This is a genomic window from Corynebacterium sp. p3-SID1056 (assembly GCF_025152525.1).
Classification (GTDB): Bacteria; Actinomycetota; Actinomycetes; order Mycobacteriales; family Mycobacteriaceae; genus Corynebacterium.
Genome location: NZ_JALXXL010000012.1, coordinates 1 through 55,900, shown reverse-complemented (window position 1 = coordinate 55,900; position 55,900 = coordinate 1). Strand labels below are relative to the sequence as shown.

Here is a 55,900-nt window from a genome sequence, read left to right as displayed (position 1 = left end):
GCCACTCGTTGACCTCAATGATGATCTTCTTGGCGGCGTTGAGGTACTCGACCGAGTTACCCACCGACGAGGACGGGACGATGTTGCCTTCCTCGGTGATGCGAACCGCCTCGACGATGGCCAGGTCGACCTCACCGAAGAAGCCCTGCTCCACCATCATGCCCGAGTGCGAGAGGTGAATATCCTGGAACTTCATCTCGCCAGCGTTGATCTTGCCGCGCATCGTCGGGTCCGACTGGTACGGCATGCGGTAGCGCAGCGCGCCCGCCTCTGCGAGCACACCGTCGCACTCCGGCGCAGTGGATGCGCCCGTGTACACATCGATGCTGAAGTCCTGGCCCTTGGCGTGCGCGGCCTTCGCCTTTTCCGCAATGACGGTCGGCATGGCCTTGGGGTAGCCAGCGCCGGTAAAGCCGGACATCCCCACCTTGTCGCCGTGGTTGACAAACTGGCCCGCCTCTTCGGCGGACATGACCTTGTCACGGAGTTTTGCACTGGCGATACGGTTGCCCATATTCATCCCTCACTTGAGTTCGTCGGTAGGTGATAACAACACCACTGTATTGTGACCTATCTTGCATTGCCACGTCCCCGAGATCCATCACTGTATCCAAGATTGTGCGCGCAAATGATACGACTATCTGCAGCTTTGCAGGTCGACGGGGGTGTTCCCGCAATCCACTCGCCCGAATAGCCCGAATCGCGCTGCCAGATGACCTCAGATTTCACCCCCACTCGGGTGAGTCCGTTCGCTAGTTACCCGCCGCGCCTCAAATTGCACTTTCGGGCCTCAACCGGGAACAATGGGTCACTATGACGGCCCAAATTCTCACCCAGCACAGCGCACCCGCCCTGCGCATCGGCGGCATGGAGCTGAACTCTCCCGTCATCCTCGCTCCTATGGCCGGGGTGACCAACATGCCGTTTCGCGTCCTCTGCCGTGAGATTGAGCAAGAGCTGACCGGTGCCTCCTCCGGGCTCTACGTGTGCGAGATGATCACCGCGCGCGCGATGGTGGCACGCAACCAGAAGACGCTGCACATGACCAGCTTCGCGCCCGAGGAAACGCCGCGTTCCATGCAGCTGTACACCGTGGACCCAAAGTTCACCTACGAGGCAGTGCGCATGATCGTAGAAGAGGATATCGCCGACCACGTCGATATGAACTTCGGCTGCCCGGTGCCAAAGGTCACCCGCAAGGGCGGCGGCTCCGCAATCCCCTACAAGCGCCGCTTGTTCGGCAACATCGTTGGCGCCGCCGTGCGCGCCGCGGAGGGCTCCGGCATCCCAATCACGGTCAAGTTCCGCATCGGCATCGACGACGAGCACCACACGCACCTCGACGCAGGGCGCATCGCCGCCGAGGAAGGCGCCGCCGCGGTGGCGCTCCACGCGCGCACCGCCGCCGAGCGCTACTCCGGCACCGCCCGCTGGGACGAGATCGCCAGGCTGGTCGACCACATGGACGGCACCGGCATCCCCGTCATTGGCAACGGCGACATCTTCGCCGCCGAGGACGCTGCGCGAATGATGGAGCAGACCGGATGCCACGGCGTCGAAGTCGGCCGCGGATGCCTGGGGCGCCCGTGGTTGTTCGCCCAGCTTGGCGCTCAGCTGCGCGGGGAGGACATCCCCCCGGAGCCGACGCTGGGAGAGGTCGCGCGCATTATCTACCGCCACGCGGAACTACTCGCGGCCCACGACGGCGAGAACCATGCGTGCCGCGATATTCGCAAGCACACCGGCTGGTATTTGCGCGGCTTCCCCGTCGGCGGCGAATTCCGCAAGGAGCTTGCGCAAGTATCCTCGCTCGCCCAGCTGCGCGAGCGCCTTGCACCCATCGCAGATTCTCAACAGCTGGCGGAAGAAGCAGACAGCGCGCGCGGCCGCCAGGGAAGCTCCGCGAAAGTCGCGCTGCCGGAAGGATGGTTAGATGATCCCGAAGATGAGGCGGTCCCAGAAGGCGCAGAAATTGAAAACAACGGCGGATAACCCGCCCGCCGAGCCTGCGCAGAGCGAGGAAGAGGCTGGGGAGGACCACGCGGCGTCGACAAGCGAGCAAGGCCCTGGCCTGCGATTGCGCAGCGCGTACCGCGACCACCTCGAGGCTTTCAGCGCTGACCTGCTCGAGCTGTGCGAACGCGTGCAAGAGGCGATGCAGCTTGCTTCGAAGGCGCTGCTGACGCAGTCGCTGGATAGAGCCGAGGACACGTTGACCGAGGTGGATGCGATGCGTGACATCACCAACCGCTGCGAAGAGCGCGGCGTGAGCCTGCTTGCGCTCGAAAGCCCCGTTGCTTCCGACCTCCGCCAAGTACTGTCCTCCATTTACATCGTGGAGAACCTCACGCGAATGGCTTCGCTGGCCATGCACATTGCGACGCTGACCCGCGCGCGGCACCCGCACGCGGTCGTGCCGGAGAATCTGACCTGCTATATCGAGGAAATGAGCCGACTGGCCGACGCGATGGTGGAGCAAACCTGCGAGCTGCTGCGCCACCCCGACGCGGACGAAGCCGTGAAACTGCACAGTATCGACGACGGGATGGACGATATGAAGGCGTATCTGCTCAACCTCGTCGCGGAGCCGGGCTGGCCGTACACCACGCGCGAGGCCGTCGACCTGGCCATGATTGTGCGCTACTACGAGCGCTTTGCAGACCGCTGCGTCAACGTGGGCAACCGGATCGTCTTCTTCGTCACGGGGCTCAAACCCGACGAATACGTCCGGGAGGGCGAGTTCGATATGCAGGCGAAGTTCCGCGAGATTGAGGCGCGCTTCAAAAACGTGCGCTAAGCCAAAACGCCGCTGCCTCACCCTGGTGGCAAGGCAGCGGCGTCTCTTACGCGAGCGCTATCGATTAGCCGAAGCGGCCGGCGATGTAGTCCTCGGTTTCCTTCTTCTCCGGGTTCTCGAAGATGGTAGTGGTGTCGTTAAACTCCACCAGGTTGCCCGGCTTGCCGGTGGCCTCGAGGGAGAAGAACGCCGTCTTGTCGGACACACGGGCAGCCTGCTGCATGTTGTGAGTCACGATCACGATGGTGTAGTCGGTCTTCAGCTCGTGGATGAGGTCCTCCACGGCGAGCGTGGAGATCGGGTCAAGCGCGGAGCAGGGCTCGTCCATGAGCAGCACCTCCGGGCGCACTGCGATCGCGCGCGCGATGCAGAGGCGCTGCTGCTGGCCACCGGACAGGCCACCACCAGGCTTGTCCAGACGGTCCTTGACCTCGTCCCAGAGGTTCGCGCCGCGCAGCGACTGCTCGGCCACCTCCTTGAGCTTCTTCTTGTCCTTCTCACCGGAGAGCTTCAGGCCGGCAACCACGTTGTCTTCAATCGACATCGTGGGGAACGGGTTCGCTTTCTGGAAGACCATGCCGATGGTGTTGCGCACGGAGACGGGGTCGACGTTCTTGCCGTAGATGTTGTGCCCGTCGAGGAGGATTTCGCCCTTGACGGAAGCATTCGGGATGACCTCGTGCATGCGGTTGAGCGTGCGCAGCACGGTGGACTTGCCGCAGCCGGAGGGGCCGATGAAGGCGGTGACGGCCTGTGCGGGGATCTTCATGTTGACGTCGCGGACGGCGTGGAAGTCGTCGTAGTAGATATTGACGTCGTTGAGTTCGAGTTTAGACATCGGGTTTTCTCCTCTGATGGTGGTGGTGTGGGGCAGTTACTTCTTCACGGAGTATCTCTTGGCAATCGCGCGGGCCAGCAGGTTGAGCACCACCACGATGACTACCAGGGTAAATGCCGCGCCCCAGAGGCGGTCGGCGGCGAAGCCGGTTGCACCGGACTTCCACATTTCGAGCATGAACAGCGGCAGCGAGGACTGCGGCTGCCCGAAGAGCCCGAACCAGTTCAGCGCTGGGGTAGAGCCGACGAGGATCAGCACTGGTGCAGACTCGCCCATGACGCGGGCGATCGCGAGCATGATGCCGGTAACGATGCCCGACAGCGCGGTTGGCAGGACGATGCGCGCGATGGTCTTCCACTTCGGCACGCCCAGTGCGTAGGAGGCCTCACGCAGGTCCATCGGCACGACGCGCAGCATCTCTTCGGTATTGCGCACCACGAGCGGCACCATGAGCAGAATGAGCGACAGCGAGACGGCGAAGCCAGAGCGTTCCATGCCCAGGATGGTGATCCACAGGGCGTAAACGAACAGGGCGGCGACGATCGAAGGCACGCCCGACAGGATGTCCACCATGAAGGTGGTCAGGCGGCCGAGCTTGTTGCCGTTGGAGTATTCCACCAGGTAGATAGCGGTAAACACGCCGATCGGGATGGAGATGAGTGACGCGATGAGCGTCTGCATCAAGGTACCGGCAATCGCGTGCAGCGCGCCACCGCCTGCCTTCGACATGCGCACGCCGACCATGTCACTGGTCCACCAGTCAACGCTGAAGACGGCGGGGGCACCGCGCATGACCACGGTAAACAGCAGCCACAGCAGCGGGATGAGCGCGAGGATCATACACAGCCACATCAGCGCGCCCATGAAAGAGTTCAAGGACTTGCGGCCGGATGCAATGTCGGTAAAGGGGCTCTGCTTTTGGGCCTTGCTTTTCGACGCCGCCTTGCCGGTCCCGCCGGCACCCGAGGTATTGGAAACTGCAGTAGACATTCGCTTGCCTGCCTTACTTCTTGTTGACGATCGCGCGGGCGATCGAGTTGACAACAAAGGTCAATACGAACAGGACCAGGCCTGCCGCGATGTAGGCACCAGCGGAGATCGGGTTGTTGAACTCTGCGGATGCGTTCGCGATCGCGGTAGCGAAGGTCGTGCCACCGTCAAACAGCGAACCACGGAAATCGTTGGCGGGTGCGACCACCATGTACAGCGCCATGGTCTCGCCGAGTGCGCGCCCGAGGCCGAGCATGGAACCGGCGATGAAGCCGGACAGGCCGAAGGGGATGACGGTCATGCGAATGACTTCCCAGCGCGTCGCGCCGAGTGCGAGCGCGGACTCGATCTGCCCCGGAGGGGTCTGCACGAAGATCTCGCGGGCGGTCGCGGCGATGATCGGCAGGATCATAATCGCCAGCACGATGCCACCGGTGAGCATGTTGCGTGAGGTAGCAAAGGGCGGCGAGTTCTGATAGGTAGCGAACAGGAAGAAGCCGCCGCCCCAGGAGTTGATCCACTCGTAGAACTTGCCCAACGCGGGGCCGAGGACCTGTGCACCCCACAGGCCGTAGACGATCGACGGGACCGCAGCGAGCATGTCCACCAGGGTGCCCAGCGGTCGCACGAGATTCTTCGGCGCGTAGTTGGACAAGAACAGCGCGATCCCGAGCGCGATCGGCATGGCGATAATCAACGCAAGCAGCGAGATCATCACGGTAGAGAAGAACAAGTTCGGAATACCGAACTTCATGGCGTCTAGGTCTGCCGTCTGCCAGTTGCCGGTGTAGGTGAAGAAGCCACCCACGCCGCCCTCGTTCCTGCTCAGCGGCGGAATTGCCTGAATAACCAGGAACAGGCCGATCGCGATGATGATCACCGTGATCAGCGCCGCCGAGGCGGTGGACAGAATTTCAAAGACGCGGTCGCCCGGACGCTTCACGCCCGTGCGGGGAGTAGCGGTCCCGGGGTGCTCTTCTGCGCTGCGGGACGGGGTCCCCGCAACGGACGGGGCTGGCGACTCCTTTGTTGGTGCCGTCTGACCCGCACGCTGGCCTTCGGCCGGGGTCATGTCGTTGTCAGCCATGTTTACTGATCCTTATGCGATTGAAAAAGATGTCGGGCGGACTGCCGCTGCGTGGTGCTCGCTCGTCAATGTGTTGGTAACGGTATGCACACCTGGTGTTCACCGCTTCCTCACATGGGCGTGCCCCCCGCGACGGCTCTCACCGTGTTGGGGGGCACCAAGGCGGCCAGAAGGCCTGTTACTGGATTGCGTTGACTGCCTCGCGCAGGCGGTCTGCGTGTGCGCCAGTGACCGGGATGAAGCCCTCGCCGGCCAGCTCCTCGTCCTGGGAGTCCAGGGCGACGTTGAGGAAGTCCTTGACCATGTTGGAGGTGGTCTCGTCGTAGCCTGCGGAGCAGACGATCTCGTAGGTGGTCAGCACGAGCGGGTATGCACCCTCGGCGTCGGAGGAGAACAGCGCCTCAGCGTCGACGGCCATGTTGTGGCCCTCGGTGGTGAACTCCATGGAGTCCAGTGCTGCTGCGACAGCCTCGTCGGTGAGCTCGACCGGGCCGGAGCCGAAGTCGATGTTGGCCTTCTTCTCAGCGAATCCAGCCTCGACGTAGGTGATTGCACCCTCGGTAGCAGCGACCTCGGAGGCCACGCCGGAGGAGCCGTTCGCACCGGTGCCCACCTCGGACGGGAAGGCCTTGCCCTCGCCGATCCACTTGCCGTCGGAGGCAGCAGCGAGGAACTTCTGGAAGTTGTCGGAGGTGCCGGACTCATCCGAGCGGAAGAACGGCTTGATCTCCTGGTCCGGCAGCTCAGCGTCCGGGTTGGACTCTGCCAGGGCCGGGTCGTTCCAGTTGGTGATCTTGCCCTGGAAGATGTCGACGATGTTGTCAACGGTGAGGTTCAGCTCGTCGACACCCTCAAGGTTGTAGGCGATAGCGACCGGGCCGATGACGAACGGCAGGTGCCAAGCCTCGTTGCCACCGCAACGCTCAGCTGCCTTCTCAACCTCCTCGTCCTTCAGCGGGGAGTCAGAGCCCGCGAAAGCGACGGTGTTACCCAGGAACTGCTTGATGCCGGAGCCGGAACCGGTGGCGTTGTAGGCCAGGGTTGCGCCCGGAACTTCCTCAGCGTAGCGGGACGCGAAGTAGTCCATCGCGTTCTGCTGAGAGGTTGCACCCTCAGCGACCAGCTGGCCGGTCTCGCCGGACAGCTCAGCGCCGGTGCCCTCAGCACCGTCGGTGGACTCAGCGCTTGCCTCAGCGGAGGAGTCTGCGGAGTCGGTGGACTCAGAGGAGTCGCCGCAAGCAACAAGTGCTGCGGAGGAAACTGCTACGACGCCGAACACTGCGGCGGTGCGCTTGAAGTTACGGATCACGGGAATACCTTTCCGGTGCTTAGGTCATTTACCACTCGAGCATCGGTGCCAATCACTTCGGCCGGCTGACCTGCCGAAAACGCAGGCACAATCCTTTTCCGATTACTCACGGTTACTCAAACTAAGCCGCGCCGGTTAATTGCCGGTGGACCGGGAGGTGAACAATCAGTGAACTTCGCAAACACGCCGCATAATGCCTGCGAGTTTCCGCAAAATGCGATGAAAATCACATCCCCAGCCCTTGACCCGCGTCACGGCAACCCCATTTTTCACTCGCACGACGCGTAGACCACGTGCCGCTCGGCGACCTCAAATCCGAGTTCCTCGTAGCGGCGCACCGCCGGCACGTTGTCTGCTTCCACGTACAGGATCACCTTCGGCACCCCCACCTGGTGCAAGTGCACAAGCCCCATCGTGACCAGCGCCCCGCCCAGCCCCTTACCGCGGAACGCGGAGGCCAAGCCGACCACGTAGATCTCGCCCTCGCCGCTCGGGTGCACCTTGGTCCACATGAACCCGGCCAGCTCCTCCCCCGACGCGCCGCCGTACAGCAGTAGCACGCCCGCCGGGTCGAACCACTCCGTGTCCATCGCCCGGCGCAGGCGCGGGAGGTCCCAGCCGCCCTGCTCGGGGTGCCAGGAAAACGCCTCGTTGTTCACGCGCAACCACTCGCGTTCGACCGCTTCGCGCCCAAATTCCTCGCTCGCCTGGACAAGCGTCAGCGCGCGCATCCCCTCCGGAAGCTGCAGCTCCATTCCTTCGAGCGCCTGCCCGGGCAGGGACATCACGAGCAGCTCGCGGGTGGACTGCAGCCCCAGCGAAGCGGCAAGGGCGCGCGCCGCCGGCAGGTTGCCGTGCGCCCACAGCCCCGCGTCCGGCCGACGTTCAAGCACCCGCCGCGCCAGGTCCGCGCCGAGCCCGCGGCCCCGGAAATCCGGGTGGATGACCAGCTCTGCGGAGCCGTCGGGGGCGATGCCGGCCAGCCCCGCGACTTCACCCGGCGCGTCGGGGTTATCGGTGGTGAGGTGGGTGTGGTGCAGCGTGGCGTCGGCAAGCGCTTGCTCGAAGGCCTCTGAAAAGGGGGCGACGCCGTCGGCGGCGGTGGCTGCGGAGAGTAATGCGCTGTGATCTGTCATGGCTTCAGGCTACGGTACGAGTATGCATGTGAAGCGAAGCGTGGCCGTCGCCCTCGTCGGCGCGGGGCTTATGGCCTACCTGGCTGACACCGCCATTGCCATGCGGGCCGAGCACGCGCTGTCGACGCATGCCGCCCAGCTCAGCGACCTCTCCACCGCGCCCGCCGCATACGTGGGCGGGCTGCCGTTTCGCAGCACCATCCCCCGCATCAGCCTCGACGCGCTCGATGTGCCCGTGGCGAGTGTGGGAGTGGGCAATGCGGGCATCGAGCTTGTCGACGTCAAACTCACCCACCCCCGCACGCTGACCATCACCGATGACCTCCCCGGCGCAAAGGCGAGCCTGGTGCGCCGCAGCGTGCGCCTCGACGGCGTCGCGTTTGGCCAGCTGCTCGGGATGACCGATCTGAACATCGCCAGTCCATACGACATTTCGCCTTCCGGAGGCGGCGCAAGCGAGGCGCGGCTGACCGGCACGCTGCCTGGTGCGGATCAGCCAGTCACCGTGGTGGTCACGCTGCGGCTGGAGGGTCCCGAGTTTGTCATGCGGCCCAGCGAACTTCTCGACGTGCCTCCGGAGCTTGTCGACCAGGCAATTGCAGCCTTCACGCTCCGCCGCAACACCGCGGACCTCCCGCTCGGCGGGCCGGCGGACCAGGTGCAGCTGACCGGCGGGTCGATCGAGTTTTCCCGCGACCGCATCAACACCTACGTCGAAGAATCCGATCTCACGCCGCTTGCGCACGACGCGGCGGACGAAAGCGCCCGACAGGAAGCGAAGGACTCGCCGCTCGCCTCAGACGCCTACGAGGCCGCGGAGAACTAGCGGGGCGCGTGCTTCGTTGCGCGTGAAGCGACTACCCTTAGGTGGCATGGCTGAGAATGAACAGACCCCCGAAAACCAGCAAGCTTCGCTCAACGGCAACGAGGCAGTCAACCTCGCCGCGGAGCAGTCGAAGAACACCGCGCACCGCAACATCCCGGAGCTGGGTTTTCCTGATTTTCCGCTGCACGAGGATACGGCAAACCTGCGCCAGGGGCCGAGCCTGCACGACGGCCTGCTCGCCCTCCTCCCACTCGTCGGCGTATGGACCGGCTCCGGTCAGGCCAACGACAACGGCGACGAATACGCGTTTGGCCAGCGCCTGGTGGTCTCCCACGACGGCGAGAACTACCTGCGCTTCGAGTCCCGTATCTGGCGCCTCGACGAAAACGGGGAGGCCACCGGCGCGGACCAGCGCGAGGTCGGATTCTGGCGCATTTCGCTCAAAGACGAGATCGAGGTCACGCTGACCAACTCCCGCGGACTGGTCGAGGTGATGTACGGCGAGCCCGTCAACGAGCGCGGCTGGCAGCTGCAGAGCGCCTCCACACTGGCCACCGAGTCCGGGCCAGAAAAGCACGGGCCGGGCAAGCGCCTCTACGGGCTCATGCCGAACAACAACTTGGGCTGGGTCGACGAGCGCCTCGTCGACGGCGAGATGGTGCCCTACATGTCCGGGGAGCTCAAGCGCATCGCCGGCTAGCCCGCAGAGTGGTCAAGCGCATCCACGATCAGCTGCTGGATCTCGCCCGCATTGTCCGGGCGGTGTAGCTTCTTCCCGTCCAGCTTGCGCACCTGCGCGTACATGCGCGTGGAGCTGACCAGCCACACCGATTCGGCCTTGTACAGCTCGCTGACGTAGACGTCCTTCTGCTTGCACTTCCACCCCAGCTTTTCTGCGTGCGCAAACAGCGCGGCTTGGGTGGTGCCGGGCAAGATGCCGGGGCCAGGCTTCGGGGTGCGCATGCGCCCACCCTTCTTCACAATCACCACGGTTGAGGTCGCCCCCTCAAGGACGCGGCCGGTATCCGGGTCGATGTAGATCACGTCGTCATACCCCTCGGCGCGCGCCCAACGCAGCGCCGCCATGGAGGCGGCGTAGTTCAGCGTTTTCGCGCCGACCCGCATCCAGGGCACCTCCGCCTCGCCATCTTTACCACGGTTGATGCTGTACCCCCGCGACGTCGTCACCGCGCTGACCCCGTTCTTGCGCTGGGCCAGCACCTCTTCAGAGAGCGGCCGGATAGTCAACCACGCGGTAGGCACGCCGGTGGTCTCCCGGCCACGGGACATCGTCCAACTGCACTTCGCCTCCACCTCTTCGGGGTTGACGCCCCGCTCGCGCACATAGTCCGCGACGGCCTCGTGGGTGGCGTCGATCCAGTGCTCGGCACCGGGGTCCGGCAGCTCGAGCGTGGCGGCGGAGCGGCGGAAGCGCTCGACGTGCTGCTCGAGGTTGGCCGGCTGGCCGTGGCGGATGAGGATCGTCTCAAAAATCCCGTCGCCGCGCGTCACCGCCGCATCATCCCAAAAAACGTGGGGCGTGTTCGCGTTCTGCCTGCGGATCGAGCCGCCGAAGGGTTCAACGAGGTAAATGACAGGGGCTGGAGGAAGCAAGGATGCCATACTGTCCCATTATGCCCGTATGATCGGAAGCTATGTCGTATTCGTCTGATCTTTTACAGCTGCCCGGCGCCACCCCCATCGAAGGCAACCCGCTTGCCGAGGGCGTGGCCTGGCACTACGGCAACCCACTGGCAGAGCAGCACGGCCTGCGCCTGATCGACCGCTCGCACCGCCGCGTCATCGCAGTGGCCGGCAAGGATGCGGCGGAGTTCCTGAACAACCTGCTTTCGCAAAAGCTGATCGACGTCCCGTCGTCCTTCACCGGCGCCACCCTCGATTTAGACATCCAGGGCCACATCCTGCACCACGCAGACATCGCACTGGCTGAAGGCACGTTTTACCTCGACGTACCCCCGGCCCAATTCGACTCCTTCGTTGACTACCTGCGCAAGATGATCTTCTGGTCCGAGGTCACCGTGGAGGAGACAGACCTGGCCATCCTGACCCTGCTGGCCCCCGAGGGCGAGTTCCCGGAGGTTGCAGAAGCCGTCTTTTGCCGGCAGGTGGACTCCTTTAGCCCCGCCCGCATGGACATCGCCGTGCCCCGCGAGCAGGCGCTCGAGGTGGCGAAACGCCTGCACACTCAGGACGGGGTGGGCTTGGCCGGGATAATGGCCTTTACCGCCGCACGCGTCCGCAACGTCGAGCCGGAACTGGGCGTTGACCTGGACGAAAGATCAATCCCCCACGAAGCACCTCGACTGATCAACCGTGGCGACCACGTCGGCGCAGTCCACCTGAACAAGGGCTGCTACCGGGGCCAGGAGACGGTGGCCCGCGTCGAAAACCTGGGCCGCTCGCCCCGGTTGTTGGTGATGCTGCAGCTCGACGGCTCCGCCCCGAACGAGCCCGAGCCCGGTGCCGGGATCACCGCCAACGGCCGCAAGGTCGGCCGGCTCGGCACCGTGGTCCACGACGCGGACTTCGGTCCTGTTGCGCTCGCGCTGATCAAACGCTCCGCGCTCAACGCTGCGCTGGACATCGACGGGGTGGCCGCGAGCGTGGATGAAGACTCGCTGCCCACCGACGAGGGAGAAAAACTGGGACGGCTGGCTGTGGAGAAGCTGCGCCGCGGCCAATAGGCCCTGTTTGCGGGCCGGGTGAGCATTTTCTTGACGTACAGGCTATTATGTCCCCCAGGACAATAACTAATCGAAAGTATGAGGCCGCCTTCATTTGTAAGGCCGCCCTAGAACCACCTCAAGGGGGTCATGCCATGGGCCGCGGACGCGCCAAAGCAAAGCAGACCAAGGTTGCTCGCCAACTCAAGTACAACTCTCCTGAAATGGACCTCGATTCCCTGCAGCGTGAGCTGGCAGGAAAGGCCCCGCGGCGCAGTTGGGACGAGGACGAGTACGAGGTGGATGACCAGTACGCCGACTACGCGGACTGGGACGAAGACGACGAAGACGACCGGAAGTAAGTCCGCCCGGTCTCCCCGCACCTCTACCGTTTGAGCGAAGCACCCGGTGACCCCGGGTGCTTTTCTCGTGCCCTCAGGCGGAGCGCGTGACAAATTTTACATAGCCAACCACTGTATCGGCGTACGAGCTGGGGAAACGCGTTCCTGTGCGTTCGCTGTGGTTGACTTTCTCACGCATTCGCTAGTGCTGGGGGTGCTCGCCCACCAGGGTCGCGCGCGTGGTCTCACCCTCGCCGGCGGCGCGGACCTCGCCCAAGACCCACGCGTCCACGTGACGCGCAGTCAGGATTGCCAGCGCACGGTCGCGGTCTTCAGGGGCCACCACAGCCACCATGCCCACGCCCATGTTGAAGGTCTTTTCCATCTCCGCATCCGGCACCTGGCCGACCGTCTTGATCGTGCGGAAGATCTGGCCCGGGGTCCAGGTGGCACGACGCATCTCGGCAACCAAGCCTTCCGGGATGATGCGCTCCATGTTGCCAGCCAGCCCGCCACCGGTGACGTGGCAGAAGGTGCGCACCTCGCACTCGGAGGCCAGCTCCAGGCAGTCGCGGGCGTAGATGCGGGTCGGCTCGAGCAGTTCCTCGCCAAGCGTGCGGTCGAATTCCTCAATGTGGCCGTCCAGCGGCAGGCCCGCCTTCTCCAGCAGGACGTGGCGCGCCAGCGAGTAGCCGTTGGAGTGCAGGCCGGAGGAGGCCATGGCAATGATGGTGTCGCCCTCGCGCACACGGTCCGGGCCGAGCAGCTCGTCGGCCTCGACGACGCCGACGGAGGTGGCGGAAACATCGTAATCGTCCGGATCCATCACACCCGGGTGCTCCGCGGTCTCCCCTCCCAAGAGCGCGCAGCCGGCCTGGACGCAGCCCTCGGCAATACCGCCGACGATGTCCGCAATCTTCTCCGGGACAACCTTGCCGGTGGCGATGTAATCCTGCAAGAACAGCGGCTCAGCGCCACAGACCACCAGGTCGTCGACGCACATGGCGACCAGGTCGATACCGATAGTGTCGTGCTTGTCCATCGCCTGGGCGACAGCGAGCTTCGTGCCCACGCCATCGGAGCCCGCAGCAAGCAGCGGTTCACGGTACTTGCCCAGCGCGAACAGCCCGGCGAACCCACCGATGCCGCCCTTGACCTCCGGGCGCGACGCGCGCTTCGCGTGGTCCTTCAGCAGCTCGACGGCGCGGTCGCCGGCCTCGATGTCGACGCCAGCGGCGGCGTAGGAAACGGACGGGTCGCTTGGAGTCTGGTTAGTCATGGTGGGTGTCACCTTTCTGAATGCGGCGGACAAGGTCGGCGTTCGGGTTGCCGTCGGGAAGGCCGAGCGGGTACTTGCCATCAAAGCAGGCGGCGCAGAGGCTGTCGGCACGGTGGCTGGAGGCGGCGATCATGTCGTCGATGGGCACGAATGCCAGGGAATCGGCGCCGATCATCGTGCGGATGGACTCGGCAACTTCCTCATCGGTCCCGCCGCGCCCGTGGTTAGCGATGAGCTCGCCTGGGCTGGCAAAGTCGATGCCGTAGAAGCACGGCCACTTCACCGGGGGCGAAGCGATGCGCACATGCACCTCGGCGGCACCCGCCTCGTGCAGCATGCGGATCAGCTTGCGCTGGGTGTTTCCGCGGACGATGGAGTCGTCCACCACGATCAGGCGCTTGCCCTCGATCACCGCACGTACCGGGTTCAACTTCAGACGCAAGCCCAGCTGACGCAACGTGTCGGAGGGTTGGATGAAGGTACGGCCGACGTAGGCATTCTTCATCAGGCCCTGCTTGAACGGGATGCCGGATTCCTCGGCGTAGCCGATCGCGGCCGGGGTACCGGACTCCGGAACCGGCATGACCAGGTCGCCCTCCACCGGCTGGACGCGAGCCAGCCTGCGGCCGATCTCCACGCGGCTGGCGTTGACCGTCTGCCCATCCAGCACGGAATCCGGGCGGGCGACGTAGACGTACTCGAAGACGCAGCGCGCCTCGTGCGGCTCCTTGGCAAAGCGCTCGGAACGGATGCCGGTGGCGTCGATAGCGACCAGCTCGCCCGGCTCAATATCGCGGACGAAGGAGGCACCGACGATATCCAAAGCGCACGTCTCGGAGGCGACGACCCAGCCGCGCTCCAGCCGACCAAGGGACAGGGGGCGAACGCCGTGCGGGTCGCGCGCGGCGTACAAGGTGTCACCGTCGGTGACCATGAAGCAGAAGGCACCTTTGAGGCGTGGGAGGAGGTCCAGCGCGGCGTCGAAAAGCGTGCGCTCATCGCGGATCCCATCGGCCAAGAGCGCGGAGACGACGGCTGTATCCGACGACGACCCCTGGCCCTGCACCCCGCCGGAGGGAATCAGCTTGCGGGCGATCGCCTCGGCCTGCAGCTCCTGGTAATTGGTCAGGTTACCGTTGTGCGCGAGCGACACATCAGTACCGTTTGGCGACGTGCGAAACATCGGCTGCACATTATCCCAAGAGTTTCCGCCCGCGGTGGAATACCGCGTATGGCCGATCGCCACGTCCCCCTGCAGCGCATCCAGGACGGACTCGTCGAAGACCTGGCTGACCAGGCCCGTGTCCTTGAACACCACGATGTTGTCGTGGTCGCCCACCGCAATGCCCGCGCCCTCCTGGCCGCGGTGCTGAAGGGCGAACAAGCCGAAATAGGACAGTTTGGAGACGTCTTCGCCAGGCGCCCACACGCCGAACACGCCGCACTCATCGCGCGGTGCGTCGTCGAGCTGGGCCCGGGAGTCCCCGTCATTTTCCATGCTCACGGTATGCACGGCACTTACTTTAACGGACGCAGCCTAGGAACGGGCAATTACCGGCAACCCGCGCGCGATCTCTTCGGCGCGCGAACCGGAAGCGTCGATCGCGCCCGCGGCTACCTCGGCCTCAAACGTGCTGCGTCCGGTGGCCACGCGCAGCCACGTCTCCGGTCCCATCTCCACCACGTTCGGCGGGGTGCCGCGAGTATGCGCCGGGCCATCGACGCACTGCACGGCCACAAACGGGGGCACGCGTAGCTCCACCGTTTTGCCCGGCAGCTCTTCGGCGAGTGTGCGGGCGGTGCGGCGGCAGGCGTCGGCAAGCAGGGCGCGGGCAGGCTGCGGAGCTTCGCCATCCAGCCAGGCGGAGATGGCGGCGACTGCCTCGCGCGTTTTCTGCGGATCTTGCTTCGAGCTTCTGCCGGATGCCATGCGCCCATACTAAGATGCCTACCCATGACCAACAAACCCCTGGTAGACAAGTCGCCCTCCGTCACGCTGCGTTTTATGGCATCACCTACCGATGTCCTCCACGCCGGAGCTCAAGGCGTGTCCGGCGGGCGCGTCCTCGAGTGGATTGACAAGGCCGCCTACGCCTGCGCCGCGCAATGGTCCGCAACGTACTGCGTCACGGCCTATGTGGGGCACATCCACTTCACCCGGCCCATCCCCTCCGGGCACATCGTGGAAGTGCGCTCGACCATCGCCATGACCGGGCGCAGCTCCATGCACATTGTCAACGAGGTGCTCTCCGCCGACCCCCGCGAAGGCGTGTTTACCCGCGCCTGCGACTGCCTGGTCATTTTCGTGGCAAAGGACACCAAGACCGGCAAGCCCATGGCCGTGCCGACCTTTGTGCCGGTCACCGAAGAACAGCGCCGCGTCGAGCGCGCCGCAAAGTCCCGCATCGAACTGCGCAAGGCCATCGAAACCTCGATGGAAGAGCAGACCTACACCGACGACTCCACGGCCCCTCGCCTGGTCCACCGCTTCCTGGCCAAACCGACGGACGTGAACTGGGGCGGCAACGTGCACGGCGGCACCGCCATGGAATGGATCGATGAGGCCGGCATGGCCTGCACCATGGAATGGTCCGGGGAGCGCACCGTGGCCGTCTACGCGGGCGGCATCCGCTTCTACAAGCCCATCCACATCGGCGACCTCATCGAGGTGGAAACCCGCATCACACGTACCGACTCCCGCTCCATCCACGTCTCCACCTTCGTCCGCTCCGGCGACCCCCGCGGCGGGCGCGACCAGCTGAGTAACGCCATCCACGCCTCGTTTACCTACATCGGCATCGACATCGACGGCCACCCGCTGCCAGCCCGCCAGTTTGTCCCGGTCACAGACGAGGACAAGCAACTCTGGGAGCACACTCAAACGCTCAAGGACCTACGCGCCCAGTACGAGCCCGAGCCGCTGGTCGAGCGGCCGGACGCGGCGCAGCGGGTGGACTAGGGGCCGGTGTTTGCTGGGTTTTGTTGCGGGTTTTGCCGCGTGCCCCCTCGTCTAAATGGAGCTAGCTCCATTTAGGGTTCACGATTCTGCGCGACCTGGCGTTTCACCGGCCGGGCACGTCTAAATGGAGCTAGCTCCGTCTTATGCCCCTCCCGCAGCCGCGTCAGCACCCGGATCTGTAACAGCACCGGATAGAGGTGCCCGACCACCCCAACCGCCAGCAACACAGCTACGGCCGACCACCCGCCAGCCAACGCTGCCCACGCCGCGGCAACGACATGGAGCGCCAACGCCCACGCATGCCCGGCAGCCGCGGCCTGCATATGCCGAGGATCCCGGCGATTACCAGCGCCAGCCCCGCGCATGGCCACAACCTGGCGGTTCCATCCGACCCGGGTGAGGAACGCATTGAAGTGGTCCACGCCCAGGCCCCGAGCAGTACGAGCCGAAAGAGAAAACCTGCCCCACACCGAGCACGGCAGCAGCTGTTGCAAAGAGTCGCCGACGAAGGGCGCCAGCCCGAACCCCAGCAGCGTCGTAGAAATGACAAAGCCCGCCGCGCCGGCACCTGTGGCACCGGCGACGACGGACAGGCCGAAGGCAGCAGCGAGCGTTAGCAGTAGCGCAACCACGTGGCGCCCGCCTGCGCGCTACACCGCCGCGTTCGGGGCGTGCGCTGCGGCAAAGTGTGACGGCAGGGTGGCGGCCCAGGCGTCGCGAAGCTGGGCGATCTCCAGCTGCTCGGAGCCAAAGCGCAGGACACCCTCCGCGTTCGTACGGCCAATCAGCGCGACCGGCACGCCTGCGGCACCCGCGCGCTCGACCAGCGCGTCGGCACGATCCGTGGTTACGGCGACGAGGACGCGGGATGCGGACTCGGCGAACAGCGCGGTGAACGCGTCCTCGTGCACGGCCGCGAGGTCCAGGTCAGCGCCCTTGCCCGAGGCCTGCAGCATCTCGAAGACGGCCTGCGACAGGCCGCCCTCGGACAGGTCGTGGGCGGCGGTCACGCCACCGTTGCCCGCGGCATCGGCGAAGAACTGTGCCAGGCGCTCCTCGTTGGCCAGGTCCACCTTCGGCGGCACGCCACCTAGGCCGGCACCGGAGATGTCCTGCCATACGGAGCCGCCGAACTCGTCGAAGGTCTCGCCCAGCAGGACCAGGGAGAACTCCTCCTCGGAGACGGGCACGGCGTGCGGGTTGGCCTTGGCCACGTCTTCGATGACGCCGAGCACGCCCACGACCGGGGTCGGCAGGATCGGGGTCTCGCCGGTCTGGTTGTAGAAGGACACGTTGCCGCCGGAGACGGGGATGTTCAGCTCGGCGGCACCGTCGGCAAGCCCGTGCACTGCCTCGCGGAACTGCCACATCACGTCCGGGTTCTCGGGCGAGCCGAAGTTGAGGCAGTTGGTCACCGCGACCGGGGTCGCGCCGGTAACCGCGACGTTGCGGTACGCCTCGGCCAGCGCCAGGCGCGCGCCCGCATTCGGGTCGAGGTAGGTGTAGCGGCCGGAGGCGTCGGTAGCGATGGCGACACCACGGTTCGTCTCCTCGTTGATGCGCAGCACGCCGGAGTCCGCGCCGTGCGCCTGCACCGTATTGCCGCGCACGTAACGGTCGTACTGCTGCACGATGTAGTCGCGCGAGCACAGCGCGGGCGAGGCCACCATCTTCAGCCATGCGGTCGATAGGGCCTCTTGCTTATCGACGCCCCCTCGCTCCCCGAGCTCGTCAATCCAGTCCGGGCGGGCGAATGGGCGCTCGTAGACCGGGCCCTCGTCGATAGACGACGGCGGCGCGTCAAGCACGACCTCTCCGCCGTGGGTGACCACGTAGCGGTCCTTCTCATCGGTCACCTCGCCGATCACAGCGGCGCCAACGTCCCACTTCGCGCAGATCTCCATGAAGCGATCCACGTTCTCCGGGGTGACCACGGCGCACATGCGCTCCTGGGACTCGGAAGCGAGGATCTCCGCGGCCGACATGTTCTCGGCGCGCAGCGGCACGTTGTCCAGGTTGACGCGCATGCCGCCGTCGCCAGCCGCTGCCAGCTCGGAGGTGGCACACGCCAGGCCGCCACCGCCCAGGTCCTGGATGCCTACGACCACGCCCGCGTGGTAGAGCTCCAGGCAGCACTCGATGAGGACCTTTTCGGCGAAGGGGTCGCCCACCTGGACGGCGGGCAGCTTGCGCTCCTCGCCCTCCTCGAAGGTGGCCGAGCCCAAAACGGACACGCCGCCGATCCCGTCGAGGCCGGTGCGCGAGCCAAAGAGCACCACCTTGTTGCCGGTGCCAGACGCAAACGCGAGCTTGAGATCCTCAACCTTCAGCGTGCCCACGCACAGCGCGTTGACCAGCGGGTTGCCTGCATATGCGGCGTCGAAGACGGTCTCGCCGCCGATGTTAGGCAGGCCGAGTGAGTTGCCGTAGCCGCCGATGCCGTGGACCACACCCGGCAGAACGCGCTTGGTGTCCTCGGCGTCCGCCGGGCCGAAGCGCAGCTGGTCCATCACGGCAATCGGGCGCGCGCCCATCGCCATGATGTCGCGGACGATGCCGCCCACGCCGGTCGCCGCGCCTTGGTAGGGCTCGACGAACGACGGGTGGTTGTGGCTCTCCACGCGGAAGGTCACCGCGTCGCCGTCGCCGATGTCCACCACGCCGGCGTTCTCGCCGATGCCGGCGAGGATCTTGGAGGCCATCTCCTCGGTCATGGTCTCGCCGAAGTAACGCAGGTGCACCTTGGAGGACTTGTACGAGCAGTGCTCGGACCACATCACGGAGTAAACGGTCAGCTCCGCGTCTGTGGGGCGGCGGCCCAGGATGGACTTGATCTTTTCGTATTCCTCGTCGCGCAGACCCAGCTCCGCGTACGGCTGTGCCAGGTCGGGGGTTGCTTGCGCGTTCTCGACGGTGTCGTCGTGCACAGTCATGGTCGTCTACGCTCCGATCTTCGAAATAGCGTCGATGGCGGATTCAAACAGGCCCAACCCGTCGGTGGACGGGCCGGTGAGCACCTCAATGGCGTGCTCCGGGTGCGGCATGAGGCCGACGACGCGGCCCGTCTCATTCGTCACACCGGCGATGGCGTTGGCCGAGCCGTTGAAGTTGTCCGTGTAGCGGAAGACCACCCGGCCCTCCTGTTCCAGCTGGTGCACCGTCTCCTTGTCGGCCTGGAAGCGGCCCTCGCCGTGCTTGGCTGGAACCAGGATCTTCTGGCCAGACTCGAAGCGGGAGGTCCACGCGGTCTCCGCGTTGGCAATCTCCAGGTAGGTGTCCACGCAGTGGAAGTTCAGGTGCTGGTTGCGGGTCAGCGCGCCCGGCAGCAGGCCGGCCTCGGTGAGAATCTGGAAGCCGTTGCAAATGCCCAGCACGGGCATGCCCTTCTTCGCAGCCTCCACGACCGCGCCCATCATCGGTGCCTGCGCAGCGATCGCGCCGGAGCGCAGGTAGTCGCCGTAGGAGAACCCGCCCGGCACCACGACCGCGTCGACGCCGGACAGGTCATCATCGGCGTGCCAGAGCTGCTTCGGTTCGGCACCTGCGAGGCGTACGGCGCGCAACGCGTCGACGTCGTCAAGCGTGCCAGGAAACGTAATTACGCCAATGGTTGCCGTCATCGAATAACCTCGAAATCCTCGATCACAGTGTTTGCCAGGAGGGTCTCGGCCACGCGAGCGAGCTCCTCGTCCGTGACGGAGTCATCCACCTCGATCTCGAAGCGCTTGCCCTGGCGGACGTCTTCCACCCCGTTCACCCCGATTCGCCCCAGCGCGCGCTGGACCGCTTGGCCCTGCGGATCCAAGATTTCAGCCTTCGGCATGACATTTACCACGACACGTGCCATGAGATTCCTTCATTAGTCAGAGGTCAGCAGACGTGGGCAAGTATATCCGACGCCCGGGGAGAACTTGTAGCGGTCTTCGAGGTGAACACTTGCTGAACTTTGGGTTTTGCCTGGGCTCTCGCCGTGCGGAGGCGGGCATGCGACGTTAGTTTGGCTGGGAATGTACCCGCTTCTGTGCTTTTGAAGGATTGCCAATGCGTTCTGCCCACCGCCTCACCACTGCTTTTGTCATCGCGCTCGCCGCCGGCACCATCACCGTGCCCTCCGCGCACGCCGCCGTCGACGGCTCCAACGTCGTCATCAACGAGGTCTACGGAGGCGGCGGCAACTCCGGTGCCACCATCTCCAACGACTTCGTCGAGCTGTACAACCCCACCGACGCCGACATCGACGTCACCGGGTGGGTGCTCGACCAGCAGTCCGCCAAGGGCGGTTCCGGCACCCCAACGACACTGTCCGGCACGGTGCCCGCCAAGGGCTACTTCCTGATCAAGGGTGCCGCGGGCAATAACACGGACAACCCGCTCGAAAACGCCGACTTCGAAAGCACCTTCAACTTCGGCGGCAAGGCTGCAATCGCCGTGCTTCACGACGCCTCCGGCAACCAAGTCGACCTCGTCGGCTGGGGCGGGGCGAAAAACTTCGAGGGTGCGCCCGCGAAGGGCACTTCCAACAGCACCTCCGTCCAGCGTAAGGAGGCCGGCGTAGACACCGACAACAACGCCGCCGACTTCGAGGTCACAGCGCCGACGCCGCAGGGCTCCGGCAACGCTCCGACGGAGCCGAGCGAACCCAACGACCCGCCCGCGCAACCGCCGGCCCCGGGAGAGGTCACCCCGATCGCTGACATCCAAGGCACCGGCGCGGCCTCCCCACTCGAGGGTCAGACCGTAACCACCGAGGGCGTGGTCACCGCCGTGTTCGACGAGGGCGGCAAGAACGGCTTCTTCCTGCAGACCGCAGGCACTGGCAGCGCGGAGAAGCAGGTCGGCGACGCCTCCGACGCCATCTTCATATACCTGGGCAAGGACCCTGCACCGAGCGAGTTCCCGCAGCGCGGCGATTCCTTGCAGGTCACCGGCAAGGTCTCCGAGTACTACAACCAGACCCAGATCACCGTTTCCTCCAAGCAGCAGCTGGACGAGGCTCTCGAGGCACCGAAGGCGATCGCTATCGACGAGCTGCCGGCTGGCGACGACGCCCGCGAGCCCTACGAGGGCATGCTGGTCCGCCCGGGCACCCACACGGTGACCGACAACTACTCGCTGAACAACACCGGCGATCTCGGCCTGGTCGCAGGTGACAAGGCGCTCTACAACTTCACCGACATCAACACCCCGAGCAAGGATGGGTTTGTCACCTACGAAGCCGACGCCGTAGCGCGTGCGGTCTACCTCGACGACGGGCGCACCCGCAACTACTTCCGCACCGACAAGAACACGCCGCTGCCCTACCTGGTCACCTCCGACAACGGTGTGAAATCCATCCGCACCACCGACCAGGTCGAGTTCCAGACCGACGTAGTGGTGGACTACTCCTTCGACAAGTGGCGCTACCAGCCGTTGCAGCCGATCACCGGCAAGAACGCCGCCGACGAGCTCCCGATCACCTGGGAGGACTCGCGCGCCGCCTCCATCGACGTGCCCGGCCAGGTTAAGGGCGACTACTCCATCGGCTTCTTCAACGTGCTCAACTACTTCTCCTCCCTCGGCGAAGACGAGGACGGGTGCAAGGCCCACACCGACATGAACAACACGCCGGTTTCCGCAAATCGTTGCAATGTTCGCGGCGCGTACACCGAGGCGGCATTCAAGGATCAGCAAGCGAAGATCGTCACCGCGATCAACACCCTCGACGTCGACGTGCTCGGTCTGTCGGAGATTGAGAACACCGCAACCGTTACCGGCGACGTCGCCAAGCGCGACGAGACCCTGCGCAACCTCGTCGACGCGTTGAACAAGGCCGCGGGCAAGGAGCAGTGGGAGCTCGTGGCCTCGCCAACCCAGCTCGGCACTGACGAGGACTTCATCCGCGTTGCCTTCATCTACAAGAAGGACAAGGTCCGCCCGGTCGGCGAGTCCAAGATCTTCGACGACCCCGCCTTCACCGGCACCGCCCGCCAGCCGCTTGCCCAGGAATTCGAGCCGGTTGAGGGCGAAGGCAACTTCGTCGCCGTGGTCAACCACTTCAAGTCCAAGGGCTCCGTCGCGCGTGGCGACGAGGACACCGGCGACGGCCAGGGCAACAACGCCACCGTGCGCGAGGCGCAGTCGCAGGCACTCCTCGATCACCTGTCCAAGGAAGATGACTGGGCCGACCTGCCCACCTTCATCCTGGGCGACCTGAACTCCTACACCCGGGAAGACGCAATCACAGCCCTGAAGCAGGGTGGCTTCGCGCTCGTCCACACTGATAAGGACTTCGACCAGGCCTCCTACCAGTTCGGCGGCCGCCTCGGCTCGCTTGACCACGTGCTGGCCAACACCGCCGCGAGCGACCTGGTGCAGGACTCTGCGGTGTGGAACATCAACGGCGATGAGTCCGTCGCCTTCGAGTACTCGCGCCGCATGGCCAACGTGCAGGATTTCTTCGGCGAAGGCGACGACAAGCTCTACGGCTACGGCAATCCCTTCCGCTCCTCCGACCACGACCCGGTCAAGGTCGGCTTCAATCTGAAGGCCACCGAGGAGGAGCCGGGCGAAGAGCCCGACGAGAAGCCCGCAGCAGACCGCAGCATCATCAAGGCAGAAGTGCGAGACGACGGCCACCTGTGGGTTACCTACTCCGACGACGAAGACAACCCTGTCGACCTGGGTAAGGTCACCGGTCAAGACGGCAAGGACGGTGCCGACGGTAAGGACGGCGTTGACGGCAAGGACGGCGCAGACGGTGCCAACGGACAGGACGGCAAGGACGGCGCCGCTGGAAAGGACGGCGAGCAGGGCCCGAAGGGCGACAAAGGCGAAGCCGGCACCGACGGCAAAGACGGTGCCGACGGCAAGGACGGTAAGGATGGCGCTAACGGCCGTGGCATCGAATCCGTCTCGATCAACGACACCGGCGAGCTGATCATCACCTACTCCGACGGCACATCCGAAAACGCTGGCAAGGTCACCGGTGCCGACGGCGAAGACGGAGTCGACGGCAAAGACGGCGAGCAAGGCCCGAAGGGCGACAAAGGCGAAGCCGGCACCGACGGCGAAGACGGAGTCGACGGCAAAGACGGCGAGCAAGGCCCGAAGGGCGACAAAGGCGAAGCCGGCACCGACGGCAAGGACGGGGTCAACGGCAAAGACGGCGAGCAAGGCCCGAAGGGCGACAAAGGCGAAGCCGGCACCGACGGCACCGACGGCAAAGACGGCGCCAACGGCAAGGACGGCGCAGCCGGGCGCGGTATCGACAGCTTCGAAATCGTCGAGGGCGACCTCGTCGTCACCTACACCGATGGCACGGTGCAAAAGGTTGGCCCGATCGCTGGCAAGGATGCCGAAGCTGGGGCCGACGGCAAGGACGGCAAGGATGGCGCTGACGGCACCGACGGCCGCGGCGTGGCGAAGGTCGAGGTGGACGACGAGGGCAACCTGGTCATCACCTTCACCGACGGCACCACCCAGAATGCTGGCCAGGTAACTCAGCCGGCGCAGGACTCGAAGCCGGTGCAAGACGGTGGTGAGCAGGGGACGTCGGCAAGCGGAAGCTCGAGCTTCGGCACGGTCCTCGGCATCATCGCAACGCTGATCGCAGTGCTTGGGATCGCGGGGGCAGCGGCGAACCACTTCATGCCGCAGCAGGTCAACGAGCTGCTCAAGCAGCTGGGACTGCGTTAGTAGCTTCGGCTCACGCACAACGCTGACGACTGGTTTGTTGGAAAAGCAAACCAGTCGTCAACGCATATTTGTCCCGGTTCGAAGAAACTGATCTGGGCTTTTGTCGGTTTCGATTCGTTGATGACTGGTCCGGCGAAAACCGAAACCAGTCATCAGCGACGAGAGCTAGAGAAACACGCGGTAGTCCGCGGGCTCGGCCCCATTAGCCTGGGCGCACAGGATCGCGGCTGTGAAGTCGCGGCGGACCTTCTTCTTGTGCAGCTCGCGCGCCGAGATAGACAGGCGGATTGTGTTGCCCTTTTCCGCCCCGCGGACGGCGGCGGCGATGATGTTGCGTCGCCACCATTTCGCCGTGCCGTAGCCCTCGCCGACGGAGAGGTTGCGGCAGCGGAGGAAGGGCGGCGCGGGGGCGTCGACAAGCGAGTAGATGCCGCTGGTCGACACAGCAAGACGGAAGCCAAACTCGGGCAACACCTTGAGCGTGCCCTCCGACATCTGCCAGCGCGGCGGCGCGAACATGTCGAGGTGGAAGCCGAGCGCCTCCATCTGCCGGGTGGCGCCCTTCAGGCGCAGACGAGCTTCGTGTTCGCCGAGGGTGGCAAACTCGGAGCGGCGCCCCTGTACTGCCTGGTCAAAGCCGTTGAGCAACAGGGCGTGATCCTCGGCCTGCTCCAGCAACCAATCGCGCGTGCGCCCGTCCTTGGCCAGGTGCCACCGCTTGTCAATGTGCGGCGCAACCAGCAGGGATACCGGGATCCCCTTGCGGTCAAGCCCTTTGACGAGCGGGATGACATCATCCAAAGTGTCATCAAAAATGGAGGAAATGGAGACGAGAACACGACCGGACATATGGGCTATTCTCCCACATCCGGCACGGCTTTGCTCTTCGCCAGCGTCCACGCGTACTCGAAGGCGGTTTGCTTCCACTTGGCGTAGCGGCCGGAGACCCCGCCGTGGCCCGCAGACATCTCGGTCTTGAGCAGAATCTCGCCGCCGGTGGCGTATTCGCGCAGCTTGGCCACCCATTTCGCGGGCTCGACGTAGAGCACGCGCGTGTCGTTGAGGCTGGTCACCGCGAGGATATCCGGGTAGGCCTGCGCCGTGATGTTCTCGTAGGGCGCGTAGGTCGACATGTAGTCGTAGACCTCCGGGTCGTGGTAGGGGTCACCCCACTCTTCCCACTCCCCGACCGTGAGCGGCAGCTCCGGCTTCAAAATGGAGGTCAACGGGTCCACGAAAGGCACGATCGCCTGGATGCCCGCGAACTTCTCCGGGGCCATGTTCGCCACCGCGCCCATGAGCAACCCGCCGGCGGAGCCGCCCTCGGCGACGAGGTGCTCCGGGTCCGTGATGCCGAGCTCGATAAGGGTGTCAGCGCAGGCGATGAAGTCGGTGAACGTGTTCTTCTTGTGCAGCATCTTGCCCTGGTCGTACCAGCTGCGCCCCATCTCGCCGCCGCCGCGCACGTGCGCGCACGCCCACACCATGCCGCGGTCAAGCAACGAGAGGCGCGCGATGGAAAAGCCCGGGTCCATCGAGGCTTCGTAGGAGCCGTACCCGTAGAGCAAGGTGGGGGCTACGCCCGGGGCCATTGCTTTGCGACGCACCACCGACACCGGTACCTCTACCCCGTCCTCAGCGGTGGCCCAGATCCGCTCCGCGACGTAGTCGTCCGGGTTGTAGCCGCCCTCGACCTCCTGCTCCTTGAGCAGGGTGAACGTGGCCTCGGCGACGTGGTAGTCCAAAAGCTGCGAGGGCTGTGTGTAGGAGGTGTAGCCCACCCGGACCACAGGCGCGTCCCACTCGGGATTGCCCGCCAGGCCCGCGGTGTAGAGCTCCTCGGAGAACTCCAGCTCCTCAAACGGGGCGAACTCGGTGCCGGTGAGCGGCGCGACCGCCAGACGCGAGATGCCGCCGCGGCGGTACGACATGAACATGAAGTCGCGGTAGGTGTCGATGCCCTCGATACGCATGGTGTCCGAGTGCGGCACGATCACCGGCAGGTCGCGCAGGTCCGGCAGGTTTTCGGTGGCGAGCTCAGTGGCGCTGACCGCGAAGTTCGGGCCGCGGCGATTGTGTGTGATCACCCAGTATTCGGTCTCGCCGAGCTTGGCGTAGTCCGGGTGGTACTCCACACCCTCAGTGCGCGGCCACAGCACCTGGAACTCGGCGGTCGGCTCTGCAAGGGGTGCGACCCGGTACTCCGTGGTCAGCGAGGACGAGGAGATGATGTATAAGAAGCGCTCCGCGCGGTCGGCGCCCACGCCGACGCCGAACTTCTCGTCGTTTTCCTCGTAAACCAAGACGTCCTCTGCGGCATCGGTGCCCACCTCGTGGCGCCAGATCTGGTGGGGCCGCCAGGCCTCGTCGCAGCGCACGTAGAACAGGTAGTCCTCGCCTGCCCAGGTCGCGCCGTAGAAGACGCCCTCGATCACGTCAGGGAGCAACTCACCCGTTTCCAGGTCCTTGATGCGCAGGTCGAAGCGCTCATCACCCGTGGTGTCCACCGAGTAGGCGAGCAGCCTGCCTGACGTGGTGACCGAGGACGCGCCGAGGGAGAAGAAGTCGTGGCCTTCGGCGAGCTCGTTGGCGTCGAGAAGCACTTGCTCCCCAGGCATCTGATCCGCAACCTCGGGCGGGGTCCACGGCTCGCCGGTGGCCGGCACGCGGCACGACAGGGCGTAGTCCTTGCCCTCGATCGTGCGGCCGTAGTACCACCAGTCGCCGGCGCGCTGCGGGACGGACATATCCGTCTCCTTCACGCGCGACTTAATCTCGCCGTAAATGGCGTCGGCGAGCCCGCTCAACCCCTGCGTCGCGCGCTCGGTGGCGGCGTTTTCCGCCTCCAGGTACGCAATCGTCTCGGGGCTGTCTTTGTCGCGGAGCCACTCGTAATCGTCCACGAACTCGCGGCCGTGGAACGAGCGGGTAATCGGGTGCTTGGGTGCCTTCGGGAAATCCATAGGCACCCAAGCCTAGACCACTCGCGCTTACGCGTTCGCGCCCGGCCAGTCCGCGAACTTCTCGCCGCTGAGGCGCTCGTAGGCCTCGATGTAGCGATCGCGCGTCGCCTCCACCACCGAGCCCGGCAGCTCCGGCGGCTGCGTGCCCTCCGAGGGGCGCCAACCCGACTTCGGGCCGGTCAGCCAGTTGCGCACATACTGCTTGTCAAAGCTCGGCTGGTTCTGGCCCTCCTTGTACGTGTCCGCGGGCCAGTAGCGGGAGGAATCGGGGGTGAGTACCTCGTCGGCAAGCACGAGCTCGCCGTCGGCATCGAGGCCGAACTCGAACTTCGTATCCGCCAAAATGATGCCCTTCGACTCCGCGTACTCGGCGGCGCGGGTATACACCTCGATGGTGCGCTCGCGCAGGCGGTCGGCCAACTCGCGGCCGAGCTTGCCCGCCATGTAGTTGAACGACACGTTTTCGTCATGGTCGCCCTGCTCCGCCTTCGTCGCCGGGGTGAAAATCGGTTCCGGCAGCTTCGAGGCCTCAACCAGCCCTTCCTGCAGCTTCACGCCGCACACCATGCCGCGCTCGTCGTATTCCTTCTTGCCCGAGCCCGTGAGGTAGCCGCGCGCGACGCACTCGAACGGGAGCATATCCAGCTTCTTCACCACCATCGCGCGCCCCAACACCTCCTCGGGGATGCGCGGGTCATCGATCGGGCCAGCGAGGTGGTTCGGTACCCCAGCGAGCAGATCAAAGAAGAACATCGACGTGGCCGTGAGAATTCGGCCCTTATCCGGGATCGCCGGCTCCAGCGAGAAATCAAATGCGGAGATGCGGTCAGTGGCCACCATCAGCAGCGTGTCCTCATCGACCTGGTAAATCTCGCGGACCTTGCCGCCGGAAAGGTGAGTGTAGTCAGAAAGCTCTGGACGCATGGCACCAAGCATATACCCCACCACTACCATGTTCCGCATGGTCAATCGCCTCGCCTCGCGCGCCCTGCACGTAGCGCTCGCCGCCAGCCTGTGCGTCTCGCTTTCCGCCTGCTCAGGCGAGCCCAGCGAGCGCACCGCAGCCTCGCCCGAGCCGCTTGCCGACGACACCGTCCTCGGCTTCGGGGAACGCACCCGCACGACAACCACTGACCCGGCCACTGGCGCTGAAGTCGAGTGGGAAATCGCCGTCGAGGCACCGCAACGCATCACCGGTACCGAAGCCGCGAACAACATCCGCTCCCCGGAACCGCAGCGCTTCACCGCGTTTTACTGCTACCCCGTCTCACTGACCCCCGTGCGCGTTGACGCCGGCGCCTCGCACCCGACCGTCCCGCTGCCGGAGCTCACACTCATCGTCGCACAGGAGTCCGCAGCAACCACGCGGCGCGCGAACTCGGTACCCGCCGAGCCCGGGACTGCGCACCAGCCGCAGGAAAGCGCCAAGGTGGCCCCGCGTTCAGCCGCAGAGGCCTACTGCAACATCGGAAGCGGCGCGCCCACCGGCTACACGCCCGACCTGGAGGAAGGCCGCGCCTACACCACCGTGCTCGCTTCCTGGGAGCGCCGCGTGGACCCGGGCGAGCCGGCGACAGGCGTGGCGCTTGCAAGCGGCAACGTGCGCTGGGAAAGCGCTGAGGAGTAGCTACAGAATCTCGCCCGGGCGGTAATCGGCGGCGTCCGGGTACTTCTGCACCACGACGTCGATGCGCGCGAGCACCCGGTCCACCTGGGACTCCGCCGCGCCGATGAAGGCGTGGCGGTCCGCCAGCGCATCCTCCAGCTGGGCGCGGTCGAGCGGCAGGCGCTCGTCGTCGGCCAAGCGCTCGATCAGGTTCTGCTCGGCGCCGTGCTCGCGCATGTCGAGCGCCATGGCGACCGCGTTTTCCTTGATCACCTCGTGCGCGGTCTCGCGGCCGACCCCGGCGCGCACCGCGGCCATGAGGATGCGGGTGGTGGCCAAGAACGGCAGGTAGCGGTCGAGCTCGCGGTTGATCATGGCCGGGAAGGCGCCGAACTCGTCGAGCACGGTGAGGAAGGTTTCCAGCTGCCCGTCGATGGCGAAGAAAGCGTCCGGCAGCGCGACGCGGCGCACGACGGAGCAGAACACGTCGCCCTCGTTCCACTGCTGGCCAGCCAGGTCGGCGACCATGGTGAGGTAGCCGCGCAGGATGACCTGGAAGCCGCCGACGCGCTCGCAGGAACGCGCGTTCATCTTGTGCGGCATGGCAGAGGAGCCGACCTGCCCCTCCTTGAATCCCTCCGTGACGACCTCGTTGCCGGCCATGAGCCTGATGGTGGTGGCCAGCGAGGAGGGACCTGCGGCAAGCTGCACGAGCGAAGAGATCGCCTCGAAGTCGAGCGAGCGCGGGTAGACCTGGCCGACCGAGTCGAAGACGGTGTCGAAGCCCAGGTGGCGCGCGACCTTGGTTTCCAGCTCGGCGAGCTTGGCCTCGTCGCCGTCCATCAGGTCAAGCATGTCCTGCGCGGTGCCCATCGGGCCCTTGATGCCGCGCAGCGGGTAGCCGTCGAGCAGCGATTCGATGCGGGCGACCGCCACCAGGATTTCGTCCGCCGCAGAGGCGAAGCGCTTGCCCAGCGTGGTGGCCTGGGCGGCCACGTTGTGCGAGCGCCCGGCCATCACCAGCGACTTGTACGCCTCGGCGCGGTTGCCCACGGCCTTGAGCAGGGCAACGGACTTGTTGCGCACGAGCTCAAGCGCGCGCACGATCTGCAGCTGCTCGACGTTCTCGGTCAGGTCGCGGCTGGTCATACCCTTGTGGATGTGCTCGTGGCCGGCGAGCGCGTTGAACTCCTCGATGCGCGCCTTCACATCGTGGCGGGTCACGCGCTCGCGCTCGGCGATGGAGGCGAGATCGACGCGGTCGATGACGGCCTCGTAGGCGTCGATAGCCTCTTGCGGAATCTCCACACCGAGTTCACGCTGCGCGCGCATGACGGCGATCCACAGCTGCCGCTCGAGGATGATCTTGTGCTCGGCGCTCCACAGCTTCGCCATCTCCGGCGAAGCGTAGCGGTTGGACAGGACGTTGGGGTTTGCAGGCTTCTCAGTCACGCGCCCCATTATCGCACATCAGGGCCTATCGCTTCTCGACGCTCACCTCACCGGCCACCGCACGCCGCCCAATATCCTTGCGGTAGAAGGACCCGCGCATCTCGATGCCCTCGATGACGCGGTAAGCGTCCGCCACCGCCTCTTCCAGCGTCGCGCCGTGGCCGAGCACGTTGAGCACGCGCCCGCCCGCCGAAACGTAGCCTTCGTCCGCGCGCTTCGTGCCGGCGTGCAGCACCTTGTCTGGGTTGTCCAGGTCTGCGCCCGTGATCGCATCCCCCTTGGCCGGGCTGGCCGGGTAGTTCTCCGCGGCGAGCACGACCGTCGCGGCGAAGCCGTCTTCCCACTCGAGCGGCGGCAGGTCCGCGAGCGTGCCGGTGGCCACGGCGTAGAGCACCGTGTCCAGCGGGGTCTTCAAAAGCGAGAGCACCGGCTGGGTCTCCGGGTCGCCGAAGCGAGCGTTGAACTCCACCACCGACGGGCCCTCACTCCCCCACGCCGCACCGACGTAGAGCAGGCCTTGGTAGGGGATGCCGCGGTTGACCATCTCGCGCGCGACCGGGCGGGCAATCTCGTCGACGATGCGCTCCACGCCGCCTTCGGGCAGCCACGGAAGCGGGGTGTATGCGCCCATGCCGCCGGTGTTCGGGCCCTCGTCGTTGTCGTAGGCGCGCTTGTGGTCCTGCGCGGGCAGCAGCGGGACGACCGTTTCGCCGTCGACCAGGCAGAACAGGGACACCTCGGGCCCTTCAAGGAAGGACTCGAACAGCACCGGGTTGCCCGACTCCAGCACAGCGTTCGCATGGGCTGCGGCCTCCGCGCGGTCGGTGGTGACCACGACGCCCTTGCCGCCGGCCAGGCCGTCGTCTTTGACCACATAGTTCGGGCCGAACTGCGCAAGCGCCGCCTCCACGGCCGCCGCGCCCTCCTCCGGGGTGATGCGCAGCGCGCGCGCCGTCGCCACGCCTGCGGCGGCCATCACGTCCTTGGCAAAGGCCTTCGAGCCCTCGAGCTGGGCCGCAGCCTTCGTTGGGCCGAACACCGGGATGCCCGCCTCGCGCAGGGCGTCTGCGGCACCGGCGACCAGGGGCACCTCCGGGCCGATGACGACGAGCTCCGCGTCGACTTCTTTGGCACACTCGACGATTGCCTGGGGCGTTAAAGCGTCGATAAGCAGGCGCTTAGCCAGCGATTCCATACCGGCATTACCTGGAGCGACGAAGAGCTCGTTGCCGGCGAGTCCTTTGAGCAGGGCGTGTTCACGGCCGCCCGAACCGATAACAAGGATGCGCATGGCCTCAAACTTACAGGTACGGTTTGAGTGTATGAGCACAGTCTTCACAAAAATTATTAACGGCGAGATCCCCGGGCGCTTCGTGTACAAGGACGAGGACGTCGCCGCCTTCCTCACCATCGAGCCCATCGCCTACGGGCACACGCTTGTCGTGCCGGTCAAAGAGGTAGATAAGTGGACCGACATCGAACCCGAGCTGTGGGCCAAGATGAACGCCGTGGCGCAGCGCATCGGTAACGCGATCGTGAGCGAGTTCGACTGCGAGCGCGCCGGATACCTCATCGCCGGTTTCGAGGTCCCGCACGCGCACATCCACGTCTTCCCTGCCAACGACATGTCCGGCTACAACCTGGCCAGCGTCATGCGCGCCGACGAGACGGACCCGGCGAAGATGGACGCGGCCGCCGAGACGCTGCGTAACGCGATTGGCTAAACGGCGCTAGCTCCATCTGCGCGGGAGCGGCCTGGAAAACCCCAGTTCGCAGGGAGCCGCAGACCCCAAACGGAGCTAGCTCCATTTACGCCGACGCCGAAACCGCCAGCAGCCACCGTCCAAAACCACCGAAACCGCCAGCAGTACCCTAGCGCTCGGCGTCTTTGTTGTCCTTGCCCCCACGCTTGGTGTCCTTGGATTTGGACTTGGACTTAGCCTTGTCCTTATCTTTGGTCTTCGTAGTCTTGGCCCCCTTCGCGCTCGCCGCTGGGGTTTCCTCCTCCACCACGTTGAGCAGCGGCAGGGAGATGACAAAGGTCGCGCCTTTGCCGGGCGCCGTCTCCACGGTGATAGTGCCTTCATGCTGTTCAATGAGCGACTTAGTAATCGCCAGCCCCAGGCCGGAGCCTCCGCCGCCTGCTCGGTTGCGGGAGGCGTCGGCGCGGTAGAAGCGGTCGAAGATGCGTGCCGCATCTTCCTCTTCCATGCCCTTGCCGTTGTCCGCGACTTCGAGGACGATGCGGTCGAGGTTTTCGCGCAGGGTGATCACCACGTCAACTTCCGGCCCGCCGTGCTTGAACGCGTTGTTGATCAGGTTCATGAGCACCTGGTGCAGACGGTCCGGGTCGCCATCGACCTCAGCGGCGCGCTGGCATTGGTTGTCTACCTCGATGGAGCGCTCGGGGTATGCCGCCCTCGCAGAAGACACGGCTGAGTCCACGACCTTTTGCATGTCCACGGTTTTCCGGTCCAGACGGGTGCCCTCGGCCCTGGTCAGCGCCAGGAGATCCTCGACGAGGAGCTGCATGCGGCCGGACTCTTCCTCGATCTTGTCGATGACCATGTCGGCGTCCGGCGCCATCCCTTTGCGGTAGAGCTCGGCGTAGCCGCGCACACTGGTCAGCGGCGTGCGCAGCTCGTGGGAGGCGTCACCGACGAAGCGGCGCATCTGCTCCTCTTTCGCCTGCGCGTCATCGACGGATTCCTGCAGCTGCGTGACCATCGTGTTGACCGCATACGACAGCTTGCCCACCTCTGTCTCGCGGGACCACGCGGGCACTCGCCGGTTCACGTCCCCGTCGGCAATCGCGAGGGCGGTTTGCTCCACCTCGCGCAGCGGTGCCAGCGAGCGCCGCACAAGGGTGCGCGCGGCCAGCGCGATGCCGATCACCGCGGTGATGCCGAGGCTCGCCTCCACGACCGCAAGCCAGCGCAGGATGCGGTCCTCGGCTTCCAGGCGCTTAGCCACCAGCGTGATCGTGCCGTCGTCGCTTTTCGACGCCAACGCCCGCCACTTCACCAGCTCCGCGGAACTATCCACGTTCTTCGAGCTAATGGTGCGGGGAGAATCCAGCACCGTGAGCTGCTCCCAGTCCGGCGGGTTACCGCGCGGAGTGTAGCGGGAGAAGGGGTACGGGTAGCCGGGGAACCACGTCGCCTGGGCGAACTCGCTAGGCACCCCGATCGACGGGATCCAGGTCCCCTGCCCCGCCCAGGAATCCATCCCCTCTTCAAGCTGTTCGTCCACACGTTGCGTCAGGATGCCGCGCATGAGGAAGAAGACGGTGGCAAAACTCAACACGATGCCAAGCGTTGCCACGATCACCACCATGGAGACGAGCTGCTTCTGCAGCGGCTTCGCGGCGTGCGTGTACGACCAGGCAGTAAAACGGTTGACGGTCATAGACCTTTCACGTCTCTACAGCGGCGACTACTGACGCGGGGTGCGCAGCACGTAACCCACACCGCGGACGGTCTGGATCAGCGGCACATCGCCGGTGTCGATTTTGCGGCGCAGGTAGGAGATGTAGGACTCAACGACGTTGCCGTCGCCGCCGAAGTCGTAGTGCCACACGTTGTCCAAAATCTTCGCCTTGGACAGCACGACCTCGGCGTTGAGCATGAGGTAGCGCAGCAGGTTGAACTCGGTCGGCGAAAGGTCGATGATCTCTCCGGCCTTGGTCACCTCGTGCGTCTCGTCGTTGAGCGTCAGGTCGGCGTAACGGATGGTGCCGTCCTGGTCCTCGTCGTCGGTGACGTTGCCGCGGCGCAGGATCACGCGCAAGCGGGTGATGACTTCCTCGAGGGAAAAGGGCTTCGTGACGTAATCGTCGGCGCCGATCGTCAGGCCGTGGATGCGGTCCTCCACCGCATCCTTGGCGGTAAGGAAGAGCACCGGACCGTCGAGGCCTTCCTGGCGCAGCTTGCCCAGCAGCTCGAAGCCGTCCATGCCCGGCATCATCACGTCGAGAATGTAAGCGTCCGGGCGGTACTCGCGGGCGATGCTCAGCGCCTCCTGCCCGGAGTTCGCGCTTTCTACCTCAAAGCCCTGGAATTTCAGGGAAACGGTAATCAGCTCGACGATATTCGGTTCATCATCAACCACTAGGACCTTGATGCCCTGGTTTGTATCAGCCATGTCTTCTACTCCTTTTTGTGTGAACAGCAAGTGCCCATTTAACTCCCCACCACTGTACGTTTGCTGAACGTTGTCTTGGGGGCGACAAGTAATAGCGGGGGTAATGCCAATGAAGCCGAGGCCGCACACACGAAACCCCTCACCACGAGGGTGAGGGGTTTTCATGCCGAGCTGGAGACGAGACTTGAACTCGCAACCTACGCATTACAAGTGCGTTGCGCTACCGATTGCGCCACTCCAGCAGTGCCCACAAATTCTACACATTGCCCCATACGTGCGCGAAATAGCGCCACGAGATAGTGTTTCGGCTGTGACGAAAGTAGAGCAGCTCTGGCAGCGGATGCGGGGGTCGCGCAGCCACGTCGCGACGATTGACGCGGCGCGCACCTCCCCGCCCCCTTCGGTCCTCGCCCCTGTCGATCTGACGGATCCCACGCAGGTGGCCGCCGTGATGAACATCGGCGCGCGCATCGGCGAGATCCTCATCGCCAACGGCACGACGTCTTCGGACGCGATCGCGCAGATCCGCACCGTCATTTCCTCCTACGGCCTGCACTACTGCCACGTGGACATCACGGTCAACACCATCACGATGAACACCATCATCGGCATCGAGCGGCGCACCCCGGTCAACGTCTTCCGCGTGGTCACGATGATGAGCGAGAACTACCGCAAGCTGCAGGAAGCCGACCGGCTCATGCGCTCCATCCGCGCGGGCGCAACCCGCCCGGAGGTTGCGGAGAAAATCCTCGACGAAATCGAAAACGAGCCGATCCCGCACCGCAACGCCCGCAACCTCGCCGGCTGGACGGTGATGGGCGCCTCGGTGTCGATCCTTTTGGGCGGAGACTTGCTCATGGCACTGGTCGGCGGGCTCACCGCGTTCCTCATCATGGGCTTTAACAAAGTCCTGTCGCACAACTCGCTGCCGTACTTCTACCACTGCGTCCTCGGCGGCTTCCTCGCCACAATCCCGGCGGCGCTGTTCTACGACCTCTCCGCGTCTATCGGGCACACCATCGTGCCGAGCCAGGTCATCGCCTCGGGCATCATCGTGCTGCTCGCCGGTTTGACGCTGGTGCAATCGCTTTTCGACGGCATCACGGGCTCCCCCGTCACCGCCGCCTCCCGCTTCTTCCAGACCATGTTGTCCTCGGGCGGCATCGTCGCCGGCGTCGCGATCGGCCTGTACGTGGCGGAAAGCCTCGGCGTCGGCCTACCACCGCTCGAGACAATGCTGGGCAAGCCCTCCTTGAGCAGCGCGGGCTGGCGCATCCTCGGTGGCGCGCTGGCCTCGGCGTCGTTCGCGGTGACCTGTTTTGCGGAGCGCCAGGCCGTCATCGTTTCCGGGCTCACGGCCGCCGCCGGCTCCATGATCTACTACGTCTTCCTCATCCCGCTGGGCACGGACGCATTCCTGGCGACCACGGCCTGCGCAATCGTCATCGGTCTGGCCGGTGGTTTGATCTCTCGTAGCCTGCTGATCAACCCGGTGATCACCGCCGTCGCCGGCGTGACTCCTTTTCTGCCGGGCTCCGGCATCTACCGCGGACTCTACGCGGTGCTCAACGAGCAGATGGTGGTGGGCTTGTCCAACATCTTCACGGCGATCGGCACCTGTATGGCGCTGGCCGGCGGCGTGATCTTCGGCGAGTGGGTTGCGCGCCGGATCCGCGCCCCGGAGCTCTACATCCCGTACCGCGCGTTTAAGCGTGCCGGACGCCTGACTTTCCAGCAGATTCGCCGCGCGGAGGCGGCTGCCCGGCGGCCGAGGCGCCGCCGCCACTAGCTTTGGCGTAGAATCGCCGGTTGAGATTGTGTCTTATTCAAGGAGGAACCCGTAGTGCCACCGAAGATCACCGACTCCCGCCCCTCGCCAGAGGCCATCAATGAGATGGAGGAGCAGACCGCTTCCGGCGCCCGGCGAATCGTGGCAACGTACGCCGAGGACTTCTTCGACGGGGTCACCCTGATGTCCATGCTGGGAGTGGAGCCGAAGGGCTTCAACTACAAGAAGTACGCCGAGGAGATCCTGGGCGACGAGGACGAAGACACCTCCAGCTCTTCCACGAAGAAGAAGGCGACTAAGAAGAAGGCCTCCAAGAAGAAGGCGACGAAGAAGAAGGCTTCGAAGAAGAAAGCCACCAAGAAGAAGGCCACGAAGAAAAAGGCGACGAAGAAGAAAGCCACCAAGAAGAAGACCGCGAAGAAGTCCTAAGCGTGTACGACTTTGTGGTGGTGGCCAACCGTCTCCCCGTCGACCGTGTCGGGGAGCGTTGGCAGGCCTCCCCGGGTGGGCTGGTTGCCGCGCTCGCGCCGGTGCTGCGTGCCCGCGGCGGCTGCTGGGTCGGCTGGCCCGGCGAGACGAATACCTCGCTTGCCCCCTTCAGCGCAGGCGGGATTGAGCTTGTCCCCGTCGCCCTCGATGAGACGGATTACACCGACTTCTACGAGGGCTTTTCCAACTCCACGCTGTGGCCGCTTTACCACGATCTGATCGTCGCCCCGCAGTACGACCAGACGTGGTGGGAGCGTTACGTGGCGGTGAACGAGCGCTTTGCGTTGAGCGTCGAAAAGCAGGCGGCGCACGGCGCGACAGTGTGGGTGCAGGACTACCAGCTGCAGCTGGTACCGGGGCTTTTGCGAAAGCGGCGCCCCGACCTCAAAGTGGGATTTTTCCTGCATATTCCCTTCCCCTCCCCCGATTTGTTTCGGCAGCTGCCGTGGCGCGAGGAGATCCTCAGCTCGCTTGAGGCGTGCGATCTGATCGGCTTCCAGCGCGGCACCGACGAGCAGAACTTCCGCGGGCTGCTGCCCGCCGACGCGAGCGTTCGCACCGGGACGTTCCCCATCTCCATCGACCCCAAGGCAATCACTCCTGGCGATCCCGCGCGGGTGCGCGAGGCCGTCGGCGACCCGGAGCTGCTCATGCTGGGCGTGGACCGGATGGACTACACCAAGGGCATCTTGCAACGCCTGCTCGCCTTCGAGCAATTGCTCGAGTCCGGCGTCGATGCCACGCTGATCCAGCTGGCCACCCCTTCGCGCGAGCGCATCGAGCACTACCGGAAAACCCGGCGCGAGGTCGAGGCGGCAGTCGGCCGCATCAACGGACGCTTCGGCCGGATCGGCCGCCCGGTGATCCACTACGTCCACCACGGGGTGGCCAAAGAGGAGCTGGGCAGTTTCTACGCGGCAGCCGACATCATGCTGGTCACGCCGTTTAAAGACGGGATGAACTTGGTGGCAAAGGAGTACGTGGCCTGCCACCCGGACGGCAGCGGCGCGCTCGTGCTCTCCGAGTTCGCGGGCGCTGCGGTGGAGCTGCACGAGGCCTACCTGTGCAATCCTTTCGAGGTGGACTCAATCGTCCGCGCGATGCAGTCCGCCGCCCACCCCGACCCGCAGCGCATGCGCGCCATGTACGAGTGGGTGACCACGCACGATGTTGACGCCTGGGCGGCGTCGTTCTTGGAGGCCCTATGAAACCCGTCCGCGCCCTCGCCCTCGCACTCGCCCTGCCGCTCGCCGCGTGCGGGGCCGCACCCGACTGGCAGATCGTCGCCGTCCATACGGATCCCGCCGAGCCCGGGGCCCTGCTTGCCGACGCCGCGGGGCTGGCCCACTTCCGCATCAGCGAAAGCGAACTCGACGGCGACACCGCCTGCGCGCCCTTAAAAGCAACGATCACCACTGAGGACGACACCTTCACCATCGACGAGGTGGAGGTCGGCGACGCGGGCGACTGCGAGGGCGGAGCCCGCCACGTCCACGAGCAGCTGACCAGCATCCTCGTTCCCGGCGCGCAGTTCCGCACCGAGCAGCTCACCGACACCGAGCTCGTGTGGACCTCCACGGAAGACGCGGTCAATCCGCCGAGCGTGCGGCTGATGTCGCTATGAGTTCGCTCGACAGCGCCATCGCCACCCTCGCCCGCGCGGAGTCGCTTCTCGTCTGCCTCGATTTCGACGGCACGCTCGCCGAGCTCAACACCGACGCCTACGCGGTGCGCCCGAACCCGGAAGCGCTCGCGGCGATTGCGAGCCTGCTCCGCCTTGAGGCGACCGAGGTTGTTGTCCTGAGCGGTCGCCACCTCGACGGCCTTGCCAAGGTCCTCCCCGCCACGCCGGAGCTTGCAGGGCTGGTGCGCGTCGGCTCCCACGGCGCCGAGCCAGGCCCGACGCTCTCGCCGGCCGACGCCGCCTACCTCGAGCGCATCGGGCGCGCGCTTGAGCGCATCGCCACCCCGCCCGCTTACGTGGAGGAAAAGCCGTATCAGCGCGTGCTGCACGTCGCCCCACTCGCCGCTTCAGACCCGCATCTCGCGCAACAGCTCTTGGCCGACGCGCTCGCCTTGGACACCGGCGCGCACCCCGTGACGCCCGGGCACAACGTGGTGGAGTTCTCCGCTGTCGACGTGACGAAGGGAACGTGGCTTGCCCAGCGCAAGCAGGAGTTTGCCGCCACGTTGTTCGCGGGCGATGACACCACGGACGAAACTGCTATGGACGTGCTTGACCAGGGCCCGGATGTCGGCGTGAAGGTGGGCGCGCAGGAAAGCCGCGCGCGCTACTGCGTCGACGATGTGTCCGCGATGGCGCAGCTGCTTAGCCAGCTGGCGCGGGAGCGACGCTCGTACCTTGCAGGAAGGTCGTAGGCAGCAGCGTACGCTCGCGTCGCTGCGGGCGGCCCTCGATCAGCGAACGCACGAGCATCGCCGCGACCTCCCCTTTGCGGCGATTGGGTTGTACAACCGTGGTCAGCCCCGGCACGCCGATGCCGTCGAAGCCGGTCACCGACAGCTCCTCGGGGATGGCTCGACGGCCGCGGCAGTACTCGATCACACCGAGCGCCATGGAGTCAGTCGTACACAGCACAGCCGTAAGTTCCGGGTGGGTCTCGAGCAGTTCACGCGCGCCGTCGGTAGCCGCGGCCAAATCGTTCTGATCGCGCGTGACCACGGGTACCGCCGTGATGCCAGCGGCGGTGAAGACGTCGAGCGCGCCGCGGATGCGGGCGCGCTGGACGTGCAGGTCGGCGGCGTCGATGTCCGTGGGCGCGACGAACCCGTTGGTGGGGGTGCTAAACAGGCGCTTCGCCAAGATCCCGATACGTCTGTGCCCGGCGGCGACAAGCGCCTCGGCCGCAGGGGCGATCGCTTTCGCGTCGTCGATGCCCACGTACGGCACGCCGGCAACGCCCGTGGGCTGGTCGCAGATGATAAGGGGGAGGTTGCGCGACTGGGCGTCGAGAAGCATGTGCGCGCCTTCGGGCACGGAGTAGACAATGACGCCGTCGACAATCGCGTCGCGCACGCTCACCCCGGTAGGAATGAGGGTGAGCGCGTACTCGCTGGAGTCCGCCACGCCAGCGAGGAAGTCGACCGAGGCACGGTCCTCGAAGGCGAAGCTCAAGTGCTCCGTGAGCACCACCCCGAGCGCCGCGGTGCGCTGGGTGCGCAGCGAGCGCGCGTGCGGGTTCGGCCCGGTGTAGCCACGCGCCTCGGCGTAGGAGAGGATGCGTCGACGCAGAGCCGGCGAGAGCTGATCCGGGTGGTTATACGCATTCGAGACCGTCGTGCGGGAGATGCCGAGGTCGGCGGCGATGGAGGCGAGCGTCGCGGGCATGCCGCTATAGTACCCGCCCATTGTTTTGAAAATCGTTTCCATTAGTGGTTTGATGGGCAGCATGCTAAAACGGATCGCAGCAGTTGCCTTCGCACTCACCCTCACCGCCTGCGGCGCGCAGGACGCTGAGCAGAACGCCGCTCAAGGCAGCGGCGAAACTGGCGACGGCGCGATGGTCGCCACCACCCAGGTCTGGGCCGACGTCGCCTCGGCCGCCACCGGCAACGAGGTCGAAGCGATCATCGACAATCCGTCGACCGACCCCCACGAGTACGAGCCCACCGCCGCCGACCTGGCCAAAATCGCCGAGGCCGCAACCGTGGTGGCCAACGGCGGCGCCTACGACGCGGCCCTCTACTCGGCAGCGAAAGGAACGCTGGTCACCGCCCTGCCGCCGGCCGAGGCGCACGACCACGAGCACGATCATGAGCACGGCGAGCATGAGCACGGCGAGCATGAGCACGAGCACGGCGAGGAAAACGAGCACATCTGGTACTCCACCGAGGCCATCCGCGACGTCGCAAGCCAGCTCGGCGGCGACTCGCTCGACGAGAAACTCGCCGGCATCGATGCGTCCCTGGCCGCGCTGCCGGAGGCAAAGGTCGTCCAGACCCACCCGATCGCCGACGCGATCGTAGAGGAATCCGCACTTCACGACGCCACCCCGGAGTCCTACCGCCACGCAACGCTGAACCACTCTGAGCCTTCCGCGGCCGCCGTCGCCGAGGCGCTCGAGGCCGTCAAGGACGCCGACATCCTGATCAACAACTCCCAGTCCCCCAACGCCGTCTCCGAGCGGCTTGTCGCCGCGGCAAAGGAGGCCGGCGTGCCGGTCGTCGACATCACCGAGACCCCGCAGGGCGGCACCAACTTCTTCGACTACTTCCAGGAGATCCTTGACCAACTCAATGCTGCAGCTGCGTAGCGCCACGATCGCGCCGCTGTGGCGCGACATCACCTGCGACCTTCACCCCGGCGAGTTCCTCGCCATCCTCGGGCCCAACGGCTCCGGCAAGTCAACGCTGCTTCGCGCCGCGCTCGGCATGCAGCGGCTCGACTCCGGCACAGTCACGCTCGGCGGCCGCGTGGGCTACATCCCGCAGCAGCAGATGTTCCCCGCCCACCTCCCGGCGCGCGTGCGCGACCTCGTTGCGCTCGCCGGGGGCGAGCCCGAGAACTTGCTCGACTACGTCGGGGCCTCCTCGCTTATCGACGCCCACGTCGGCCGCCTCTCCGGCGGCCAACAACAACTCGTGCGTCAAACCCAGGCGTTTGCGCAAAACCCCGAACTCATCCTGGCCGATGAGCCCTTCCTGTCCCTCGACGTGGCCCGCCAGCGCCACACCATCGCCCGCTTCAGGAAGTCAGGGGCGGCGGTGGCCATGGTCACCCACTCCATCGACCCCGTCATCGACGTCGTGGACAAAGTCCTCTACATCGCGCCCGGCGGCCACGTCCTCGGCACCGCCGACGAGGTCTTACAATCCGACGTGCTCTCCGAGCTCTACGGCGCGCCCGTCCAGGTCGTCCGCGCCGGCGGAAAGACGGTGATCATCTGATGTGGGACACCACCGTGTACCTGCTCTCGCAGGACTTCGTGCTCACCTCGCTGGTGGCCTGCGCGCTGCTCGGCATGCTCTCCGGGGTGCTCGCCCCGCTCATCGTGATGCGGCAGATGTCCTTTGCTGTGCACGCGACCTCCGAGCTCGCGCTCATGGGGGCCGCCGCCGCCCTGCTCATCGGGTTCAACGTCTCCCTCGGCGCGGTGGCCGGCTCCATCGCCGCCGCGATTGCGCTCGCCCTTTTGGGATTCAAAGGCGGCAACGACTCCGCCGTCGGCGTGGTGATGAGCTTCGGCATGGGCATTTCCGTGCTGTGCATCTACCTCTACCCGGGCAACTCCAGCATCGCGATGTCGCTGCTCACGGGGCAGGTGGTAGGCGTAGCGCAGACAAGCGTGTGGGCACTCGCGATCACCACCGTCGTGGTGGTTGCCGCGGTGATCGCACTGTGGCGGCCGCTGCTGTTTTCCTCGATCGACCCGGTGATGGCCGCAGCAACCGGCGTGCGGGTGCGTACCATGGCGACCGTGTTCGCCGTTCTGGTCGGCCTGGCCGCGGCCAACAGCGTGCAGATCGTCGGCGTGCTGCTGGTCATGGCGCTATTGATCACGCCCGGCGCGAGCGCCGTCGCTGTGACCGCCAACCCGAAGCTCGCGGTGCTGCTATCGGTGCTCTTCGCCGAAGTCGCGGCCGTCGGCGGCTTCGTGCTCTCGCTCGCGCCCGGGCTACCCGTCAGCGTGCTGGTCGCGTTCGTCTCTTTCGGGATCTACGTGGTCTGCCGCGGCATCGGGGCGTGGCAGGCGCGTCGGATTACGGGAGCCGGGGCGTAGCCAAAGATAAAGATCCAGCCCACACTTGAGAATTGCTCCCAAGGCGGGCTGAACGATTACTCCCCAGGGTAGTGGATTCCTCCCCAACCACTACTTCGCCGCGCGGCGCTGACGGGCGAACTCGCTGAGCACCACGCCCGCTGCCACCGATGCATTGAGCGACTCCACCCAGGCCTCGGTAGGGATCGACATGATCACGTCGCAGTTCTCGCGCACCAGGCGGGAAATACCCTTGCCCTCCGAACCAACGACGATGACCACCGGGTCGCACGCGCCGTCGAACGTATCCAGCGTGTGCTCGCCGCCCGCATCAAGGCCGACGACCATGTAACCGTTGTCTTTGAACTGCTTGATCGTGCGGGTGAGGTTGGTCGCCTTCGCCACCGGAAGCCGCGCCGCAGTACCGGCAGAAGTGCGCCAGGCCACGCCCGTGACCTGGGCGGAGCGGCGCTCGGGGATAATCACGCCATCGCCGCCGAACGCGGCCGCCGAGCGGATCACCGCACCCAGGTTGCGCGGGTCGGTGATGTTGTCCAGCACCACGAACATGCCGTTGCCCTCGACCTTGCTCATCAGGTCGAAGACGTCGGCGTACTTGTACGGCTGGATCTTCAAACCGATGCCCTGGTGCATGCCGTTGCCGGTCATCTCGTCCAGGGTGCGCTTTTGCACCTCGGACACCGGGATGCCGCGCGACTGAGCAATGGCAACCGCCTCGCTTAAGCGATCGTCGTGGCCCGTGCCCTGCGCCACGTACAGCGCCTCGGCAGGGACCTTGGCGTGCAGGCACTCGATGACCGGGTTGCGACCCACCACCATGTCCGCAAGCTCACGCTCGTGGCGGCCCTGATTGCGGCGCTCACGCGCCTGCTTCCGCTTGTGCGCTGCGTGGTAGACACGATCCTCCGCCTTCGGGGTCGCGCCCTTCCCGCGGAGGCCGCGGCGGCGCTGCCCACCGGAGCCCTTCGTGGCCCCCTTCTTGTGCGTCTTCTGCTTATCCGGACGCTGATACGGCTTTGCCATCTCGTCTCCTACTCCTTGATCTGCCAGGTCGGGCCGTCCGCAGTGTCGGTGACCTCGATGCCTGCTGCGGCGAGCCGGTCGCGCACCTCGTCGGCAACCGCCCAGTCCTTGTTCGCGCGAGCCTCGGTGCGGCGAGCAAGCTCCGCCTGCACCAACGTATCCAGCGCGTGGTGCGCCCGGTCAGCCTCGCCGCCAGCTGCGCCATTGTCCCACGCGCCCGGGTCCACGCCCAACACGCCAGCCATCGCGCGCACCTGCGAAGCCAGCTCGGTGGCCTTCGCCATATCGCCGGAAACAAGCGCGCTGTTGCCCGCCCGCACCGTGTTGTGGATTTCGGCGAGGGCTTTGGGGACTGCGAAGTCGTCGTCAAGCGCTTGCTCGAATGCGGCAGTCCAGGTCGACGGCTCCGGCGTACCGGCGCGACGCACGAAGTCCTCGATGCGGCGGTACCCCGCGGCGGCCTCCTGCAGGGCCTCCGGCGAGTACTCCAGCACACTGCGGTAATGCGCGCTGCCCAGGTAGTAGCGCAGCTCCACCGGGCGGACCGACTCGAGCATGTTGTCAATCGAGAGCACGTTGCCCAGCGACTTCGACATCTTCTCGCCCGCCATGGTCACCCAGTGGTTGTGCATCCAGTAGTGGGCGAAACCGTCGCCCGCGCCGTGGGACTGCGCCTGCTCGTTCTCGTGGTGCGGGAACTGCAGGTCAAGCCCGCCGCCGTGGATGTCAAACTCAGACCCCAGGTACCAGGTGGACATGGCCGAGCACTCCAGGTGCCAGCCCGGCCGGCCATCGCCCCACGGAGTCGGCCAGCTCGGCTCGCCCGGCTTCGCCGCCTTCCACAGCGCAAAATCAAGCGGGCCGCGCTTGCCAGTGCCCACGTCCCCGCGCGCCATGTCCTCCGGACGGTTGCCGGAAAGCGAACCGTAATCGGAACCGTCGGCGGCAACCCAGGCGTCGACGTCGAAGTAGACGGAGCCCTCGGCCGCGTAGGCAAAGCCGCGATCCATCAAGCGCTGCATATAGTCGACCATCTGGGTCACATGCCCCGTCGCCCGCGGCTCCACCGACGGCGGCAGCACGCCGAGCGTGTCGTAGGCGCGGGTGAACTCACGCTCGTAGGTAGACACCCACTCCCACCAGGGGCGATTGTGCTCGGCGGCCTTGCGCAAAATCTTGTCATCAATATCGGTGACGTTGCGCACGAACGCCACGTCCTGCCCCTTGGCCAAAAACCAGCGACGCACAATGTCGAACGCCACGCCAGAGCGCAAGTGCCCGATGTGCGGCGCGGACTGCGGCGTCGCACCACACAGGTAGATGGACACGTGCCCCTCGCGCAGGGGACTAAAGTCTTGCAGCGTGCGGGTTTTGGTATCAAAGATGCGTTGAGTCACGCCCGCTAGTCTAGTTCAACCAGCGCCGTCGCAATCGCAGCCCTCCCCTCGCCCGCGCCGGTAAAGCCCATGTGGTCCGTGGTGGTCGCCGACACCGACACCGGCGCGCCCAACGCCTCGGTCAAGACCTGCTCGGCCTCACTCCGCACCGGCCCCATCTTCGGGGTCTGCCCGATCAGCTGGGCGGAGACGTTGACCACGCGCACGCCCTCGCGCTGCAACAACTCGCGCAGCTCCTCGAGCAGCTGGGTACCTTTCACCCCGTCGTACTCCGGGCGCCCCACGCCAACGAACGAGCCCAGATCGCCCAACCCAGCCGCGGACAACACCGCGTCCACCACCGCGTGCGAGACGACGTCCCCGTCCGAGTGCCCCTCGCACCCGTGGGCCCCCTCGTGGAGCAAGCCCGCGATCCAGCACGGCTTGCCCTCCTGGATCTGGTGGGCATCAAAGGCAGTTCCTACGCGCAGCGCGGTCATCTTCTGTGTCATGACCGCCAGACTACCTGCGCTAGTTCCCCGGGACCTCGAAGATCGTCGGCTCCGCCTCGTTCGTGATGCTGGTGGCCAGGCGCAAATCGATCGGCGTCGTGATCTTAAAGGCCATCGGATCCCCCTGCACGGTCGCGACCTTTGCGCCGTACCACTCCATCAGCGAGGCATCATCGGTGGCGACGAAATCCTGCTCGCCCGCGAAGTAGGCCTCGTTCGCCGACCGCAGCTCGCGCAGGTCAAAGCCCTGCGGCGTCTGCACCGCGCGTAGGCGCGAGCGGTCCGGGGTCGCGACCACCGCACCGTCTGCCGATACTTCCTTGACGGTGTCGGCGACCGGCAGCACCGGCACGACCGCGGGCGCACCGTCGAGAACCGCGCGGGCCACCCGCGCGATCATGCCCGGCGGGGTCAAAGCGCGGGCGGCGTCGTGGACGAGCACGCAGGCGTCGGCAAGCGGGATGGCCTTGAGCGCCGCGAAGATGGAGTCGGCGCGCTCGGCACCGCCGTGGACGAAGGCGACCTCGTGACCTTGTAAAGCGCGGCGGGCAACAGGCTCCATCGCGGGGCTGACCACGACGTAGATTGCGTCGACGATCTCGGCGGTCTCCATCGCGGTGACCGAGCGCTCGAGCAGGCTACGGCCGCGTAACGGCACGTACGCCTTCGGCACATCCGCGCCCAGGCGCGTGCCCTGGCCTGCGGCCGCGACGACGGCGACAACCCTGCGAGACACGGCTACTTCTCGTCGTCGAAGGAGAGATCCTCCATGTCAAGGTCGTCCTCATCGTCGCCGGTCGGCTCCGGTGCGATCGAAATCCCGGCCTTGACCTGCTCGTCGATGATCTTGCGGATGGACCCCTCCATCTCTTCGACCTTCTTCTCGTCCACCGGCTCGGCCAGCGCCAGCTCGCCGACGAGGATGTGGCGCGCCTTGCCCAGCATGCGCTTCTCACCCGCGGACAGGCCCTTGCCCTGGTCACGGCGCCACAGGTCGCGCACCACTTCGGCAACCTTATTAATGTCGCCGGATGCTAAGCGCTCCTGGTTCGCCTTGTAACGCCGCGACCAGTTGCCGGCCTCCTCGACATCCTCTTCACGCAGCACGGAGAAGACCTTCTGCAGCCCCTCCTCGTTGACCACGTCGCGCACGCCGACAAGCTCCGTGTTCTTCACCGGCACACGGACCTCCAGGTCGGATTGGAGGATTTGCAGCACCAGGTAGTCGAGGGTTTCCCCGCCAATCTCCCGCTGCTCGATGTCCGCGATCTTCGCCGCACCGTGGTGCGGGTAGACCACTACTTCGCCGACCTTGAATTCCATTGAAGCTCCTTCAGTCATCGTTGCCCAACCCTACCACCGTAGCGTTTTCGCATTTGCTTACTCGCGCCACGCCCGGCCGGCCCACCACACAACCTTCAAAAACCGCAACCAAAGTTTACCCCCGATTGGCCTGCAGCGTCCCCGGACGGCCAAGGAAACTGGGAAAACCACACCAGCTACGGCTAAGGTAAAGCGGAGAAAACTACGCGCTCTATATACAACGATGGAGGACACCCACGTGAAGTCCCTGAAGCCGCTCGCCGCCGTCGCAGTCGCCTCCGCACTGGCACTTGCTGGCTGCTCCGCCGGCCAGATCACCCAGACCTCGGACCAGGTCGCTGCGGTCGACGGTGCCACCGCTTTCACCGAGGGTCAGGAGCTCTCGGTGCAGGACGCCACCGTCATCCTCGCTGAGGATGGCAAGGCTGCGGTCAAGTTCACCGTGACCAACCAGGATCGCAGCATGAAGGACCACGTGCTCGAGTCCGTCACCGTCGACGGCACCCCGGCCAAGCTGGGCAACGCCCGCCCGATCCCCTACAACGGTTCGCTGGTGGCAGACTCCGCAGAGGGCCTGAAGAACATGCCGAAGTCCAAGGACGGCTCCATCCAGTACGTCACCTCCTCGATTGAGAACCAGGACTTCGCCTACGGCGGCGTTGTCCCGGTGAAGTTCCAGTTCGACGGCGCTTCGCTCGAGGTGGATGCCACCGTGGCCGCGCCGGTGCTGAAGTCCGGCCAGACGGAGCGCGAAGCAGATCGCTAAGAAGCCGCGCAGTATCCACACCTGCTCAGAGTGCGGATACTCATCGCCGAAGTGGCTCGGGCGCTGCCCCGAATGCGGGTCGTGGGGGACCCTGCAGGAAAGCGCACCAGGCCCTTCGGCTCCACTGACTCCCGCGTCGAGCGCGCAGCCCATCACGCTTATCGACGCCGCGTCTACCCACACCATCGCCTCCGGCATCTCCGAACTCGATCGGGTGCTCGGCAATGGCGTCGTCCCCGGCTCCGTCGTCCTCATGGCGGGCGAGCCGGGGGTGGGCAAATCCACCCTCCTGCTCGAGGTCGCCTCCCGCTGGGCCGAGCAGGGGCGCAAAGCGCTGTACTGCACCGCGGAGGAATCCGCCGGGCAGGTCCGCAGCCGGGCCGAGCGCACCGGCGCACTGAAGGACAGCCTGTATTTGGCGGCGGAATCCAACCTCGACGTCGTCTTCGGCCACGTTAAGGAGATCAAGCCTTCGCTGCTCATCGTCGACTCCGTGCAGACGATGCAGGCCAGCGGTGTCGAGGGCGTCGCCGGCGGGGTCGCGCAATCCCGCGCCGTGACCGCCGCGCTGACCACCCTGGCAAAGACGACCAACATGCCGGTACTGCTGGTCGGCCACGTGACCAAGGACGGCAACGTCGCCGGTCCGCGCGTACTCGAACACCTCGTGGACGTCGTGTTGAACTTCGAGGGCGACCGCCACTCCTCACTGCGCATGCTGCGCGGGATCAAGAACCGCTTCGGCGCGACCGACGAGGTCGGCTGCTTCGAGCAAACCGCCGAGGGCATCCGCGAGGTGCCGGACCCCTCCGGGCTCTTCCTCTCGCACCGCGGCAACACGCCCGACGGCTCCGCAGTCACCGTGGCGATGGACGGGGTGCGCCCCATCCTCGCTGAGGTGCAATCACTCACGGTCGACCCGGTCAACAAGAGCCCGCGGCGCGTGGTCACCGGCCTCGATTTCAACCGCGTGCCCATGGTGCTGGCGGTGCTGCAGGCCCGCTGCGGGCAGCGCACCAACGACAAGGACGCCTATGTAGCCACCGTCGGCGGTGTGCGAATCACCGAGACTGCGACGGACCTCGCGGTCGCGCTGGCCACCTGGTCGAGCCTGCACGAAACACCGCTGCCCGCGAAAACCGTGGTCATCGGCGAGGTCGGGCTCGCCGGCGAGCTGCGCCGCGTGCCCAACCTGCACCGCCGGCTGCAGGAGGCCGCGCGCTTAGGCTACGAGCGCGCCATCGTGCCGGCCGGCGCAGACGCTGATGTGGACGGGATGGCCGTCACCGAGGCGGCAACGCTCGCCCAGGCGATTGCCGCCGTGTCCCGCTAAGTGATGTTGAAGGGCACCGGGTCGGAGGCGTTATCCCCGATCACGGCGTGCAGGAAGTAGGAGCCCGCCGGCACCGGGGCGCGGTTCTCGCAGGCATCGGGCGCGGAGTTGGTGGCAGACCAGCGCGCCTCAAAGCCGCGGGTGGCGCCCGGCTCGAAGGTCTCGGTGCCGGTGAGCATCGGCTCGTTGCAGTCCGTGTCAGACCAGATGCGGTCGTTGGTGCCCATGGCGTAGACCTCGAATCGCAGCGGCGATGCCTCCAGGTCGATCACGCAATCCACCTCGGTGGGGTTTTCCACCTCCATGTAGAGCACCGGTTCGGTGCCTGCGGGGTACGACGGCTGGTTCGTCATGGCCGTGATGCGCAAGTCCTTCAGCGAGCACTCGCGGGGATTCTCCGGTGCCGCGACAGTGGAGGTCTCCTCCTGTTGAGTCTCCTCGCTTGGCGGGGCGGACGAGGACGGCGAGGCGGGCCCGTCGCTCGGCTCGGGCACGGTCGGCTCTGTTACCGGCGCGTCCTCGGTGGCGGTCGCCACGGTCTCCGAGTTCTCGGGTGTGCCCTCGTCTTTACCGGAGCCACCCACGGCCTTGGCAAAGGCGACCATGCCCCAGATGATGAGCGCCACCACGACAAGCAGCAACACCAGGGCGAGAACGCGGCGTCGCATGTAGATCTCCGGGGCGTGCTTCCGCCGCCGCGGGGGCTGTGTGCGGCGGCGCGGTTCGGTGGGGCGCTGGTGTGTCATGCCTTTACTTTAGCCACCGAAGTTCTCGTAGACGGTCTCGACGCGGCCGTCTTCGAGCCGGTAACGCGCACCAACCATCCCGACGGTGCCCGCTTCGATGCCCTTGCGCAGCGCGGGGATGCGGTCGATGAGGTGCTCGGCGGTCACCTTCGCGTGCGTGCGCTCGATCTCCGCGCTATCGACCGGACCGTTCGCCTGGGCGCTGATCACCGACGGCGCGATCTTCTCCACGAACACGCGCGTGAGGTTGGTCGGCAGCGCCGCGCTGTTCACGCCCTGGATCGCCGCGCCGATCGCGCCGCAGCGCTCGTGGGAAAGGAAGAGCACAAGGGAAACGCCCAGGTCTTCGACCGCGAACTCCACCGAACCACTCACGGAGGAGTCGATGCAGCCGCCGGCGTTGCGGATGACGAAGATGTCGCCGAGCCCGGCGTCGAGAAGCAGCTCGACCGGCACGCGCGAGTCGGAGCAGGCGATGACGGCGGCGAAGGGGTTCTGACCAGCGGTGAGCGCGCGGCGGCGCGCGGAGTCGCGGTGCGGGGCGAGCGTTTGCTCGGTGGCGAAGCGCTCGTTGCCCTCTTTGAGCGCAGCCCACACTTCGGTGGGGGTGGACGGGTCAAGTGTTGCGTGTTCAGTCATGTGTTTATTCTGTCACTCATCGTGGATGTTTCGAAGCAATATGAGCAAGTGGTCTCGTGGTACGAGCGCAACGCGCGCGACCTGCCGTGGCGCAAGGCAGGCACGACCCCCTGGGGTGTGCTGCTCTCCGAGGTGATGAGCCACCAGACCCAGGTCGAGCGCGTCGCCCCGATCTGGCGGGAGTGGATTGCGCGCTGGCCCACCCCGCGCGCCTTTGCCCAGGCCGGGGCCGACGAGGTGCTGCGCGCCTGGGGCAGTCTCGGCTACCCGCGGCGCGCCTTGCGGTTGTTGGAGTGCGCGCGGGTGATCGTCGAGAAGCATGGCGGCGAGGTGCCGGCCGACGTGGACGCGCTGCTCGCGCTGCCCGGCATCGGCGATTACACGGCGCGCGCGGTGGCGAATTTCGCCTTCGGCCAGGATGTGCCGGTGGTGGACACGAACGTGCGGCGAGTGCACGCCCGCGCGGTCCGCGGCGTCGCCCAGGTGCGGCCGAGCAAGCGCGAACTCACCGAAATCCCGCACGGGCCGGTGCTTTCGGTCGCGCTGATGGAGCTCGGGGCGCTCGTGTGCACCTCGCGCGCGCCGAAGTGCGGCGAGTGCCCCGTGGTGGACTGCGCGTGGCTCGCCGCCGGTCAGCCACCAGCCGATTTCGCCCCGCGCACGCAGAAATTCGCGGGCACCGACCGGCAAGTCCGCGGCAAGATCATGCGGGTGCTGCGCGAGGCCACCGCTCCCGTCGAGCAATCGCTTATCGACGCCACCTGGCCCCACCCCGCCCAAACCCACCGCGCCCTGTTTTCCCTGCTCGAAGACGGCCTCGCCGTGCAAGACGCCGACGGCAGGTTCCGGCTGCCCAGCTAGGGCTATACTCACCTCATGTTCACGACTGCGCTGGCGATCACGCTGCTGGCCGGGCTCTCCACCGGCCTCGGCGGCGTCATCGTGGCGCTCAAGGGCGAAATCGGGGACCACTTCCTCGCCGGCTCGCTCGGCTTCTCGGCCGGGGTGATGATCTACATCTCGCTCGTCGAGCTGCTGCCGCAGGGGATGGATGCGTTGGGCAACGACTGGTTCGCCATCGCCGCCTTCTTCGCAGGCGTCGTACTCATCGCCGTGATCGACAGGCTGGTCCCCGACGACATCAACCCACACGAGCCGGGCACCTCGGCGGCGTTTCTGCGGCGAGCGGGACTGATGACCGGCGTCGCGATCGCGCTGCACAACTTTCCCGAGGGCTTCGCCACCTTCATGGCTGCCTACACCGACCCCGTGCTCGCCGCGCCGATCGCGCTGGCGATTGCGCTGCACAACATCCCGGAAGGCGTGGCCGTGGCCGTGCCACTGTCGCGCGCGACCGGCAACCGCTGGCGCGCCGCCGGCTGGGCCACGCTCTCCGGGCTCGCCGAGCCGGCCGGCGCGCTCGTCGGCTTCGCCCTGATCGCGCCCTTCCTCGGACCGCAGACCATGGGCCTTTCGTATGCGGCGGTCGCCGGCATCATGGTGTTTATCAGCGTGGACAAGCTCATGCCCAGCGCGATCCAGACCGGTCACCACCACGTCTCCGTCTACTGGATGATGGGCGGAATGGGATTAATGGCCGCCAGCCTCACAATGTTGGCCTAGGTTGGCCTAGGTTGGCCTAGCATCACAAGGTATGAAACCAACCTTCCTGTGCGCGACCACCCTCGCCGTCGTGCTCGCGCTCACGCCACCGGCGTCGGCAAGCGAGGCACCCGGCGCCCTCCTCAGCAAAACCGCAGTGCCCGCGAGCGATGGCGAGCGCATCCGCTACACCAGCACCAACGAGGCCGGCGAGACCGTCGAGGTCAGCGGCGCCCTCTACGACACGCCGCACGCGCGCGGGCTCATCGCGCTCGCGCCCGGCACCCGCGGCATGGCCGACCACTGCGCCCCGTCGGCAGGCGCGGCGATGCTCTCCTCGATCGAGGGCGACTCCATCGGCATCAACTACGAAGCACCCCTGGTCGGCCAGCTCACGCGCGCCGGCTACCGCGTCGTCGTCACCGACTACATCGGGCTGGGCACCCCCGGAACCCACACCTACCTCAACCGCATCGAGCAGGGCCACGCGCTTATCGACGCCGCCCGCGCCACCGCCAAAGACAACGAAGCCATCGCGTTTTGGGGCTACTCCCAAGGCGGGGGCGCGGCCGCAGCCGCCGCCGAACTCGTCGCCGACTACGCGCCCGAGCTCGACGTGCGCGCCACCTTCGCCGGTGCCCCACCCGCCGACCCGCTCGCCGTGATGCAGCAGGGCACCGCAGGCATGCTCGACACCGTCGTCGGCTACGCAACAGTCAGCTACGCCTCCACCTACCCCGAGTTCCGCGACGCGCTCGACGAGTACCTCACCGAGGAAGGCCACCGCTGGCTCGCCGCCCTCGAGCACCACTGCATCACCGACGCCCCCATCCCCCACGGCGACATCCTCACCGGAGGTCGCACGCTTGCCGAGCTTGCTGTGGAAGACGAACGCTTCACCCGCACCCTCAACCACAACAAACTCGGCCAGGTAGGCGTCTCTATGCCAATCATGGTCATGACCAACCCCGACGACGACCTCGTGCCCGCGCCCCAAGCCATCCAGCTGGCCAAGGACTACGAGGCGCACGGCTCCGATGTGACCCGCGAGATCGTCGAGCTGCACGGCACGGTGAGCAACCCGCTGTCCTCGCTGATCGCGCCCGACTTCAAGGAAGCAGACGCACTCGCTCGGGCGAGCTCGTATCCGATCAGCAACATCCCGGCCGCCGGGCATGCGGCACCCCTGCTGTTCAACTACGGCGACGCGCTCGAGTGGCTGGCCACGTACATGCCCGGAAAGCAGGTAAACCCCGGGCAAGTCGCGGTCACGACCGTGGTGGCGATCCTCGCTGTGATCGCCGCGCTCGTGCCGGTGCTTGCGCCGGGGTTCTGGCCCGCAGTCGGGCGGATGTTTACCTAAGCGGCCATTTACACCGGTTCGGGGCCGTTGCCCTTGTCATTCGGCTCCGGGTTCTCGGGCGCCTCGTCCGGGAACTGCGAGGCCTCGGACTCCGGCTGCTCCTTGGCCGGGTCGATCTCGCGGACCTCTTCGGCCTCGTCCTCTGCCCCGTCACCGGTGTCAAAGGTGTCGGCCGGCAGCGGGCGCGGGCGCGGCGTGAAGGTGAACTTCGCGTTCTTCTCGTCGCCCTCGACATCGCCATCGACGTCGACGGTGATGATCTCGCCGGCGCCGATCTCACCGAAGAGGATCTTCTCCGACAGCACGTCCTCGACCTCGCGCTGGATGGTGCGGCGCAGCGGTCGCGCGCCGAGCACGGGGTCGAACCCGCGCTTGGCCAGGAGGTTCTTCGCGGCGTCGCTAAGCTCGATGCCCATGTCTTGGGCCGCGAGGTTGAGGTCGACGCGGCCGATGAGCAGGTCGACCATCTGCACGATCTCTTCCTGCGTGAGCTGGCGGAAGACCACAATCTCGTCGATGCGGTTGAGGAACTCAGGCCGGAAGTGCTTCTTCAGCTCGTCGTGAACCTTGCCCTTCATGCGGTCGTACTGCGCCTCGGCGTCCGTTTCGGTGTTGCCCGTAAAGCCCAGGCCGACCGGCTTCGAGATGTCGCCGGTACCCAGGTTGGACGTGAAGATGAGCACCGTGTTCTTGAAGTCCACGACGCGGCCCTGGCCGTCGGTGACGTGGCCCTCTTCGAGCACCTGGAGCAGCGTGTTGTAGATCTCCTTGTGCGCCTTCTCGATCTCGTCGAAAAGCACGACCGAGAACGGCTTGCGACGCACCTTCTCCGTGAGTTGGCCGCCCTCCTCGTAGCCGACGTAGCCCGGAGGCGCGCCGAAGAGGCGGGAGGCGGTGAAGCGGTCGTGGAACTCGCCCATGTCGACCTGGATCAGCGAATCGTCGTCGCCGAAGAGGAACTCCGCGAGCGCCTTCGACAGCTCGGTCTTACCCACACCGGACGGGCCGGCGAAGATGAAGGAGCCGGAGGGGCGCTTCGGGTCTTTCAGGCCGGCGCGGGTGCGGCGGATCGAGCGGGAGACGGCCTTGACGGCTTCGTCCTGGCCGATGATGCGCTTGTGCAGCTCGGACTCCATGTTCAGCAGGCGCGAAGACTCGGACTCGGTGAGCTTGAACACGGGGATGCCGGTCCAGTGTGCCAGCACGTCCGCGATCTGGTCCTCGCCCACCTCGGCGATGTCCTCGAGGTCGTCGGAGCGCCACTTCTTTTCCTTCTCCGCGCGCTCCTCGCCCAGCTTGCGCTCGGTGTCGCGCAGGCCGGCGGCCTTCTCGAAGTCCTGGGCGTCAATCGCCGCTTCCTTCTCCTTGCGGACCTCCGCGATGCGATCATCCACCTCGCGCAGTTCCTCCGGGGCGGTCATGCGCTTGATGCGCATGCGCGCGCCGGCCTCGTCGAGCAGGTCGACGGCCTTATCCGGCAGGAAGCGGTCGTTGATGTAGCGGTCCGAGAGGTTCGCGGCGGCCTTGAGCGCGTCGTCGGTGTAGGAGACGCGGTGGTGCGCCTCGTAGCGGTCGCGCAGGCCCTTGAGGATCTGGATGGTGTCCTCGATGCTCGGCTCGTCGACCTGCACCGGCTGGAAGCGGCGCTCGAGCGCAGCATCCTTCTCGATGTGCTTGCGGTACTCGTCCAGCGTGGTCGCGCCGATGGTCTGCAGCTCGCCGCGGGCAAGTTTCGGCTTAAGCAGCGACGCCGCATCGATCGCACCCTCAGCAGCACCCGCGCCGACGAGCGTGTGGATCTCGTCGATGAACAAGATGATGTCGCCGCGCTGGTTGATCTCTTTCAGCACCTTCTTCAGGCGCTCCTCAAAGTCACCGCGGTAGCGGGAGCCCGCAACCAGGGAGCCCAGGTCGAGCGAGTAGACCTGCTTGTCCTTCAGGGTCTCGGGCACCTTGCCGTTGGCGATGTCGAGCGCGAGGCCCTCCACCACGGCGGTCTTACCCACACCGGGCTCGCCGATGAGCACCGGGTTGTTCTTCGTGCGGCGCGAGAGCACCTGCATGATGCGCTCGATCTCCTTGTCGCGCCCCACGACTGGGTCCAGCTTGCCTTCCTTTGCGGCGGCGGTGAGGTTGCGGCCGAACTGGTCGAGCACGAGCGAGTTAGAGCGCTCGCCCTGCTGGCCACCGCCGCGCGGTCCGGGCCCGGGGGCGACGGCACCGGGTCCTGCCTGCGGGGTCTCCGGGTTCTGGCTATCGCCGCCCTCGTAGCCGGAGAGCAGCTGGATGACGGTTTGGCGCACCGTCGGCAAATCGGCCCCAAGTTTGGTCAGCACCTGCGCGGCGACACCCTCGCCCTCGCGGATAAGCCCGAGGAGGAGGAACTCGGTGCCGATGTACTTGTGCCCCATCTGCAGGCCTTCGCGCAGCGAAAGCTCAAGCACCTTCTTGGCGCGCGGGGTAAACGGGATGTGCCCGGAGACGGGTTGCGAGCCGTGGCCAATAATGTCGATAACCTCGCGGCGCACGTCGTCCAGGTTGATGCCCATGGACTCGAGCGCCTTGGCGGCGACACCCTCGCCTTCTTTAATCAGGCCGAGCAGGATGTGCTCAGTACCCATGTAATTGTGGTTGAGCTCGCGCGCCTCTTCCTGCGCAAGCACGATAACGCGCCGTGCTCGGTCCGTGAACCTCTCAAACATGGTTGCCCCTTCTAATCGTGAGTTTTCATCTACTCTAACGCGCGTACGCCGCCGGTAGTCCCGTGTTCGCCACAGGCGAACAAGGGGCCTTTTGCTTCTCGACGCTAAAACGCCTAACCCTTATTAGACGCAGCTTTTGGGTCGTTGGTTCCGTTTCGGGCTGATATTGGGTTCATTCTCACAATTGCTTGTTTGTGCAGGTAAGCGTGGTTTATCCTCGGGTGCATGACAGATTTGGATGCACTCGCCATGTTCGACCGTTGCGGTTTCGACTTCGTCGCCGCAGCGGCCGGACACACGCCTGCCCAGCTGCAGGCACACGGCATCCAAAAAGACCGCGCCACACAACTACACGCCACCGCTTCCGTATTGTGCGGTGCGACCTCGCACACGAAATACCAGGCCCGCGCCC

General features: G+C 65.9%; 54 protein-coding genes and 1 tRNA gene (1 of these 55 cut by a window edge). 24 read left to right on the top strand and 31 right to left on the bottom strand.

The genetic code is table 11. The features are described from left to right. Nucleotides 1-514: the start of an acetyl-CoA hydrolase/transferase family protein gene (locus M3G14_RS10400; protein WP_259926459.1), read on the bottom strand. The gene continues 995 nt to the left of window position 1, outside the view; only the first 514 of its 1,509 coding nucleotides appear in the window; its start codon is at nt 512-514; its stop codon lies off the left edge, out of view. A gap of 299 nt (nt 515-813) precedes the next feature. On the opposite strand from M3G14_RS10400, the gene dusB reads away from it, so the two are divergent. Together dusB and M3G14_RS10390 are read left to right on the top strand one after the other, a co-directional pair. Further along, complete coding sequence (gene dusB / locus M3G14_RS10395; RefSeq protein ID WP_259926458.1) at nt 814-1,992, top strand: tRNA dihydrouridine synthase DusB; 1,179 nt, start codon at nt 814-816, stop codon at nt 1,990-1,992. Continuing rightward, a complete protein-coding gene (locus M3G14_RS10390; RefSeq protein WP_259926457.1) occupies nt 1,973-2,797 on the top strand; it encodes a phosphate uptake regulator PhoU in 825 nt (274 codons plus the stop codon). Before dusB ends, M3G14_RS10390 begins: the two co-directional genes overlap by 20 nt. A 64-nt stretch (nt 2,798-2,861) precedes the next feature. Here M3G14_RS10390 and pstB read toward each other — a convergent pair whose 3' ends face one another. From pstB to mshD, 5 genes are all read right to left on the bottom strand, one after another. After that, entirely contained in the window at nt 2,862-3,635 is a 774-nt protein-coding gene (pstB, locus tag M3G14_RS10385; protein WP_070764326.1) for a phosphate ABC transporter ATP-binding protein PstB, read from the bottom strand. 36 nt (nt 3,636-3,671) lie between these two features. Next, nucleotides 3,672-4,625 (bottom strand): phosphate ABC transporter permease PstA, encoded by a 954-nt coding sequence (gene pstA / locus M3G14_RS10380; protein WP_259926456.1) that lies wholly within the window; start codon nt 4,623-4,625, stop codon nt 3,672-3,674. Nucleotides 4,626-4,638: 13 nt separating this feature from the next. Next, nucleotides 4,639-5,712 carry a phosphate ABC transporter permease subunit PstC gene (gene pstC / locus M3G14_RS10375; RefSeq protein ID WP_259926455.1) on the bottom strand — a complete coding sequence of 358 codons (1,074 nt, stop codon included), beginning with the start codon at nt 5,710-5,712 and terminating at the stop codon, nt 4,639-4,641. A 178-nt stretch (nt 5,713-5,890) separates the two neighbouring features. After that, entirely contained in the window at nt 5,891-7,021 is a 1,131-nt protein-coding gene (pstS, locus tag M3G14_RS10370; RefSeq protein ID WP_259926454.1) for a phosphate ABC transporter substrate-binding protein PstS, read from the bottom strand. 269 nt (nt 7,022-7,290) lie between these two features. Next, complete coding sequence (mshD, locus tag M3G14_RS10365) at nt 7,291-8,157, bottom strand: mycothiol synthase (protein WP_259926453.1); 867 nt, start codon at nt 8,155-8,157, stop codon at nt 7,291-7,293. 22 nt (nt 8,158-8,179) lie between these two features. On the opposite strand from mshD, the gene M3G14_RS10360 reads away from it, so the two are divergent. Then, entirely contained in the window at nt 8,180-8,983 is an 804-nt protein-coding gene (locus M3G14_RS10360) for a DUF2993 domain-containing protein (RefSeq protein WP_259926452.1), read from the top strand. Between the two features lie 46 nt (nt 8,984-9,029). Beyond that, complete coding sequence (locus M3G14_RS10355; protein ID WP_259926451.1) at nt 9,030-9,683, top strand: FABP family protein; 654 nt, start codon at nt 9,030-9,032, stop codon at nt 9,681-9,683. Here M3G14_RS10355 and M3G14_RS10350 read toward each other — a convergent pair. Next, nucleotides 9,680-10,606 (bottom strand): aminodeoxychorismate lyase, encoded by a 927-nt coding sequence (locus M3G14_RS10350; protein ID WP_259926450.1) that lies wholly within the window; start codon nt 10,604-10,606, stop codon nt 9,680-9,682. The genes M3G14_RS10355 and M3G14_RS10350 overlap by 4 nt on opposite strands. 32 nt (nt 10,607-10,638) lie before the next feature. On the opposite strand from M3G14_RS10350, the gene M3G14_RS10345 reads away from it, so the two are divergent. Continuing rightward, entirely contained in the window at nt 10,639-11,688 is a 1,050-nt protein-coding gene (locus tag M3G14_RS10345; protein ID WP_259926449.1) for a folate-binding protein YgfZ, read from the top strand. A gap of 134 nt (nt 11,689-11,822) precedes the next feature. Beyond that, nucleotides 11,823-12,029 carry a DUF3073 domain-containing protein gene (locus M3G14_RS10340; protein ID WP_259926448.1) on the top strand — a complete coding sequence of 69 codons (207 nt, stop codon included), beginning with the start codon at nt 11,823-11,825 and terminating at the stop codon, nt 12,027-12,029. A gap of 181 nt (nt 12,030-12,210) precedes the next feature. On the opposite strand, the gene purM is transcribed toward M3G14_RS10340, so the two are convergent. Genes purM through M3G14_RS10325 form a run of 3 tightly spaced genes read right to left on the bottom strand, consistent with a single transcriptional unit; the run spans nt 12,211 to nt 15,217 of the window. Beyond that, entirely contained in the window at nt 12,211-13,287 is a 1,077-nt protein-coding gene (purM, locus tag M3G14_RS10335; RefSeq protein ID WP_259926447.1) for a phosphoribosylformylglycinamidine cyclo-ligase, read from the bottom strand. Further along, complete coding sequence (gene purF / locus M3G14_RS10330) at nt 13,280-14,785, bottom strand: amidophosphoribosyltransferase (protein WP_259926471.1); 1,506 nt, start codon at nt 14,783-14,785, stop codon at nt 13,280-13,282. The genes purM and purF overlap by 8 nt, the downstream gene beginning before the upstream one ends. A gap of 39 nt (nt 14,786-14,824) precedes the next feature. Continuing rightward, a complete protein-coding gene (locus tag M3G14_RS10325; RefSeq protein ID WP_259926445.1) occupies nt 14,825-15,217 on the bottom strand; it encodes a sterol carrier family protein in 393 nt (130 codons plus the stop codon). 24 nt (nt 15,218-15,241) lie between these two features. On the opposite strand from M3G14_RS10325, the gene M3G14_RS10320 reads away from it, so the two are divergent. Further along, complete coding sequence (locus M3G14_RS10320) at nt 15,242-16,246, top strand: acyl-CoA thioesterase (RefSeq protein ID WP_259926444.1); 1,005 nt, start codon at nt 15,242-15,244, stop codon at nt 16,244-16,246. 71 nt (nt 16,247-16,317) lie between these two features. Here M3G14_RS10320 and M3G14_RS10315 read toward each other — a convergent pair whose 3' ends face one another. From M3G14_RS10315 to purS, 4 genes are read right to left on the bottom strand one after another with little or no spacing between them, the layout of a single operon-like run. Continuing rightward, entirely contained in the window at nt 16,318-16,878 is a 561-nt protein-coding gene (locus tag M3G14_RS10315; protein ID WP_259926442.1) for a hypothetical protein, read from the bottom strand. A gap of 18 nt (nt 16,879-16,896) precedes the next feature. Next, complete coding sequence (gene purL, locus M3G14_RS10310) at nt 16,897-19,179, bottom strand: phosphoribosylformylglycinamidine synthase subunit PurL (protein WP_259926441.1); 2,283 nt, start codon at nt 19,177-19,179, stop codon at nt 16,897-16,899. Nucleotides 19,180-19,185: 6 nt separating this feature from the next. Continuing rightward, nucleotides 19,186-19,866: a phosphoribosylformylglycinamidine synthase subunit PurQ gene (gene purQ, locus M3G14_RS10305; protein WP_038592353.1), complete on the bottom strand. Its 681-nt coding sequence runs from the start codon at nt 19,864-19,866 to the stop codon at nt 19,186-19,188. Next, nucleotides 19,863-20,093 carry a phosphoribosylformylglycinamidine synthase subunit PurS gene (gene purS, locus M3G14_RS10300; protein ID WP_259926439.1) on the bottom strand — a complete coding sequence of 77 codons (231 nt, stop codon included), beginning with the start codon at nt 20,091-20,093 and terminating at the stop codon, nt 19,863-19,865. Before purS ends, purQ begins: the two co-directional genes overlap by 4 nt. Nucleotides 20,094-20,287: 194 nt before the next feature. Here purS and M3G14_RS10295 point away from each other — a divergent pair, with 194 nt between their 5' ends. Further along, nucleotides 20,288-23,920, top strand: coding sequence for an ExeM/NucH family extracellular endonuclease (locus M3G14_RS10295; RefSeq protein ID WP_259926438.1), 3,633 nt, complete (start codon nt 20,288-20,290; stop codon nt 23,918-23,920). Between the two features lie 165 nt (nt 23,921-24,085). Here M3G14_RS10295 and M3G14_RS10290 read toward each other — a convergent pair whose 3' ends face one another. From M3G14_RS10290 to M3G14_RS10280, 3 genes are read right to left on the bottom strand one after another with little or no spacing between them, the layout of a single operon-like run. Further along, the gene (locus tag M3G14_RS10290) at nt 24,086-24,769 is read right to left on the bottom strand and encodes a DUF2334 domain-containing protein (RefSeq protein WP_259926437.1); all 684 of its coding nucleotides are present in this window, start codon (nt 24,767-24,769) and stop codon (nt 24,086-24,088) included. A gap of 5 nt (nt 24,770-24,774) precedes the next feature. Then, on the bottom strand, nt 24,775-26,883 hold the full coding sequence (locus tag M3G14_RS10285; RefSeq protein WP_259926436.1) for a S9 family peptidase: 2,109 nt from the start codon (nt 26,881-26,883) through the stop codon (nt 24,775-24,777). 27 nt (nt 26,884-26,910) lie between these two features. Next, nucleotides 26,911-27,807: a phosphoribosylaminoimidazolesuccinocarboxamide synthase gene (locus M3G14_RS10280; protein ID WP_259926435.1), complete on the bottom strand. Its 897-nt coding sequence runs from the start codon at nt 27,805-27,807 to the stop codon at nt 26,911-26,913. A gap of 37 nt (nt 27,808-27,844) precedes the next feature. Here M3G14_RS10280 and M3G14_RS10275 point away from each other — a divergent pair, with 37 nt between their 5' ends. Beyond that, on the top strand, nt 27,845-28,510 hold the full coding sequence (locus M3G14_RS10275; RefSeq protein ID WP_259926434.1) for a hypothetical protein: 666 nt from the start codon (nt 27,845-27,847) through the stop codon (nt 28,508-28,510). On the opposite strand, the gene purB is transcribed toward M3G14_RS10275, so the two are convergent. Together purB and purD are read right to left on the bottom strand one after the other, a co-directional pair. Continuing rightward, complete coding sequence (purB, locus tag M3G14_RS10270) at nt 28,511-29,950, bottom strand: adenylosuccinate lyase (RefSeq protein ID WP_259926433.1); 1,440 nt, start codon at nt 29,948-29,950, stop codon at nt 28,511-28,513. 16 nt (nt 29,951-29,966) lie between these two features. Continuing rightward, the gene (purD, locus tag M3G14_RS10265) at nt 29,967-31,232 is read right to left on the bottom strand and encodes a phosphoribosylamine--glycine ligase (RefSeq protein WP_259926432.1); all 1,266 of its coding nucleotides are present in this window, start codon (nt 31,230-31,232) and stop codon (nt 29,967-29,969) included. Nucleotides 31,233-31,263: 31 nt separating this feature from the next. Here purD and M3G14_RS10260 point away from each other — a divergent pair, with 31 nt between their 5' ends. Continuing rightward, nucleotides 31,264-31,665: an HIT family protein gene (locus M3G14_RS10260; RefSeq protein WP_259926431.1), complete on the top strand. Its 402-nt coding sequence runs from the start codon at nt 31,264-31,266 to the stop codon at nt 31,663-31,665. A gap of 148 nt (nt 31,666-31,813) precedes the next feature. Here M3G14_RS10260 and M3G14_RS10255 read toward each other — a convergent pair whose 3' ends face one another. The 3 genes from M3G14_RS10255 to M3G14_RS10245 all read right to left on the bottom strand — a co-directional run bounded on the left by M3G14_RS10255 (nt 31,814) and on the right by M3G14_RS10245 (nt 34,326). Further along, complete coding sequence (locus M3G14_RS10255; protein WP_259926430.1) at nt 31,814-33,349, bottom strand: cell wall metabolism sensor histidine kinase WalK; 1,536 nt, start codon at nt 33,347-33,349, stop codon at nt 31,814-31,816. Between the two features lie 27 nt (nt 33,350-33,376). Continuing rightward, the gene (locus M3G14_RS10250; protein ID WP_259926429.1) at nt 33,377-34,084 is read right to left on the bottom strand and encodes a response regulator transcription factor; all 708 of its coding nucleotides are present in this window, start codon (nt 34,082-34,084) and stop codon (nt 33,377-33,379) included. A gap of 169 nt (nt 34,085-34,253) precedes the next feature. Beyond that, nucleotides 34,254-34,326: transfer RNA gene (locus tag M3G14_RS10245), tRNA-Thr, on the bottom strand. Between the two features lie 98 nt (nt 34,327-34,424). Between M3G14_RS10245 and M3G14_RS10240 the strand changes: the two genes are divergently transcribed. The 5 genes from M3G14_RS10240 to M3G14_RS10220 are packed head-to-tail and all read left to right on the top strand — an operon-like array spanning nt 34,425 to nt 38,741. After that, nucleotides 34,425-35,873 carry a threonine/serine exporter ThrE gene (locus M3G14_RS10240; protein WP_259926470.1) on the top strand — a complete coding sequence of 483 codons (1,449 nt, stop codon included), beginning with the start codon at nt 34,425-34,427 and terminating at the stop codon, nt 35,871-35,873. 54 nt (nt 35,874-35,927) lie between these two features. Beyond that, on the top strand, nt 35,928-36,302 hold the full coding sequence (locus M3G14_RS10235; protein WP_259926428.1) for a hypothetical protein: 375 nt from the start codon (nt 35,928-35,930) through the stop codon (nt 36,300-36,302). A 2-nt stretch (nt 36,303-36,304) separates the two neighbouring features. Further along, on the top strand, nt 36,305-37,570 hold the full coding sequence (locus M3G14_RS10230) for a trehalose-6-phosphate synthase (RefSeq protein WP_259926427.1): 1,266 nt from the start codon (nt 36,305-36,307) through the stop codon (nt 37,568-37,570). After that, the gene (locus M3G14_RS10225) at nt 37,567-37,986 is read left to right on the top strand and encodes a hypothetical protein (RefSeq protein ID WP_259926426.1); all 420 of its coding nucleotides are present in this window, start codon (nt 37,567-37,569) and stop codon (nt 37,984-37,986) included. Before M3G14_RS10230 ends, M3G14_RS10225 begins: the two co-directional genes overlap by 4 nt. After that, a complete protein-coding gene (locus tag M3G14_RS10220; protein ID WP_259926425.1) occupies nt 37,983-38,741 on the top strand; it encodes a trehalose-phosphatase in 759 nt (252 codons plus the stop codon). The genes M3G14_RS10225 and M3G14_RS10220 overlap by 4 nt, the downstream gene beginning before the upstream one ends. On the opposite strand, the gene M3G14_RS10215 is transcribed toward M3G14_RS10220, so the two are convergent. After that, entirely contained in the window at nt 38,692-39,711 is a 1,020-nt protein-coding gene (locus M3G14_RS10215; protein WP_259926424.1) for a LacI family DNA-binding transcriptional regulator, read from the bottom strand. The genes M3G14_RS10220 and M3G14_RS10215 overlap by 50 nt on opposite strands. Nucleotides 39,712-39,772: 61 nt before the next feature. Between M3G14_RS10215 and M3G14_RS10210 the strand changes: the two genes are divergently transcribed. From M3G14_RS10210 to M3G14_RS10200, 3 genes are read left to right on the top strand one after another with little or no spacing between them, the layout of a single operon-like run. Beyond that, a complete protein-coding gene (locus M3G14_RS10210; RefSeq protein WP_259926423.1) occupies nt 39,773-40,636 on the top strand; it encodes a metal ABC transporter solute-binding protein, Zn/Mn family in 864 nt (287 codons plus the stop codon). Further along, nucleotides 40,620-41,270: a metal ABC transporter ATP-binding protein gene (locus M3G14_RS10205; protein WP_259926469.1), complete on the top strand. Its 651-nt coding sequence runs from the start codon at nt 40,620-40,622 to the stop codon at nt 41,268-41,270. Before M3G14_RS10210 ends, M3G14_RS10205 begins: the two co-directional genes overlap by 17 nt. Continuing rightward, nucleotides 41,270-42,103, top strand: a complete 834-nt coding sequence (locus tag M3G14_RS10200) for a metal ABC transporter permease (RefSeq protein ID WP_259926422.1) — start codon at nt 41,270-41,272, stop codon at nt 42,101-42,103. Before M3G14_RS10205 ends, M3G14_RS10200 begins: the two co-directional genes overlap by 1 nt. A gap of 90 nt (nt 42,104-42,193) precedes the next feature. On the opposite strand, the gene rlmB is transcribed toward M3G14_RS10200, so the two are convergent. The 5 genes from rlmB to M3G14_RS10175 are packed head-to-tail and all read right to left on the bottom strand — an operon-like array spanning nt 42,194 to nt 46,337. After that, nucleotides 42,194-43,126, bottom strand: coding sequence for a 23S rRNA (guanosine(2251)-2'-O)-methyltransferase RlmB (gene rlmB / locus M3G14_RS10195; RefSeq protein WP_259926421.1), 933 nt, complete (start codon nt 43,124-43,126; stop codon nt 42,194-42,196). 8 nt (nt 43,127-43,134) lie between these two features. Continuing rightward, nucleotides 43,135-44,523 carry a cysteine--tRNA ligase gene (gene cysS / locus M3G14_RS10190; RefSeq protein WP_259926419.1) on the bottom strand — a complete coding sequence of 463 codons (1,389 nt, stop codon included), beginning with the start codon at nt 44,521-44,523 and terminating at the stop codon, nt 43,135-43,137. Between the two features lie 5 nt (nt 44,524-44,528). Beyond that, nucleotides 44,529-45,014: a 2-C-methyl-D-erythritol 2,4-cyclodiphosphate synthase gene (ispF, locus tag M3G14_RS10185; RefSeq protein WP_259926418.1), complete on the bottom strand. Its 486-nt coding sequence runs from the start codon at nt 45,012-45,014 to the stop codon at nt 44,529-44,531. A 19-nt stretch (nt 45,015-45,033) separates the two neighbouring features. Next, a complete protein-coding gene (gene ispD, locus M3G14_RS10180; protein WP_259926417.1) occupies nt 45,034-45,750 on the bottom strand; it encodes a 2-C-methyl-D-erythritol 4-phosphate cytidylyltransferase in 717 nt (238 codons plus the stop codon). Nucleotides 45,751-45,752: 2 nt separating this feature from the next. Further along, entirely contained in the window at nt 45,753-46,337 is a 585-nt protein-coding gene (locus M3G14_RS10175) for a CarD family transcriptional regulator (RefSeq protein WP_259926416.1), read from the bottom strand. 223 nt (nt 46,338-46,560) lie between these two features. On the opposite strand from M3G14_RS10175, the gene M3G14_RS10170 reads away from it, so the two are divergent. After that, nucleotides 46,561-47,103 (top strand): hypothetical protein, encoded by a 543-nt coding sequence (locus M3G14_RS10170; RefSeq protein ID WP_259926415.1) that lies wholly within the window; start codon nt 46,561-46,563, stop codon nt 47,101-47,103. After that, nucleotides 47,096-48,436 (top strand): DNA repair protein RadA, encoded by a 1,341-nt coding sequence (gene radA, locus M3G14_RS10165; RefSeq protein ID WP_259926468.1) that lies wholly within the window; start codon nt 47,096-47,098, stop codon nt 48,434-48,436. The genes M3G14_RS10170 and radA overlap by 8 nt, the downstream gene beginning before the upstream one ends. Here the strand turns inward: radA and M3G14_RS10160 are convergent. Both M3G14_RS10160 and M3G14_RS10155 read right to left on the bottom strand, forming a co-directional pair. Further along, a complete protein-coding gene (locus M3G14_RS10160; RefSeq protein ID WP_259926414.1) occupies nt 48,433-49,182 on the bottom strand; it encodes a hypothetical protein in 750 nt (249 codons plus the stop codon). The two genes, radA and M3G14_RS10160, sit on opposite strands and share 4 nt — an antisense overlap. A gap of 9 nt (nt 49,183-49,191) precedes the next feature. Next, nucleotides 49,192-49,821, bottom strand: coding sequence for a carbonic anhydrase (locus tag M3G14_RS10155; protein WP_259926413.1), 630 nt, complete (start codon nt 49,819-49,821; stop codon nt 49,192-49,194). A gap of 21 nt (nt 49,822-49,842) precedes the next feature. Between M3G14_RS10155 and M3G14_RS10150 the strand changes: the two genes are divergently transcribed. Genes M3G14_RS10150 through M3G14_RS10140 form a run of 3 tightly spaced genes read left to right on the top strand, consistent with a single transcriptional unit; the run spans nt 49,843 to nt 52,786 of the window. Continuing rightward, complete coding sequence (locus M3G14_RS10150; protein WP_259926412.1) at nt 49,843-50,682, top strand: A/G-specific adenine glycosylase; 840 nt, start codon at nt 49,843-49,845, stop codon at nt 50,680-50,682. 15 nt (nt 50,683-50,697) lie between these two features. Then, entirely contained in the window at nt 50,698-51,444 is a 747-nt protein-coding gene (zupT, locus tag M3G14_RS10145) for a zinc transporter ZupT (RefSeq protein ID WP_259926411.1), read from the top strand. A gap of 31 nt (nt 51,445-51,475) precedes the next feature. After that, nucleotides 51,476-52,786 carry a lipase family protein gene (locus M3G14_RS10140; protein WP_259926410.1) on the top strand — a complete coding sequence of 437 codons (1,311 nt, stop codon included), beginning with the start codon at nt 51,476-51,478 and terminating at the stop codon, nt 52,784-52,786. An 8-nt stretch (nt 52,787-52,794) separates the two neighbouring features. Here M3G14_RS10140 and M3G14_RS10135 read toward each other — a convergent pair whose 3' ends face one another. Then, complete coding sequence (locus M3G14_RS10135) at nt 52,795-55,488, bottom strand: ATP-dependent Clp protease ATP-binding subunit (RefSeq protein ID WP_259926409.1); 2,694 nt, start codon at nt 55,486-55,488, stop codon at nt 52,795-52,797. Between the two features lie 225 nt (nt 55,489-55,713). On the opposite strand from M3G14_RS10135, the gene M3G14_RS10130 reads away from it, so the two are divergent. Further along, nucleotides 55,714-55,900: hypothetical protein (locus tag M3G14_RS10130; protein ID WP_259926408.1), on the top strand; the 187-nt coding region annotated here is incomplete at its 3' end.

Excerpts from the sequence above, each read along its gene's own strand:
- dusB (WP_259926458.1), top strand. The coding sequence starts at position 814 with ATGACGGCCCAAATTCTCACCCAGCACAGCGCACCCGCCCTGCGCATC.
- pstB (WP_070764326.1), bottom strand. The coding sequence starts at position 3,635 with ATGTCTAAACTCGAACTCAACGACGTCAATATCTACTACGACGACTTC.
- pstA (WP_259926456.1), bottom strand. The coding sequence starts at position 4,625 with ATGTCTACTGCAGTTTCCAATACCTCGGGTGCCGGCGGGACCGGCAAG.
- pstC (WP_259926455.1), bottom strand. The coding sequence starts at position 5,712 with ATGGCTGACAACGACATGACCCCGGCCGAAGGCCAGCGTGCGGGTCAG.
- mshD (WP_259926453.1), bottom strand. The coding sequence starts at position 8,157 with ATGACAGATCACAGCGCATTACTCTCCGCAGCCACCGCCGCCGACGGC.
- M3G14_RS10360 (WP_259926452.1), top strand. The coding sequence starts at position 8,180 with ATGCATGTGAAGCGAAGCGTGGCCGTCGCCCTCGTCGGCGCGGGGCTT.
- M3G14_RS10355 (WP_259926451.1), top strand. The coding sequence starts at position 9,030 with ATGGCTGAGAATGAACAGACCCCCGAAAACCAGCAAGCTTCGCTCAAC.
- M3G14_RS10350 (WP_259926450.1), bottom strand. The coding sequence starts at position 10,606 with ATGGCATCCTTGCTTCCTCCAGCCCCTGTCATTTACCTCGTTGAACCC.
- M3G14_RS10345 (WP_259926449.1), top strand. The coding sequence starts at position 10,639 with ATGTCGTATTCGTCTGATCTTTTACAGCTGCCCGGCGCCACCCCCATC.
- M3G14_RS10340 (WP_259926448.1), top strand. The coding sequence starts at position 11,823 with ATGGGCCGCGGACGCGCCAAAGCAAAGCAGACCAAGGTTGCTCGCCAA.
- purM (WP_259926447.1), bottom strand. The coding sequence starts at position 13,287 with ATGACTAACCAGACTCCAAGCGACCCGTCCGTTTCCTACGCCGCCGCT.
- purF (WP_259926471.1), bottom strand. The coding sequence starts at position 14,785 with ATGGAAAATGACGGGGACTCCCGGGCCCAGCTCGACGACGCACCGCGC.
- M3G14_RS10325 (WP_259926445.1), bottom strand. The coding sequence starts at position 15,217 with ATGGCATCCGGCAGAAGCTCGAAGCAAGATCCGCAGAAAACGCGCGAG.
- M3G14_RS10320 (WP_259926444.1), top strand. The coding sequence starts at position 15,242 with ATGACCAACAAACCCCTGGTAGACAAGTCGCCCTCCGTCACGCTGCGT.
- purL (WP_259926441.1), bottom strand. The coding sequence starts at position 19,179 with ATGACTGTGCACGACGACACCGTCGAGAACGCGCAAGCAACCCCCGAC.
- purQ (WP_038592353.1), bottom strand. The coding sequence starts at position 19,866 with ATGACGGCAACCATTGGCGTAATTACGTTTCCTGGCACGCTTGACGAC.
- purS (WP_259926439.1), bottom strand. The coding sequence starts at position 20,093 with ATGGCACGTGTCGTGGTAAATGTCATGCCGAAGGCTGAAATCTTGGAT.
- M3G14_RS10295 (WP_259926438.1), top strand. The coding sequence starts at position 20,288 with ATGCGTTCTGCCCACCGCCTCACCACTGCTTTTGTCATCGCGCTCGCC.
- M3G14_RS10290 (WP_259926437.1), bottom strand. The coding sequence starts at position 24,769 with ATGTCCGGTCGTGTTCTCGTCTCCATTTCCTCCATTTTTGATGACACT.
- M3G14_RS10285 (WP_259926436.1), bottom strand. The coding sequence starts at position 26,883 with ATGGATTTCCCGAAGGCACCCAAGCACCCGATTACCCGCTCGTTCCAC.
- M3G14_RS10280 (WP_259926435.1), bottom strand. The coding sequence starts at position 27,807 with ATGCGTCCAGAGCTTTCTGACTACACTCACCTTTCCGGCGGCAAGGTC.
- M3G14_RS10275 (WP_259926434.1), top strand. The coding sequence starts at position 27,845 with ATGGTCAATCGCCTCGCCTCGCGCGCCCTGCACGTAGCGCTCGCCGCC.
- purB (WP_259926433.1), bottom strand. The coding sequence starts at position 29,950 with ATGGGGCGCGTGACTGAGAAGCCTGCAAACCCCAACGTCCTGTCCAAC.
- purD (WP_259926432.1), bottom strand. The coding sequence starts at position 31,232 with ATGCGCATCCTTGTTATCGGTTCGGGCGGCCGTGAACACGCCCTGCTC.
- M3G14_RS10260 (WP_259926431.1), top strand. The coding sequence starts at position 31,264 with ATGAGCACAGTCTTCACAAAAATTATTAACGGCGAGATCCCCGGGCGC.
- M3G14_RS10255 (WP_259926430.1), bottom strand. The coding sequence starts at position 33,349 with ATGACCGTCAACCGTTTTACTGCCTGGTCGTACACGCACGCCGCGAAG.
- M3G14_RS10250 (WP_259926429.1), bottom strand. The coding sequence starts at position 34,084 with ATGGCTGATACAAACCAGGGCATCAAGGTCCTAGTGGTTGATGATGAA.
- M3G14_RS10240 (WP_259926470.1), top strand. The coding sequence starts at position 34,425 with ATGCGGGGGTCGCGCAGCCACGTCGCGACGATTGACGCGGCGCGCACC.
- M3G14_RS10225 (WP_259926426.1), top strand. The coding sequence starts at position 37,567 with ATGAAACCCGTCCGCGCCCTCGCCCTCGCACTCGCCCTGCCGCTCGCC.
- M3G14_RS10220 (WP_259926425.1), top strand. The coding sequence starts at position 37,983 with ATGAGTTCGCTCGACAGCGCCATCGCCACCCTCGCCCGCGCGGAGTCG.
- M3G14_RS10215 (WP_259926424.1), bottom strand. The coding sequence starts at position 39,711 with ATGCCCGCGACGCTCGCCTCCATCGCCGCCGACCTCGGCATCTCCCGC.
- M3G14_RS10210 (WP_259926423.1), top strand. The coding sequence starts at position 39,773 with ATGCTAAAACGGATCGCAGCAGTTGCCTTCGCACTCACCCTCACCGCC.
- M3G14_RS10205 (WP_259926469.1), top strand. The coding sequence starts at position 40,620 with ATGCTGCAGCTGCGTAGCGCCACGATCGCGCCGCTGTGGCGCGACATC.
- M3G14_RS10200 (WP_259926422.1), top strand. The coding sequence starts at position 41,270 with ATGTGGGACACCACCGTGTACCTGCTCTCGCAGGACTTCGTGCTCACC.
- rlmB (WP_259926421.1), bottom strand. The coding sequence starts at position 43,126 with ATGGCAAAGCCGTATCAGCGTCCGGATAAGCAGAAGACGCACAAGAAG.
- ispF (WP_259926418.1), bottom strand. The coding sequence starts at position 45,014 with ATGACACAGAAGATGACCGCGCTGCGCGTAGGAACTGCCTTTGATGCC.
- M3G14_RS10175 (WP_259926416.1), bottom strand. The coding sequence starts at position 46,337 with ATGGAATTCAAGGTCGGCGAAGTAGTGGTCTACCCGCACCACGGTGCG.
- M3G14_RS10170 (WP_259926415.1), top strand. The coding sequence starts at position 46,561 with ATGGAGGACACCCACGTGAAGTCCCTGAAGCCGCTCGCCGCCGTCGCA.
- M3G14_RS10160 (WP_259926414.1), bottom strand. The coding sequence starts at position 49,182 with ATGACACACCAGCGCCCCACCGAACCGCGCCGCCGCACACAGCCCCCG.
- M3G14_RS10155 (WP_259926413.1), bottom strand. The coding sequence starts at position 49,821 with ATGACTGAACACGCAACACTTGACCCGTCCACCCCCACCGAAGTGTGG.
- zupT (WP_259926411.1), top strand. The coding sequence starts at position 50,698 with ATGTTCACGACTGCGCTGGCGATCACGCTGCTGGCCGGGCTCTCCACC.
- M3G14_RS10140 (WP_259926410.1), top strand. The coding sequence starts at position 51,476 with ATGAAACCAACCTTCCTGTGCGCGACCACCCTCGCCGTCGTGCTCGCG.
- M3G14_RS10135 (WP_259926409.1), bottom strand. The coding sequence starts at position 55,488 with ATGTTTGAGAGGTTCACGGACCGAGCACGGCGCGTTATCGTGCTTGCG.